Below are 57671 nucleotides of genomic sequence, written 5' to 3'. Positions count from 1 at the left end.
TCAATTTTTGCATATACAACGAATACGTCAGCGAATGCAGAGTTTGTAATCCATTGTTTTTCACCGTTTAATACATAATGTGTACCTTCTGCATTTAAACGTGCAGTTGTTTTTGCGCCTAATGCATCAGATCCTGAACCTGGCTCTGTTAATGCGTATGCAGCTAATTTTTCACCAGTTGCAAGTAATGGTAAATATTTTTTCTTTTGCTCTTCGTTACCGAATAATACGATTGGTAAAGAGCCGATACCTACGTGAGCACCGTGAGTAATTGCAAAGCCACCAGCGCGAGAGAACTTCTCTGCGATTAACGCTGAGCTTACTTTATCAAGACCAATTCCGCCGTACTCTTCTGGTACGTCAGCGCCTAATAAACCAAGTTCTCCAGCTTCTTTTAAAAGACGAACTGAGCGATCAAACTCATGTTGCTCTAAATATTCAAGCTCTGGAAGAACTTCATTTACGATAAAGTCCTCTGTCGTTTTTGCAATCATTTTATGCTCAGATGAAAAATCTTCTGGCGTAAACACTTGATCAATCGTAATCTCATCTACTAAAAAGCTACCGCCTTTAACCGCATTTCCTACTGTTTTTTCCATGAAAATTTCCTCCTTCATATTTTCATGAGCCGCTTCTCTCTTTTTGAAAGAAGCTAGCTCTCCCTTTTGTTTTTATAAACCTTTGTTGCTTCCATTTTTTTATAATCCAGTTCCAGCGGCTAAAACAGTCGGTCGTTTCACCCCTTCCTGTGAGGCAAAAAGCGCCTCTACGTCAGGGCTTCCAACGCCCTCCTGTTCTGAGCAAGCCACTTTCACTTTTTTTATTAGTCCAGTTCCAGCGGCTAGAATGTTCGGTGCCTTCGCTTCTTCCTGCGAGGCAAAGAGCGCCTCTACGTCTGAAGCTCCATCCCCCTCACATTCTGAACAAGCCGATTCTACTTTTTTTATAATCCAGTTCCGGTGGCTAGAACAGTCGGTCGTTTCACCCCTTCCTGTGAGGCAAAAAGCGCCTCTTCGTCAAGGCTTCCAACGCCCTCCTGTTCTGAGCAAGCCACCTGCACTTTTTTTATAGTAATTCAAATACTCCCGCTGCTCCCATTCCGCCGCCGATACACATTGTTACGATACCGAATTGTTCGTTGCGGCGTTTCATTTCGTGAATAAGAGATAGTGTTAGTTTTGCTCCTGTACAGCCAAGTGGATGTCCAAGTGCGATTGCACCGCCGTTTACGTTTACTTTTTCTTCATCTAAACCAAGTTCACGAATAACTTGGATCGATTGAGAAGCGAATGCTTCATTTAGTTCGAATAAGCCAATATCAGATAGCTCTAAGCCAGCTAGTTTTAACGCTTTTGGAATTGCAGCAATTGGGCCAATTCCCATTACTTCTGGTGGTACGCCAGCTACTGCAAATGAACGGAATTTCGCAAGTGGTTTCATGCCATCGCTCACTGCTTTTTCACGATCCATTAATAGTACAGATGCTGCACCGTCACTCATTTGTGAAGAGTTACCAGCTGTTACAGAACCGCGAACGTTAAATGCTGGACGTAATTTACCTAAAATGTCTAGCGTCGTTTCTGCTCTTACACCTTCGTCTTGTGCGAAAATGATTGTTTCTTCTTGCAGTTTGTTATTTGATCCAACAGTACGTAACGTTACATCTACAGATACTGTTTCATCAGCAAAGTTCCCTGCAGCTAATGCTTTCGCAGCACGTTGATGACTTCTTACTGCAAATGCATCTTGCTCTTCACGAGAAATTCCATATTTCACAGCAACTTGCTCCGCTGTATGTCCCATACCCATATAATATTCTGGAGCCGCTTCTACAAGGCGACTATTCGGACGAACGACGTGTCCCATCATCGGAACTAAACTCATTGATTCCGCTCCGCCTGATAATACCGCTTCCGAGTGACCAAGCATAATGCGCTCTGCTCCGTAAGCGATACTTTGTAAACCTGAAGAACAGTAACGGTTAATTGTAATAGCTGGAACATCGTAAGAAAGTCCTGCTAATCCGCCGATATTACGAGCCATATTTAAACCTTGCTCTGCTTCTGGCATCGCACAACCGAAAATTAAATCATCGATTGGTCCTTCATAATTCGCACGCTTTAACGTTTCCTTTACTACTAACGCCCCTAGATCGTCAGGACGAACTGTTTTTAATGAACCCCTCTTTGCTTTTCCAATTGGTGTTCTTGCTCCCGCAACAATGACAGCTTCTCTCATGAACGATATCTCCCCTCGTTATTAGTTACGTAATGGCTTTCCTTTTACAAGCATGTGCTGCATTCTTGCTTGTGATTTCATCTCACTTACTAAGCTAATAAATGCTTCACGTTCTACATCTAATAAATATTGCTCATCAACTTCTGTTCCGTACGGCACTTTTCCGCCCGCAATGACATATGCAAGTTTCTTAGCAATGTGAAGATCGTACTCTGAAATGTAACCAGATAAATGCATTGCTTCAGCACCAAGTGCAAGAGTTGCATATCCTGTTTCCCCAACAACTGGTATCTTTTTACGGATCGGCGCTTTATAACCAGCTTCATATAAAGCAAGTGCTTTCTGTTTCGCATCGTATAGTAAGTGATCACCATTCACACTAATACCATCTTTATCACCTAAGAAGTTATGAGAAACTGCTTCTTGTCCTGAAGTTGAAACTTTCGCCATTGCGACTGTTTCGAACACTTTATTTGCAACTTTTTGCAGATCAAACTCTACACCGTTTGCCATTTTGTTTAAGTGTTTAATGTATAGCTCTTTATTACCGCCTCCGCCAGGGATTAAGCCAACACCAACTTCTACTAAGCCCATATACGTTTCACTAGAAGCTTGAATGCTCGCTGCTGGTAAGCAAACTTCTGTACCTCCGCCAAGCGTCATACCGTATGGTGCTGCTACAACTGGCTTAGAAGAGTACTTAATTTTCGTCATTGCATCTTGGAAGTTTTTCACAACCCACTCAATTTCAAAGTAGTTGTCGTCTTGTGCTTCCATTAAGATCATTGCTAGGTTCGCACCAACGCAGAAGTTCTTCGATTGGTTACCGATAACAAGACCTTTATAATTCTTTTCTACTTCATCAACAGCGTAGTTAATCATTTGCGTAATATCCATACCAATTGCATTGCTCTTCGAATGGAACTCTAAGCAAAGGATGCCGTCGCCTAAATCAATTAAGCTCGCTCCGCTATTTTTCTTTAATACACCATTTTTCGCTTTTAATTGCTTAAGAGAAATTGCTTTTTTATTACGCTCGATTAGCTTATATTCGCCATTATCGTAATAGTAGCTATCGCCGTTATCATGTTTATAGAAAGTAGTGAAACCTTTCTCTAACATTTCTTTCACCCAAGTAGGAACAACTACGCCGTTTTCTTCCATCTTTTGAACAGATTTTTCAACGCCGATTGCATCCCACACTTCAAACGGTCCTTGCTCCCAGCCGAAGCCCCACTTCATCGCTTGGTCAATTGCAACGATATCGTCAGCAATTTCTTTATGAAGTTTTGCAGAGTATAAAAGAGTTGGTGTAATGATGTTCCATAATAACTCTCCTGCGCGGTCTTTTGCGTATACAAGCGCTTTCAATTTATTCGCTAATCCTTTTTCTTGTTTACTTAACTCTACGGATGCAGCTTTTAATTTTTTACGCGCTTCATATTCCATCGTTTCAGGATTTAATTCTAAAATTTCTTTTCCTTGTTTTAAGAAGAAGCCTTGACCTGTTTTGCTTCCAAGCCATTTTTTATCAAGCATGTCATGCATGAAAGCTGGTACTTTAAATACATCACGCTCTTCTTCTTGCACATTTTCATATACGTTATTTGCAACGTGTACGAATGTATCTAAACCGACAACATCTAATGTGCGGAACGTTGCGCTCTTCGGACGACCAATAAGTGGGCCTGTTACAGAATCAACTTCCCCAATGCTATAGCCGCGTTTTACCATCTCTTGAAGAGTAACAAGTAAACCGTACGTACCGATGCGGTTTCCAATAAAGTTTGGTGTGTCTTTTGCGATAACAACGCCTTTTCCAAGAACGTCTTCGCCAAATAGTTTCATGAAGCTTAATACTTGTGGATCTGTTTCTTTCGTCGGTATTACCTCTAGAAGTTTTAAATATCGTGGTGGGTTAAAAAAGTGTGTGCCTAAGAAGTGTTTCTGGAAGTCGTCTGAACGACCTTCTGCCATTTTTTCAACTGAAATGCCTGACGTATTCGAGCTTACAATTGAGCCCGGTTTACGAACAGCGTCTACTTTTTCAAATAATTTCTTTTTAATATCTAAGTTTTCAACTACTACTTCAATAATCCAATCTACATCAGCTAGACGCTCAAGATCATCTTCTAAGTTACCTGCTTCAATCAGTGCTAGATTTCCTTTCACTGTCAGAGGAGCTGGTTTTTGCTTTAATAGTTTTTGCACAGCCGTATTACTAAAACGATTTCTCACACTTTTATGTTCTAATGTAAGTCCCTTCGCTTCTTCTTCTTTCGTAAGCGCAGGTGGTACAATATCAAGCAATAATGTCGGAATACCAATATTAGCTAAGTGTGCCGCAATTCCCGAACCCATTACGCCTGAACCTAGAACAGCAGCCTTTTTAATTTGGAACATCCAATTCTCCCCCTATTCTTGAATGAATGCTCATTCAATTTTTCGACATAAGTCGCAATCAATGAGTGAGCCTCTACTAATAAATATATGATACTGTTTAAATTTTCGCAATATATTTATTGATAAAATTTTCTGAAATAAATATTTTTCTTTCATTTGGCCATGCTATATATGTATTTTCTTCACTAAAATACACTTTCCCTTTTTATAATCTGACGAAACTGGAGGAATATATATGGCAAAACTTAAGAAGAACCCTTCAAAGGCTGGAATTAGTGCAGCTAGTGTAACTGGAAACGCAGGTCCGCATAACCACGGCGTGGAAAAAGGACGTCAAGGTAATAACCAACAATATAAAAAGCATAATATGGGCGAAAAATAACGCTATATTTTTGGGCAGAGAACGTGGCATAATGATTAATGGCTGCTTTTTCTGCCCAATTTATTTGTAACAAATGAGGGAATTATAATGAAACGAACAATAGTTATGCTTGTAATGATTGCTACACTATTTACAGGGATGATTTTCTTCTCTTATGCACAAAGGCAACAATCTGTAAGAGCTGATCAACCTAATATTACTGGGCAATACGGAGTTACAATCGATGCAAACACAGGTGAAATTTTGTATGGGAAACGTGAAGACGAACGCTCTTATCCGGCTAGTATAGCCAAAATGATGACAAGCCTTCTTTTACTAGAGAATGTAAAAGAAGATGAAGAAATTACAGTTACAGAAAACGCAATTAAAACAGAAAGTCAAAGCAAGAAAATTAAACTTCGTGCTGGAGAAAAATTAAAGCGTGATGAGGCATTAAAACTTATGCTTATCATTAGTGCAGATCCAATAGCTGAATCAATTGCAGAACATATTGCAGGATCAAAAAATGAATTTGTGAAAATGATGAATGCTAGAGCGAAGGAACTTGGTACAAAGCATGCGACTTTCAAAAACGCAAGTGGTGCTGATGCAATTGGGAATAAAGTATCACCATATGACATTGCTATTATTACGAAAGAAGCATTAAAGTATCCAGTTGTTTTAGAATATATGAATTCAACGCGTACAACTCTACATACTTCAGAACGCTCTCCAAACATCGCAAACTACGGACGAGAAGAACTATATGACGATCCATATGCGATTGGAAGTAAAAGCGGTCTATCAGCACTTGGCAAATATACAGTCGTAACAGTGGATGAAAAAGACGGTAAACGTGTCATTAATGTTGTATTATCTTCTACCCGCAAGCAACTGTATCCTGATACGAAGAAAATGGCACATTATGCATTTCAGCAATTAAAATAACCAAGGAGTATTTTCTCCTTGGTTATTTTTTAACCATACCTTTTAATACGAACGCAACGTTTGCTGGACGCTCTGCTAGACGACGCATGAAATATCCATACCAGTCGTTTCCATAAGGTACGTAAACACGCATTTTGTAGCCTTCTTTTACTAGCTCAAGTTGACGCTCATTACGAATACCATATAACATTTGGAATTCAAATTGATCCCTTGGAATGTTGTGTTCTTCAGCAAGTTTTTTTGTATATTCAATAATCGCTTCGTCATGTGAAGCAATTGCAGTATAATTTCCATTTAATAAGTGCATTTTAATAATTTTTTTATAATTGTCATCTACATCTTTCTTGTCTGGGAATGCCACTTCTTCAGGTTCTTTATAAGCACCTTTTACAAGACGTAAATTAGGATTATAAGCATTTAAATCTTCAATATCTTTTTCTGTACGATATAGGTAAGCTTGAATAACAGTACCAATATTATCGTATTCAGATTTTAATTGTTTAAAGATATCAATTGTTTTACCACAGCGTGTATAGTCTTCCATATCAATGGTAACGAACACACCATTTTCTTTCGCCGCTTCTAAAATACGGCGCATATTGTTCATTACGATTTCATCAGAGATATCTAATCCCATAGAAGTCATCTTTAAAGAAAGCTGCGAATCAAGACCTTCTCTTCCAATTGCACGGATCGCTTCAATCGATTGGTTAGCCATTTCATTTGCTTCCGCTTCATTATCAACGAATTCCCCTAAATAATCGATTGTTACACAAAGTCCTTGCTTGTTCAATTGTTTAATAGCTGCTGTCGCTAATTCAATTGTCTCCCCTGCGACAAAGCGACCTGCACCAAAGCGTAAACCGTACTTTTTAGCCAGTTTTGTTAGCGCTTTATTTTTTGACAAGAAAAGAAACGAATTTCGCATTAATTGTTCCATGTAATTCACCCCTATGACTGTAATTTATCTGTTTTTTACCCCTCTTCAAAATTATATCATTGTTTAAAATTATTGGATACAAATAATTATTTAGATAATTTATAAAATACTATAAAAACATTTAAAACCCTATATTTTCGCTTATAAATATAACTGAAATATTTTTCGACATTTAGAAAAATGGAGTTTAATAGGCATAAAATAGGCATGTCGAAAATATTCGACATGCCTATAAAACCCTTTATATTCCATGTAAATTATATAAGGATATTAATACAGAAAACTTACGATTATATTTCCCTCAAGTTTTTTTATTGCTCATTTCGCTTCTCTTCATTCAGCCTTTTAATATCTGTAATTAACTGCACCATCTCTTCTTTCGCATCGGGATACGTCTCATTCCAATGCTTCACTAAAGCTGGCATCGTCTTCGCTATGTAAGAATAAAGTGCCCACTTCTGTACCTGTTCTTTTCTCTCTTCATTGCTCTCTCCAAGTAACAGTTCCGTGTATTTCTCTAACAACCCGTCAAATTGTTCGTTAAACTTTTCACTCATCTTATTTACCTCCTATATGAAAAAAGCAGCGAAAATCGCTGCTTTTCTTTATAATTTTGATCGAACAGAGTTTAATTTTTTCTCCATTGTGCTTACTTTATCACGACGATCATCAATACGAATTGTTGTTGCAACACGCTGTGCACCTTTCGTATATGGAACTTCATGCATTTGTTGAATTACTTCTAGAATGACAGGAAGATCTCCTTCAATAATTGTATTCATCGGTGTTAATTGATACTTCACGCGATCCGCATTTTTCTCTAGCACCTTTTGTACTTCTGCTACATATTCACTAACACTTGGATTACCTGTTCCTACTGGAATAATCGATACATCAACAATTGCCATAGTAGTCTTCCTCCTATAATCGTTTCTTATATATCCATTGTCTATTTTACCGAAATCCTCATCATTTTACTAATATGTTACTCTTCCACTTTAAACTGCTCGACTAATCTTTCTAAATCTCTCATATGTTCTGTCAAACTTTCCATCGTGTGAGCTACCTTTTCTAAATGATTCACCTGTGATTCCGTTGCAGCATGTACCTCTTCAGAAACAGCTGCACTTTCTTGACTCGTACCAGCAATTGTATGCATTACCGCTGTAATTTCCCCTTGCTCGTAACCTATGTTATGTACCTCTTCTACAATTTTTTCAACTGAAGTACTAATCGTATTTACGACTGACATAATTGTGCGGAACTCCATTTCCGCCTCTGTCGTCACTTTATTTTGCACATCTGCAATGTCTTTCAATTTACTTACAACTTCTACAACCCTTTTTACTTCTAATTGTACATCACCAATCATCGTTGTGATTTCTCCGGTTGCCTCTTTTGATTGTTCCGCTAATTTCCGAACCTCTTCAGCAACAACCGCAAATCCCTTACCTTGCTCACCTGCACGGGCAGCTTCAATCGATGCATTTAAAGCAAGTAAATTTGTTTGATCCGAAATGCCTTTTATAAGCTCAACAACATTTTGAATCGATCCAACTCTTTGTTCTAACTTATCCGATGCTTCTTCTGTATGAACAACAATCGACGATGATTGTCCCCTCGTACGGATTAAATTCCTCATTGTATTTAATCCTTGCTTAGATGCCTCTTCCGCTTTGCCAGCCACTCCTTTTATTTCACCAACGGAACTATTCATTTGTTCCACTGACTCCGCCATATTCTCGAGCTGAGCTGAAACTTCATCCACACTATTCGCAAGAGTAGAAGCTCCTCCACTCACATCATCCATTGCTCCTGAAACTTCTCTACTAGCCGCTACTGTTTCATTCGTTAAATAGTGTAAACTATTCGTTGATTGTTGCACCGTTGATACGCTGTTTTTAATTTTACTTACCATTTCATTCATTTGTTCAACCATATCATTAAAGTGCTTAGTCAACTCTCCAACTTCATCTTTACTTGTCACTTTCATTCGCAGCGTTAAATCGCCTTCTGCTACTTTTTGCACGTGATTCTTTAATAGTTGCAGTGGTCTTGCTAATCTTCTTGAGAACAAGTAGGAAGCTACGATTCCAACTAATAAACTAATACATGCCATTATAATAACTGTATTTCTCGTACTATTTAATAGCCCATCGATCGTTTCTTTCGGATAAAAGATTCCTATCGTCCATTTCATCGTGTCAAATGATTGACTATAAACAACTACATCTTCACCTTTTATTGTAGTGACCGCATATTTTGTTCCCTCTTTATTTAAGCTCTTTATAAGTGGCTCTTTAGAAACATCTTTCCCTATCTTTTCTGGATAAACAAGAGCCATATTTTTATCATTTATAATAAACATTTCTCCGTCATTATTGTATTGAATATTGTGAAGCAACTTCTGAATCGTACCAAGCGATACATCCATCGCAACAACGCCTAATACAGACCCATCTTGAGCTGTAATTGCTTTAGAAACACCTACACTTAACTTTCCTGTTGCAATTTCATAAGAAGGTTGTCCCCAATGGACCTTTTTTACATCAGCCTCTGAATCTTTATACCATGGTCTTGTCGTTGGATCATATCCTTCTGGCACTTGCCCACCTTCAGCAAGATTGGCACTTAATGTTTTTTTATCTTTCGTACCAATATATAAATCTAAAATACCAGGATGATTCTTTTTATACTCCGCAAACTCTTTCGTTAAAAACGCTTCCTCTTCTGGAGTAACCCCACCTTGAAGTATATTACGAATCATCTCACTGTTCGCGTAATACCCCATATCTTCATCCGTTCTTTGAACAAATGTCGTAAGTTGCTCTGTTACAAGATCCATCGCATTTTGAGAATACTCGTCTAAGGAACGCACTTCCTTTTCTTTCTGTAATTGATACACAGCTGTACCCAATATTACGAACATCATAGAAATAAGAACTGAAAACACTACCGCAATTTTTAAACGTAAACTTCTTAACATCTTCCCCCCAGCATCCCCTTCGCATTAAATTAAAATCTTATTAATCATTATATTAAGTATAATAGATAAAATTAAAAAATTGAAATTAATTCTCACCTTAATACAATTAGAAAACGGACTACCACTTGTGCAAAAACAAATAGTTCATTATCCTTAAAATATAATCTCATTCGTTCGGAGGGAACTATGTTACAAAAATTCGGTTTCTCACAATATGAAAGCCAAGCTTATGAAGTTGTCGTATCAAGCAATGAACCATTAGATGCTACAACGATTGTGAAGCATTCAGGTGTTCCAAAAGCAAAAATATATGAAGTGCTAGCACGCCTAATCGATAAAGGAATGGTAATGGATTCTGTTTCAGAAAAGAAAAAACTGTATACAGCATTACCACTAAAGCTAGCAATTGAAAAATTAACGACAGAATTCCAATCAAATATTAAAGAACTGGAAACAAATATATCAAAAAAATCATTTACAGATGACCGTGTGTGGAGCTTAAAAATGCAATCTTCTATTCGAGTTCAAAGTAAGGAACTCATTGAAAGTGCAAAAGAATCAATCCGTATTTCAGCTTGGAATGATACTCTTTTAGAATATCTTCCTTTACTAGAACAAAAAGCAAAACAAGGTGTTCAAATTGAATCCCTTATTGTTGGAGAAGTAGAAACAGACTTAGAAAACATGCATTTTCTAATCCCAGCTGAAGAACCTAATGCATTAGAGCGCTATTTGCTACTCATCGTTGACGATCGTGAAATTTTATTTGCTGGCGTAGAACAAGATTCATGGCAAGCGATGAAAACAATGTCACAACCTTTCGTGAAGTTCTTTACAGAATTTTTCTATCACGACGTTGCACTTGCAAAGATTACCCAGAAACACCATGACCTCTTTATGGAAGATGAGGAAATTAAGAGTTTGTTAATGAAATTAAGATACTAATTAAATAATAAAAAGGAGTCTAGTTTTTCACTTAGACTCCTTTTCGTTTTGTTCCTTTATCTCCATCAACAGCTCAATGATTTTCTCATTTTGCTCTACCTGTTTCTCTGAATTTTTATAGATGAAACGAACCCATCTAAGTGCAAGAATAATAAGAAACAAGGGGAGCATTGAAATTAGAAGACCAATAATTGAAAAATTCGTATACATATCCATCACCTCGCTATATACAACGTTCTCCATACATCTACTAAAACCTGCAATTTTTTACAAAAAAAAGAACCTATCAAACGATAGATTCTTCTTTTGCAAACTGAGTAGAACGTCCTCTTGTAATCGAGAAAATCGCACAAAGCAGAGCTAATATAATAAAGCCACCGCCTACCCAAGCGTTATATATAACAGATGATTTTTCAATAACAACTCCGCCTACTGTTGAACCGAGCGCAATCCCTAAGTGAAGGGCAGAGTTATTTAAACTTTGCTGAATACCAGCTGATTCTGGTGCAATTTCAATTAAATAGTTTTGTTGCGCTGGTGAAATCGCCCAGCTCAGCATACTCCAAAGTCCCATCATAATGATGAAGAGCGGGAATGAGAATGTCATTAATGGCAGTATGAAGATTGCACACGCAAATACGATAATGATAGAAATAATACTTTTCTTCGATCCCCATTTATCAGCAAGCCAGCCACCGAATCCGCCACCAATTACTGCTGCGATTCCGAAAATAAAGTAAAACACACTAATCCAGTTTGCTTCAACATGCATGACATCTTTTAAAAACGGTGTTAAATATGCATACAATGTTAAATGCCCTGTTAAAAACAAAAATGATGTTAACTGTGCACTTACAATTTTTTTATCTTTTAAAGTAGCAAGTTGTTCTTTTATTGATAATACCGATGTCGGTGGTACTTTCGTTAAGAATAATGAAATACAAGCAATTGCCATAACTGTTAATACCGAAATTAATACAAATGGTGCACGCCATCCGTATGCATTTCCGAGTACAAGACCAAGCGGTACTCCAAGTACGAGTGATCCACTAATTCCCATAAAAATGATTCCAATTGCACGCGCACGAAAATGTGGTTCTACTACACTAGAAGCAAGTGTTACCGATAGTGCAATAATTAATGAACCACTGGCCGCACAAATAACCCTTGAGAACATCAGCATTCCGTAATACACACTAAATGCCGAAATAATATTTCCGATTAAGAAAATCGATAATGCTCCAACATACAATGTTTTTCTTTCAAACTTCCCTGTCAAAGCTAATAAAACTGGACCTGACAAAGCAAATACTACCGAAAATATTGTTATAAGCTGACCAGCTGCACTAATAGATACTCCTAAATCATTGGCAACTAAATCGAGCGTTCCTCCTATAATTAGCTCAACCGTTCCGACTACAAAAGCCGCGATAGCTAAAATATAAACACGAAAATTCAAGTCTTTCCCCACGCTTTCTATTTTGGTTACTACGACTATAGTAACCAAAATAGAAAATGGACGCAAGTACAATTTTTTTACAGTAAAAAAGGTAGGCGTATAATACGCCTACCTTTTCATCATTCTGTTTCTTTCTTCTTATTCAAGTACCAATACACCGGAAGTCCCGTAAATACAATTCCAATCGATAAGAAACAACTTACTGGATCGTTAATAATCGCACTACCAATTACAAAGAACGAACCTAAAATCGCTACGATTGGTACGATTGGGAATAACGGCACACTATATGCACGCTCTTTATTCTTATTACGTTTTCTTAAAATGAAGACACCAATAAACGTCATTACATAGAAAATATAAATAATGAATACGGAAATCTCAGATAGCTTATTCGGATCACTAATAATCATTAAAATAATTCCTAAAATGATTTCAACAGTAATCGCATTTGCTGGTGTTTTAAATCTCGGACTTTCCTTTGCAATAAACTTAGAAAATGGAAGTTGTCCACGCTCTGCCATAGACATTGGAATACGTGGGAATGTTAAAATCTTTCCATTTAAACAACCGAAAATAGAAACGATAATACCGATACTAATAATTTTTCCGCCATATTCTCCAAGTAACATGCCCGCAGCTGTCGCTGTTGCATTTTCTCCAAGGTCTACAATTTTCGCTGCTGGTAATACATTTAATAATGCCAAGTTAATTAATACGTAAGCAGCCGTTACGATTAAAATCCCTACTGTCATTGCTTTCGGTAATAACTTTGTTGGATTCTTCATTTCTCCACCAATCGAAGCAAGTAAAATCCAGCCGTCATAAGCAAATAACGTTGCTAAAATTGCCATACCGATACTTTGATTTTCCGATATCGGCACAACTACGTTAAAAATATCGCTATTCCCTTTCCAGAAACCTAGCACAACAATTAACACAATCGGAATCATCTTCCCAATTGTCGTGATTGTTTGAACGATACCTCCGTATTTTGTTCCCATACTATTTACAACGCCAAGGAACACAACCGTTCCAATTGCGATTGGTAAATTCCACACTTTATCTAAATAGAAAAAATTAATCATTAAAGAACTAAAGTATAAACCTAATGTTCCGATAATAGCAGGTCCATAAACAATTGTTTGCATCCAACCTGATAAATATCCCCAAAAACTTCCGTAAATCTCCTCTAAATACGTATACAACCCACCATTTTTCGGGATTTGCGCTCCAATTTCAGCAACTGTTAAACCACTTGCTAGCGTCAACAGACCACCAATTACCCAAGCAAGAATGGCCATATTAGAACTCCCCGAGTAATCTAATACGCTCCCTGGTTTCATAAACACACCAGATCCAATAATCGTTCCTACTACGATAGAAAGTGCTACTGTTAAACCAATTTTGTTCTTCTCATCATGATGCATGCTGCGTATCCTCCTTCCAATCCTAGTGTGATGCAAAAATGAAATAAAAAAACACTCCTCCCTAAAAAAGGGACGAGTGTTGTATTCGTGGTTCCACCCTTGTTTCAATTCGTAAAGTAACACACTTCACCAATTTCTCAAGTCTAAATAACGGTTTTTGCCGGCAAGCAATTACTAGATGCTCGTTCACTGCTGCAGTTCAGAGGTGGTAATCCATTTTTCCGTATTAGGAAGCTCACAGCCAAAGACTTCCCTCTCTGAGAATCGTAAAAAATTGATCGTGTCCTCATCATCACTTCTTGATGTCGAATTTTGTAGTTATTGTTCATTATATTGAATTGTTAGAAAAAATCAATATATTTTTTATATAACATAGGAAATATTTATCTTCTTATATTATAACAGAAGCTGTAATATTTCTCTAATTCCCTAAAATTGGTATAATTTATATAGGAGGTGCATCAATAATGATTGCTGTTTTTTGTATCATCGCTACATTTCTTTCTGTTCTATTCGCCATCATGCATCGGCACAAATATCCTGGTTATAGCATTTTAGCGGTAGCTATTATACCAGCTGTTTCCTTCTATGTATTAGGTAAATATCAATATACAGAAGTATTTATCGGTTTTGCAATCTTCTACTGCGTCTTTGGATACATACTAACAATGAAAAAAATTTTATTAAATCATTAAAAGGGACCGATTTCTGCTGACAGAAATCGGTCCTCGCACGTGCCTTCCGGTTGCCCCACGAAAGATACATAAATCAATTATTTATCTTCTTTTTTCATAAAAAACTTGTGATGCGGAAGATCCACATTTAATTCCTCTAATTGTTTCTTTTCATTGTCTAAAATCGCTTTTGCTTTTGTTTTTGTTGCCTCATCTAATCCTGCAAAGATGTCTTCATGCTTCTCTTTCTCTGGAAGTTTCACACCTAATTTTGTTAATTCTTCTTTTGCTTGCTCATGCGTTAATTTTCCAGATTTCTTTTGCTCTAAAATTGACTTTGCTTTTGCTTTTGCCTGTTCATCTAAGTTAGCAAACATGTCTCCATGTTTACCTTTCTCCGGCATTTTCACGCCTAGCTTTGTTAATTCCTCTTTTGCTTGCTCATGCGTTAATTTTCCAGATTTCTTTTGCTCTAAAATCGACTTCGCTTTCTCTTTCGCCTGCTCATCTAAGTTAGCAAACATGTCTCCACGCTTACCTTTCTCCGGCATTTTTACGCCTAGCTTTGTCAATTCCTCTTTTGCTTGTTCACGTGTTAATTTTCCAGATTTCTCTTGCTCTAAAATGGATTTCGCTGTTTCTTTTGTTTGTTCATCTAATCCCGCAAACATTTCTTTACGTTTTTCTTTTTCTGGAAGCTTTACACCTAGTTCCTGTAACTGTTTCTTTGTATCGTCCATAATCGTTTTTACTTTTTGTTTTGTAGCGTCATCTAAATCTTTTTTCGCTGTTTTTGTCGCTTGCTCAGCTGTTGGAGTATTTGTTGCCGCGAATACCGGAACACCGACTCCTCCAATGATTCCGAATGATAAAGCACCTGCAATCGCTAAATAACCAACTGTTTTCTTCTTCATAGGAAATTTCCTCCTTCATATTTCTAAAGCATGTACACTTTCGTATACAACGCCAATAGTAATATTGGTTTCTTAAAATTTCCTTAACGATTCAAATAAAAAACACCGCTCGTAATGAGCGGTGTTTCTCTATGCTTTTTGTAATTGTAACTCTTCACGTTCCATTATTTTTCTTAATACAATTGTTTGTGTCATTGTAAATAAGTTACCTGTTATCCAGTACAACACAAGTCCTGATGGCGCCGCAAACCCCATAAATAGAATCATTGCTGGCATCATAATTTGCTGCATCTTTAGCATCTGTACTTGTTCTCCAGGTGTAATATTCGATTGGAAAACTTTCATCTGAATAAATGTCGTTAACGCTGCAATAATCGGTAATATATGATATGGATCTGCATGTCCTAGGTTCACCCATAAAAACGAAGATGTGCGAATCTCTTCCGTTCTGCTAATCGCATAATACAAAGCAGAGAAAATCGGCATTTGTATAAAAATTGGCCAGCAACCAGCAAGTGGATTCCAACCGCCTGATTTCATTAGTTCTGACATTTCTTTTTGATACTGCTTTTGTTTTTCAAGGTCTTTGCTTACATCACCGTATTTTTTCTTTAGCTTCTGCAATTCAGGTTGCATTTTCTTCATTTTCGCTTGGCTGCGATATTGCGAAATAGCTAATGGAATCATGGCTGAACGAATAACGAGCGTCATAATAATGATAGCAACCCCGAAGCTAGCTCCCGGTATATGATGAGCAACAAATTGAATCATATACGAGATTGGATATACAAAATAATGGTTCCATATTCCCGTACTATGTGAATCAATTGTGCCTGCATTACTGCAGCCAGATAAAACAAAAACAAGTACTACTGATAAACTAATGAGCGCAGCTCGGTATGATTTTAACATGTTCATTCCTCCAATGTTTCGTAATTATTTAGCGAAACATTGGTGTATACGGACCAACCTCATCATTCTCTTCACTTGATTCTTGTCTGCGTACGGAACGAATCATTCCATATTTATAAAAAATTGAAAATAGCGGTACATTTCCCGCACTATCTTCACATGTATCAACTAACGCAAAAGCTCTTTGTCTACCGCTTGATGCTTGTTGACGCACAAAGCGAGAAACATTAGCAAGGAAGAAAACTTCTAATAAACAAAGTGCTGTCGTTACAAACGATATATATAGAATTGCATCCTGCAATAAAAATTCCATCGCTTCACATCCTTAATAAGGTCATTTTAGCACATCGGGCAAATATTCTCTATTTCCTTTTATTTTCAAAAAAAGTATTTTGCATATTTTCTCAAGAAAACAATAATTAAGAAACGTTGTATTCGCTTTCTTTAGCATATTCACACACATCAATGAATAGGCTTGATTTATTAGAAATTTATAAAATTTTTGCATTATAATAAAACTATTGCCAGTTTTTGAAAAAACCTTTATTCTCTTCTTGTAATCAAAAATGAATATGGAGATGAAACATACTATGGGTCAACTAGGAGACGCCGATTACGTTCCCGACACCGCCTTTTTATCCTTCCCAGCAGCTAAAACATTTCACTTAGAATTTATGATACAGTTGGTTGTTATTTTTATAGCTTCTATTTTGTATGCAATTTCTATGAATATGTTTTTTATCCCGCATAATATGATTAGCGGTGGATTCGCTGGTGTAGGGATGATTATCGGTTATTTAATGCACTACAATATCGGTGCACTTATCTTTTTACTAAACATTCCTCTTCTTATTTTAAGTCACTTTTACTTAGGCAAGAAGACAACCTTTTTAACAGCGTACTTTGTAGCTGTTTCATCGTTAGCGATGAACATTATCCCGGTACACCAAGTTTCAGACGATATTTTACTTTCTTCTGTATTCGGTGGTGTTATCTGCGGAGCAGCTTCAGGAATTATATTCCGATTTGCTTCTTCAACAGGTGGTTTTGATGTTGTTGGATTGATTGTAGCGAAATATCGAGATGTTTCAATTGGAGCAATCATATTTGTATTCAACTTAATCTTACTTGTAGCAGCAGGTTTTATTTTCGGATGGGATATTACACTTTATACGTTAATTAGTCGATTTGTAGTCAGCAAAGTTATCGACGCTGTGCATACGAAACATATTAAATTAACGATAATGACTATTACAGAAAAAGGCGAGGAAATAAAAAGCGCACTACTACATCACGGCATACGCGGGGTGACAATGGTAGACGCTGTCGGCGGCTATACAAACCATAAGAAAAAAATGATTTACACTGTCGTGACTCGCTATGAGTTAGGCGAAATGAAACGTATTATCCGTCAAGTGGATAACAAAGCATTTATGAACATTACTGAAACAGTTGAAATTGTCGGCCGTTTCAAACGCATATAAAACAGGTTAATAAATTAAAGGGCATAACATATTAGTCATATATGTTATGCCCTTTGTTATTCAACTAACGTACCTTTTAGCATAATAAAATCACTAAGTTTATTACTACAAATCGGAGGATAGCATTCCATATACAATACTATCTGTCCATTCATCTTTATTCCAAAAATCTTGTATGAAATGGGCTTCCTTTCTCATGCCTATTCGTTCACACAATTTTTGTGAAGCTGTATTACGTGCATCAAGATTAGCCTGTATACGATGTACATTACATTCATTAAATAATTTCAATACCAAACTACTTACTGCTTCTGTTGCCAAACCTCTCCCAGCTACTTCATTTGAAAAACTATAACCAATCTCAACAGTGTCTTTCATATTTGTGTACCATACTGATAAATCACCAACTACTTTAGTTTTGTATATAACTGCCAAACTTAATATTGTTTCTTTAGTAAGTACATTATTTGCTAGCTTCTTATTAAATCTTTTCTGCATGTCTTCATGAGTCCACTTATTATGTAATAGGAACTTACATGTATCATCACTATTATAAATAGCAAATACTTCCTGTAAATCAGTACTCTTAAAAGGTCTAATTATTAATCTTTCTGTTGTGAACTCCAAGTTAGCTCTCCTCCCTTACATTCATGCTATAAAACATTTTTTATAGTATTTAAGCCTCATTCTTAGATCTCACCTTGATTACATATTTCATCATAATAAATTAAAATCCTTCTTTCACTAAACTGCACCGTTAATGGTATTTCCTTACGCTTTTTATTTTTTACACTTATTACAAAATCAGATAATTCTATCATTATGTCCCTAAATGTGTTATAATGAAAGCAGACTCACAAAAAAGAGTATATAGACTTGGAAGTTTCTCTTATTTTACAAGCAAAAAGAAACGAGCAGTCGGGTATATTTCAGACACCATACACGTAACGGTTTAAACAACCGATCATCTTAGTTACTCTTCAATGATCTTTTTATAAAAAGATACGTACAATTAAAACTCACTTCAATATACTATACCTACCTTTTTGACTTCCAAATCATCTTATTACATAGGGAGATGAACATATGAATCAATATATACGATATACAATAGCTGTCCTGTTTGCTATTATCGGCGGAACAATCTGCTTCTGGACAAACACTCAGCTTGGAGAGAATATCATCTTTAATGGAATCGAAACACTTGTAAGCGCTTCAATTTTAGGCGGATACATTTACTTCCTCTTCAATCCAGAAGAAAATGCTCAAAAAACAATGTTATTAACAATGATCGGAATCGTTGGTGGATGTATTTCCTACTCAATGACAAACTATACATTACCACTTCAATTAAGCTCAGCTTTCTTCCACGGTCTATGGACTTGGTTCATTGCATTCTGCCTAGCAGACGTATTCAACCTATTACAAGACACTGAAGAAGATAGCGGTCGCCAAATTGAAAGTAACTCGTAAGCTGGAAGATACTCTTCCAGCTTTTTATATTGTTTTGCATATCCCCGCATCACGATAAAAAGAAGTTATCCTCACGGCAACTTCTTTTCCACATACCCCACTTCGTATTCACTAAAATATATCAACGATTTTTCAAATATATCGATCATTTCTCCACTTATATCAGCGATTTTTTCATTATATCGACGGTTCAACACAAGATATCGATTTAACGACATCTTTCGACACTCGAAACGCACAACATACCCTATCCCCCAAGCAACTTACTGCCGAACTCTACGATTAAAAAGATAATTAATAAGATCGCGAGTATCTTTAATGCTACATATGCCACTTTAAAAACAACATAAATGAGCAAGACTATCAAAATAATTGATAAAATTTCCATATTTACTTCCTCCAAGCTTTGCTCTTCTTATCTCATTTTACTCGCCCCGGACTATTTATGGAACGGCATAAGGCGACATAGAAAAAAGAGGATACCTCACCCATCGTAAGATACCCTCACCTTCAACTGCTCAAACCATTCTCTTTCTAATTGTAAATATCCCATCTCACTCTTCTCGGCGCTCTTTAATTCTTTATCAGCTTTCTTCATATAAGTATGGGAAGCTTCTAGATCATTCTCTAAATATTTGATAATTCCTTGTGTACGATAATATCCGTTTAAGTCCATTTTTGTAATAGCCTTTGCATGTTCCTTTGCTTCTTGCAAAGAAAGACTATCCATCTCATAAAGGGCTTTATATAAAAGATACCAACTATGAAAATTACTAACGAAAAACTTATTTTCTTTCGTTACAGGTAATTGAACAATTCGTTCTATATACGGTATCGCTCTTTTCATTCCCTCTTGATCTGCACGAGCAAGGAAGACAAGCATAAGTCTACTCATTATCTCTCTTATCCCTTTATTCTCTTTTATTTTCTCCTCACTCAATTCTACTAATCTTTCATCCCAATCTTTCGGTCTTTTATAACTAAATAACTCACTCGATATTTGAATCTCATATAAATGATTTCTAGCTCTTTCATCATCTTTAATTAAAATAAGAAATTGCATCCCATCACTCATAAGCGTTCCTTTTATCGGCACAATTGTAACCGCAAAGATTGCAAAATGGAAAAAGGAAAAATATAAAAGATATTGATAATAACTCACCATGTATATGTAACCGGAAGTAATACCAAACAGTAAACTCGTAATCGGTCCACCTAAAGTGAGCCATGCCCACTTTTTCGAAAGATTCGGTGTCTCTATAGAAGGTGGTACTAGTGTTGCAACGCCTCCAAAGTAAGCCCATAATTTATTTTCTCGAATGCGTAATTTTCCCTTTTCTTTTTGAATAGTAATGGGTCCTACTGTCATAAATTTAAATGTTAAACCACCTATTACACCAAATACTACATGTCCTAGCTCATGAATGGCTAACACTAATAAAAAAATTCCAACTATTGCCCATAGGTTCAAAATTACTTCTAATTTCCCAGTTCGGATTACTCCGTATAAAATGGACAAAATTAGCGCCACTGTCATTGAGCCAGCTGGCCTTCTTAAAATATCCACCTTTTTCTCCCCTTAATAAATCATTTTCCTCTGCATTTCGTACATGAACTTCCCAAGATGCAATATCCAAATAAATGAGATTAAGCCAATTAATACAAAATCGATATTACTAGCAGCTGTATATATAACGGCAGCCCACCATACATATGCCAATATTGTATTCGTAAATTCATATGCTTTATATCCAGCCTCATGCACAATGTGCTTTAATCCTTCATCTGCGTTTTTCGTCCACATTTTCATAGATTCCATATACGTTACACCTTGTTCAGGATATAGCTTATTATAACGATTTTTTGTTATGAGTCCGATAATTACTACTGTAGTTAAACAAGCAATAGAAGCTACTAAATTCCACACCGCAAATGAAACATTTGTATCCTGCAACAGTGCACGTCTACATGTAATAACCGCATATACAAACCATGCCTGCGTAACTATATCACCTACACGTAAATATATACTTATAATGCCTAATTTTCTGCCTTGTACGCTCTCTTCTTCATCGCGTGCCTCTGCTAACATACGTGTATTCTTCCAAGTATAGTACATCATTAAAATTCCAAAAATAGTACATATACCTATAAATGTATTGGATGATAATTTTCTCGGTTCATCCGAGAGTAAATTTAAAGCTATATAAGACGTTAAAAATCCTCCTATCATACTTAATGCTATTTTCCCCACAGAATCAAATTGTTTTTTTCGCTTACTCTTCATCGTCCTCTTCCCCCTCTACTAACGTAAATATTTCCTCCACCGGTACATTGAAAATTTGTGCAATTTTTAACGACAATACGATAGATGGTGCATAATCCCCACGCTCAATTAAACTAATCGTTTGCCGTGATGATCCAATCGCTTTCCCTAAATCCCCTTGTGATAAACGATGCTTTGCTCGCAATTCCCTCACTCGATTTTGAAGCTTCATGTCTTCCCTCTTTTTCATTTATTTAATTAAAATTGTAAATAATATCCTTATATTTGTCAATTATAATTGTCATTACGACTATAATAATTGACAAGATACTTATTTCTTATCTTGTATCAAATTCCTATAAAGAATGTAAAATGTGCATTAAACATAGTCTTAAAAATAAAATAAAAAAGGCAGTGCTTTTGCACTGCCTTCCTAAATTCTGACATAGAATGGATTTCATATTAACTTGCGTTTTGTAGTAATACTCGTTTTAACTGCTTACGGAAACGAATACCTAACGTAACCGCTACAATCACAATAACTCCAAAAATAATTTTACCGATATGACCTTCTAGCACTCCAAAGATATCATGTAAGTTTCCACCTAACCAGTAACCACCGATTAAGAAGAATGATACCCAAAATAGAGCGCCTGAATAAATTGTAATGGCAAAACGACGGAATGGTAAATTAATAATTCCTGCAAAGTATCCTGTGAAATGACGTACACCAGGAATAAAGAAACCAATAAAAATTAGGAAGTACCCATACTTATCAAACCACATTCTCGTTAAGTCAATTTTTCTTTGTGTTAAAAATACGTATTTCCCATACTTTTGAATGAAAGGCATACCTAATTTATTTCCTAAAAAGTATTGAATCGTCATTCCTACACTTGTCCCAATAAAGGATAGAATAATTAAAATCGGTAAACTTAAATCACCCTTATGTGCTAAAAATCCCGCATATGCTAATGTTGGCTCTCCCGGAAACGGAAGTGCAATATATTCTAACAGCAAGCCGACAAGTACAACATAATACCCGTATTGCTGAAATAATTCATGAATCCATTCCATGTCATCTCTCCTTTCAATCCCGTACAACTTCTTACTATTATTGTATAAAAAAATTGTCGAAATAACTATCACAATAGCTTACATTTTTATTACATTTTTGTAAGGGTCACACTAATGATTTTCGTTCTTTATTAAATAGTAAAAATTATTTTCCAAGTCGAAATAGCGAAAAGACGCATTAATAACATGCAGATTTCATCCATTTTTTAGCACTAAAAAAGCTCTCTTATTTTGTTCTCAATAAAAAACCATCACAAACTCATGCTAACTTCATATTAGCTTCATATACGTATTGTAAGATTATATCGGAATTTGTTGAAAAATTTAACCAATATATGACTAAGCATTAATTTGAATAAATATAAGTCGTTTTTCGAAATTGAAAAAAGGGTGAATACGAAATGGAAGCATATAAAATGCACGATTTTATTAATACAAATGTTGAATCTCATCAAAATGAAACCGTTTTTAATTTACAAATATGTGAAACAAGTGAATTTGACGTAAGTTTAACAAAATCTACAACACTATCTTTTATCGTTTCAAAAAAGAATATTAAAATTGTCACGAAAAAATGGATTAATTCAAATCAAGAAAGCATGATTGGCAAAAGCTACATCATTCCAACAAAAGCTTTTCACTATTTCTTACCAATCATTTCTGAAAATGAAGATGAGCTAAATATTCAAGTTCAAAGTTTTGGCCTACGTGGTGAGCTTTTATTAAATGAAAGATTACTTATTGATAACAACAAACACAACAGCAAAATCACTACATTCTTTGAAACATTAGATGAAAATGTAAATAAAGCATTACGAGGATTACAACTTCATTGTATGTAAGACTATTACGATAGTAAAAGGAGAATAACAATGAAAAAATTATTATTAAGCGCACTATTATCATTAGGATTTTTAACTCTTCCATTCGCTAGTGCAGAGGCAGCTACAACGAAAGATCAATTAATCGTAGACACTCAGTTAAATAAAATGGATTATTATCAGGATGGAAAATTTATAAAAAGTTTTACTGTCGCTACTGGAAAAGCTGCAACACCTACACCTAAAGGCACTTTTCAAATCGTAAATAAAATTAAAAACCGCCCTTATTATACAGGCAAAATTAAAGGCGGCGATCCACGTAATCCACTTGGTGACCGTTGGCTCGGATTAAATATGGCAGGAACTTACGGAACAACTTATGCGATTCACGGAACTAACAATAATCAAGCAATCGGCAAATGGACAACACTTGGTTGTATTCGTATGTATAACAATGATATACACTGGTTATTTGAGCGCGTTCAGCAGCAAGCTACTGTCACTGTAAAATAGCCTAAAAACAAGATTTATGTGTAGCCAAGAATTTTATGTCTTGGCTTATTTTATTTATTCATTTACAGTAGCAAAACAACTGTATTTACATATATAATAGGAATAGATTTGATTAGCTAATATCTAAACATTGATAAACGTAGATATTAAAATTATACAGTTATAATATTTTATAAATTTTATAATACATACTATAATAGAACTACTGTAATTCTGAATTATTCAGTAACACTAAACTATTCCCCTTGCTACCTTCATGATTATTTTATAGCGGGGGCTTATTATATGTATAAACAATCTGAGTCACTCGAAAAATGATGAATTCGAATATTGCAGTAAAAAGCGTTATTTAGGAGGTGTTACTATGACGCATATACTGGTGATTGAAGACAACCCAGATATACAAGAACTGATTCGTGAATTTCTAATGGCACAAAACTTTACCGTTGATGTAGTTGGTGCCGGAACAGAAGGTATTCTTCTTTTCCAAAAAAATTCATACGATCTTGTCCTCCTCGATGTAATGTTACCAGATATAGATGGCTATAGTATTTGTAAAATTATGCGAGGACAATCTGATGTACCAATCATTATGTTAACAGGCTTACATAATGAAGAAAGTGAAATTAAAGGATTTGAGTTAGGTATTGATGACTATATTACGAAACCGTTCCATTACACTGTATTTATTAAGCGTGTAGAGGCTGTATTAAGAAGAGCAGCAACGAAGGAAGCAGAAGCTGCAACTATACTACAATTCCATGAATTGATGTTAAACTCTACAGCATATGCAGCTTATGTTCATGGTAATCAAATTGAATTGACAACAAAAGAATTTGAAATTATTTATACTTTACTGCAAAATCGAGGAAAAGTATTATCAAGAAGTGATTTGTTGAATAAGGTATGGGGCTATGAACATTATGGTGATGTAAGAGTTATAGATACACATATTAAAAACTTAAGAAAAAAATTAGGAATTCCTTATATTAAAACGGTGAAAGGCATTGGCTACAAAATCGAATCGTAGCAAAGACAACATCACCAAAAATATTTTCATCAAAACCTTATTATTTTGTATTCTTTTATCACTTTGTCTTTATCAAATTATTTACTTTCTAGCTTCAAACTACGATAAAGAACGTTTTGCGAAAGAAAATGGAACGCCGACTACAGAACAGGCCGATTCAGATAAGCAAAACGACGGAAGTAAAACGAAGCAAAATAAAGCTGTGTCAAAGGGGAGTATTTCTAATTTCCAATCTTCTATTATAGATTATAAATCTCTTTCTACAGCTATCAATCACCTTTTGCAGCCTAGCCAAACTGCAAAGGCAAAAGAACATACACAAAATCTTTCGGGGAAAAATAGCACTTCTAATCCGCCTACAGAAGCAGAAAAGAAAGCCGCTAATAATGATGCCTTACATACACAAAATGCAGCAAGTAAAACAAATGATACAAATGATAATCCAAAGTTAGCAGATGCGTTGCAGCAATTAGCTCCACATATTGGCGCGACAATGCTTGCATTATCACTACTCGGATCATTAATTTATACAAAACTAATTGCCAAACCTTTTCAATATATGAGTGATGCTTTAAAAGATATTATGAATCTTGATTTCTCCGATAAAAAGCTACTTAACAAAAATGCAGATCAAACAGATTTTAATTTGCAAGTAGCTGCTTCACAAGTACCAAATATTGTGAAGAATTTACATGCAAGCAATCAAGATTTAAGAAACGAGCTCAAGAAGGAACAACAATTAGAACAATCTCGTAAAGAATTTATGTCTATGGTGTCCCATGAATTAAAAACACCAATCGCAGCCGTCATGGGACAACTAGATGGCATGATTCACGGAATTGGAGCTTATAAAGATAGAGATAAGTATTTGAAACGTTCCTACGAGATGATGCAAGACATTAACATATTAACGGAAAAAATGTCGGAATTATCCAAAATACAAAACCCTCAATTTAAACCGAATTTAGAAGTCATTTCTTTATCTAATATTATTGAGGATGTTATGAAGAAGGTAGATTACTTTGTATCTGTAAAACAATTAAATGTACAATCTAATATTAAACACGACGTACAAATTTTAGCTGATCCTAAATTTATTCAAACTGCTATTTTTAACATTATTTCAAATGCAATTCATTATACAATTGACCATCAACACGTATATATAAAGCTTTATGAAAAACCAAATGGTTACGCATTAGAAGTATTAAATACAGGTTCACAAATTGATGAAGATAAACTTGCTCATTTATTTGAGCCTTTCTATCGCGCAAATCCTGATAAACACGGGTTAGTACAAGGTAGTGGTCTTGGATTATATATCGTGAAACAAATATTAGATAAACATCAGTTTCCTTACGGGATACAAAACACAGCTCAAGGTGTAAAATGCTCCATTGTATTCCCAAAAGCAATGTAACATTTACTATAATTACATATCCCAAACTCATACTTCATGTGTGAGTGGCGGAATTTTGTAGAGTGTCTTACTCTGTTTCGTTCGCCCGTTATCCTTATTTGGATAGCGGGCGTTTTTTATTACTTAAAAGGAGGATTTTTTTATGGAAAAGTTTAAATATTCATTGCTCGTTTTATTCGGTGCTTGCAGCTACGGCATACTTTCAACTATTTTCAAACTCGGATTCATAAATGGATTTTCAGCACATCAACTACTAGGGGGACAATATGTCTTCGGATGGATTGGACTATTTCTACTCGTTCTTTTCTTTTCACGTCATAAAGTAACAAAAAAACAATTTTTTTCATTACTAACCGTCGGAACAACAATGAGTATGACTGGGATTTTTTATGCTATTTCTGTAGAAGAACTACCCGCATCTATCGCTGTCGTCCTACTCTTTCAGTTCACTTGGATTGGTGTCATTATCGAAGCCATTGCAAATCGAACATTTCCAAGTCGCGATAAGATCATATCTATCCTTATTTTATTTGCTGGTACATTGTTTGCAGGTGGTGTATTTGAAGGCCTCGGACAAAGTTTTTCTACGAAAGGGATTATCTTTGGGCTATTAGCTGCTGTCTCTTTTTCATTCTATGTTTTTGCAAGCGGACGCGTCGCTACAGATGTTCCGCCTTATACAAAAAGCTTTCTTATGACAACAAGTGCTACTCTTATCGTATGCCTATTCTTTCCGCCAACCTTTTTAACAGACGGTGCTTTGCAAGCCGGTCTATGGAAATATGCTTTCTTCCTCGGATTATTCGGCGTTGTTGTACCTGTCATTTGTTTTTCAATCGGTGTACCAAAGGTTGGAACAGGGCTTAGTACGATATTAGGTGCAGCTGAATTACCAACTGCTATTATCGCTTCTATTACACTTGTACATGAAGTCGTAACGTTCATGCAGTGGATTGGTATTATTTTTATATTGGTTGGGATTTTCACTCCTCAGCTGCTTACGGCTAGGAAAGAAAGGAAACACAATCGCGTGCATAGCGCTTGAAAAAATACAGAATTTATATAAAAGATATAACTGCAATTAAAATAAGTAAATTTATCTGGAGGTATAAATGACTATTTTAAGCATCATATTTTTTGCTATTATGTGTATCTTCTTCCTAATAAGATATATGAAAGAAAAGAAATCTTACGATTTACTTCTCGTTCCCGTTTGTATATATGCAGGAGCAGTGAAAACTCCTTTCGTAGAGTACTTAAACTTTAATACTACATTTAAAATAACGTATGATATTGCAGCTATTATTCTTGTAATCCTTGCTGTACTTTTCTTTTTGAAAGATAAGAAAGAGAACCATACTGCATAACAAAAGACCTTTCATTTACTTGAAAGGTCTTTTTCTCTATCTCATTTTACCGCTCCATACAGCTTCTCTATCTCATGCTCAATTTGTTTTACATCGATTCGCTCAAATAATGGCTGTACGCTATCAATTCTACTTGGCAACGTATTTTGCGGTTCCCAATTTCGTTTCACAATCGACAATGTGCTTCTAACTCTTTCACTTGAAAATGGTAAAAATGGCTCAAGGAGATGGGCAAAATTAGCGATAAGATACACACAGTTATAAATCGTTTCTTCACATGAAACTGGATCATCTTCTCTTTGTTTCCAAGGCTGCTTTTCATCAAAATATTTATTTGCAAAACGTACTGTATCAAATACTGTCTCTAACGCCACCTTAAATTTAGTTTGCTCAATCGCCTCTCCTACACGCTTATATAATCCTTCTACTTTATCTTTCAGCTCTACTTCAATACTTCCTTTCGGCACGATACCACCATAATATTTTTCAATAAACTTTAATGTCCGGTTCACAAAGTTCCCGTATGCACCTAATAATTCACTATTATGACTGTAAATAAATTCCCGCCATGAAAAATCAGTATCGCGATTTTCTGGTGCGTTGACGGTTAAAAAGTAACGAATAGAATCTGGATCATAGCGTTCTAATATGTCAGGCACCCATACTGCCCAGTTTTTACTTGTAGATAATTTTCTTTTTTCAACTGTTAAATATTCATTCGAAACGATATGACGCGGGATTGCTTCCTCCCCTATTCCAAGTAATACCGCTGGCCAAATGACGGAATGAAACGGAATATTATCCTTTCCGTGCACATAATATGTTTTCGCTTCGCTAGCCCAAAACTCTTGATCATCTTTCCCTGTTTCTTCAACCCAATGTTTACTCGCTGAATAATAGCCTGTCACTGCTTCAATCCATACGTAAATTTTCTTATCTTCATACCCTTCTACTGGAATTGGTACCCCAATTGGTAAATCTCTTGATACTGCCCTATCTTGTAACCCTTCTTTTACATATCTTTCTGTTAATTGAATTGCATTATCACGCCATGTTCCTTTTTCTTTTGCGATTTCTACAACTTTTTTAATTTTCTGCTGAAATGTATGCAACGCAAAATAGAAATGCTCTGTTTCCTCTACAGATGGCGTACTACCACATAATTTACATTTCTTTTCTAACAAATCGAGAGGATCTAAAATAGCAGAACAAGCATCGCATTGATCTCCTCTTGCTGCTTCATGGCAATGTGGACATATTCCTTCTACATAACGATCCGGTAAAAACTGCGTACACGTTTCACAATACGCTTGTTCCACTGTTTTTTTATAAATATGTCCTTCTTCTAATAAACGTAAAAAAACATTTTGAACCGTTTCATGATGGTGCTCACTATCTGTACGTGTATAGCAATCATAAGTAAAACCAAGGCTACGAAAACATCGCTGGAACTCTTCATGATACTTATCAGCAATTTCTTTCGCTGTCACACCTTCTTGTTTTGCTCTAATTGCAATCGGTGTTCCATTACAATCACTCCCTGAAACATACAGCACATTCTCACCTTTTGCCCTGTAATAACGCGCTAAAATATCTCCAGGTAACAAACTCGCAATATGGCCAAGGTGTAACGAACCATTTGCATACGGCCAAGCGCCTCCAATAAAAATACTCATCTTACATTCCTCCTTTTAAATATAAAAAGCCCCGCCCTTATCTTAAAAAAGATAAGGGCGGGGCTGTATAAACAGTCGCGGTACCACCTTATTTCGCCAATTACTCACATAATTAGCCTTAACAAGTACGGAGCTATATGCTCTTATACTGTGGTTTTGATAACGAGTACCAACTCTCGTCGCCACCTACTATTATCATTTGATAAGTTCAGGACGAAGCTCAAAGACCATTGTTCAAATGAATATTCTTGCTTCTTCTCAGCTACCGAAGCTCTCTGGAAAGAATGTGTTCATCCTACTTTTCCTTTTCAACGCTTTTACGTATAAAAAGTATTGTACGACTTAATAACAGAAAAATCAAACTTTTATTCAGAAAGAAAAGGAAATCCCATCCCTCTGCCGAATAACTATACGTTCACAAAAGGAGTGATAACATTGAACCAAAAACAACTAAGCACTATAAATGAAAAAAGCTGGAATACAGCTGCTTATGAAGCTTGGACGAATCACCACGGGGCACCAGCTGATTATGCGAAAAAAATCATGAAAGATCCCACGCGCGAAGTAGCACATTATTTACCTTACATACAATCTCCAAAAGGAAAATGTATTATTAATTTACTCGGCTCAAAAGGAAATAAAGCTGTCGCACTCGCTCTTTTAGGAGCTGACGTAACAGTTGTTGATATTTCAGCAAGTAATGCAAAATATGCAAATGAACTTGCGGAAGCCGCAGGCGTCTCTATTCATTACATCGTTTCTGATGTACTAGATGTAAATCTCTCCAAATCATTTGATATCGTATTACTGGAACTTGGTGTACTTCATTACTTTCTAGATTTAAAGCCACTTTTTATAACAATCTCTCAACTACTAAAGCCCGGTGGAATACTTATCCTTCGCGATTACCATCCAATATACACAAAGCTATTAGGAGTAGACCATCCATCATTTCGAGCAAGTGGAAATTATTTCGATGAAGAATTAATTGAAGATGATGTTGCTTATAGCATCCTTCTTACAGAAGCACAGAAAGAATCGCTACCTAAAACAACCATCCGTCGCTGGACGTTAGGAGAAATTATTACAACACTCGCGGAAGAACATTTTAAAATTGAAAAACTAGTTGAAGAACACGGACCTCATCAAAGATGGCTCTTCCCTTCTACTGCACCGGAAGGAATCGAAGAACGTATCCCTGGTCTATATACAATAATTACGACAGCATGCAAAAAAGGATCCCTTCACGGATAGGATCCTTTTTGCATGCTCACGCATATAAGTTGAGGTTGGAGATTACCATAATTCTGTAGAATAGGACACAAGATATTTCAACATTTCGTCTCTGACTTACGTCGTCAAAAAGGGGTATGACCAACATAACGAAGAGTAATGTTTTAGTTGATACTGATAATCGTTATCAACTAATTAGAAGTATACATGATGTCATTTCAAATTTCAATAGCATTTCTAATATTTATTTATGAATTTTATGATATGCAAATGTATACATTTTAAGAACTTTTTCTAATACCAATCTGACTCCTTCCATTATCTGCTATAATTTTTATTGAACAGATTAATAACTTCATAATAATGTTTTTATTAATTTCGTTTTAAATATCCATAAATCATAATAAACAGTTTAAATGAGGGTAGGGGTAACGATGAAATATGTTAGTATTCGAAAAAAACTACTGTTCACACTCTTAAGCATTTCTTCTTTATTTAGCATTGCTCTTATAGTTATTCTTTCATTCGCCATGAATCAAGCAAGTGAAATCGAAACGTTAAAAAATGATGTATCAAAAAGAGCGACGATTTTAAAAGAACGTGGCGATTGGTTCCAAGCACAAGTTGCTGGTTTACAAGAATATTTACTATCACATGATCAAAAAGGATTAGATAAGTTCAACCGAGAAGGGAAAAAATTAGCTGATACTAGAGAGAAAGTAACAAGTGACAAGAAGCTCCCAGAAGGAATGAAAGAAGCTATTTTAATGGGGGGAAAATGGCGTAGCGTCATAGATAATGAGGTACTACCTCTTGCTCGTGAAGGAAAATGGGACGAAGCATCCAAAATTGCTTTAGCACAAACAGATTATGTAAATGATCTTTTAGATCGTTTTAATAAATATACAAATGAAGAGAATGAGAAACGTGACGCATTAATTGCTGACGTCGAGTCTTCTTCATCACTTATTCAATATATTATTTTCTTCTCACTCATTACATGTACATTAACGTCTATTTTATTAGCATGGTGGTTCTCTGGTAAACTCGTTAAACCAATTCGACAAATTGATGAGAAGTTAAAAGAATTAGCTTCTCAAGATGGAGATTTAACGGCTAGATTACACGTAACAAGTAAAGATGAAATAGGTGACATTGCAAATTCCTTTAATCAAATGCTCACTAACTTACAGCATATAATAAAACAAGTTCAACAAACATCAACAAGTGTAAAAGAAGCTTCCGAAAATGTATTTATCGAAACGACTGCTTCTATGGAAAATACCGCAAGGACCCAAGAAACTATGAATGCTCTTGAACACAATATTCGTTCACAAGTTTCTAGCATTGAAGAAAGTTCAACTGCAATGGATGACATGGCAACAAGTGTTCAGCGTATCGCTGAGTCCGCCTCTTCTGTTACTAGTTTAGCTGTCACAACTTCAGAAAAAGCAGATGATGGGAATAAAGTCATTGAGAAATCTATTACACAAATGCACACAATTAACGAAGCTGTTAACGCTACATCACAAGTAGTTGAGCGACTCATTACACATACAAATCATATCGATACTGCACTTCAATCTATTTCGAATATCGCCGAGCAAACAAATTTACTCGCTTTAAATGCTTCTATTGAAGCAGCTCGTGCTGGTGAACATGGAAAAGGATTCGCTGTTGTTGCTGATGAAGTTCGAAAACTTGCTGAACAATCTCAACTAGCCGCAACTGACATTAACCATTTACTGCATCAAATTCAAGCCGATACTAAAATAGCAAATGACATGATGACACAAGGTCAAGCAGAAGCTTCTGAAGGAATTACTGTTATTCGTACTGCCGGATCTTCATTCTCAGAAATTGTTAACCACATTAACAAAGTCTCTACGCAAATGCAAGAAATGTCTGCAACTGCTGAAGAGATGGCTGCAAGCTCTGAAGAAATGAACGCAGCTTTAAATAATATCGCCTCTATTTCAAATGAAGTTGCTGCAGAAACATCACAAACAGCACATTCAGCTGGTGATCAAGTAAACAAAATGAGTATCGTGGCTAACAAATCATCTGAAATGAAAACAATCGTACAAGAACTTGAAGTTCTCGTCTCTCATTTCAAAACAAACGCTTAAAGTGAAAATGACACGAGCTCAAAGGTATAGGAAAGAAAGTTTTACAGGTTCTCCTTTTTCACTTTAAAATATCTCTTTCTATCTCTCATTCCGTCTGCTATAATTCCTAAAGGAAATAAGAAAGCTTTATTCCAACTGGAGTAAAGCTTTCTTTCAATTTTTTACATTTATTAATTCTAATACTAAGATTTCACAAAGGAGGCTTTTAATTATATGAATTTTGTAAGTATCAGAAAAAAACTTATCTTCATGATGGGAACGATTTGCGCTTTATTTGGCATCGCCTTAGCTTTTATTTTATTTTTTGCTATTGACCAATCTCGTAAAGCTGAAACATTACAAAAAGAAATTTCTCCACTGGCAACAGAATTGAAAGAACGTGGAGACGCTTATCAAGTACAGCTATCTGCTTTAAGAGGTTATTTACTACAACATGATCAAGTCGAATTAGACAAGTTTAATGAGATGAGTAAACGTCTTGAGGATTCAAAAGATAAACTTCTTTCTAATCCAAATCTTTCTTCATCCGTAAAAAGTACAATGGAATTAGGGTCTACTTGGAGAAAGTTCGTTGAAGAAAAAGTATTCACTCTTGCAAAAGAACAAAAATGGGAAGAAGCTTTACAAGTAGCTTCTTCAGAAAACGGAACGGTCTATAAAGTAATTGGTGACTTCACAAATTACAGTAATGAACAAGCTAAATTACGTGAACAATCTATTGAACAAATTGATCAATCTTCACTAGGAATTGAATATGCAGTCTTTCTATCACTTGTTATTTGTATTGTCGTTGCAATTATTCTTGCATGGTGGTTCTCTGGTAAACTTGTGAAACCAATTCAACAAATTGATACAAAACTAAAAGAATTAGCCTCTGAAGAAGGTGACTTAACGGCACGTCTACAAGTAAATAGCAACGATGAAATAGGTGCTATCGCAACATCATTTAATAAAATGTTAGAAAACCTACAACATATCATTAATCGTGTTCAAAAAACATCAGTGGAAGTACAAACCGCTTCTGAAAATATGCTGGAAAAAACGAATACATCACGTGAGGCGACATTAAGAGTCCAAAGCTCGATGTCCAACTTAAATGCAAGTATTCAATCACAAACTTCTAGTATGGAAGAAAGTTCAACTGCAATGGACGATATGGCAGTAAGTGTTCAGCGTATCGCTGAATCTGCTTCATCTGTAGCGGAACTTGCTGTTGCCACATCTGAACATGCTAGCGATGGAAGTACCGTTATCCAAAAATCTGTTTCACAAATGACAACAATACACGAAGCTGTAAATGCTACGTCAGAAGTGGTTGAACGTCTAATCACTCATACGAAATATATTGATACTGCTGTACAATCTATTTCTAATATTGCTGAGCAAACAAACTTACTTGCTTTAAATGCTTCTATTGAGGCAGCTCGTGCTGGCGAGCACGGAAAAGGATTTGCTGTCGTAGCTGACGAAGTTCGAAAACTTGCTGAACAATCTAAAACAGCTGCAACAGACATTAATCAATTACTACATCAAATTCAAAATGATACAGAAACTGCTAGCTCTATGATGTCTCAAGGCCGTTCTGAAGCATTTGAAGGTATCAATGTTATTCGTGAAGCTGGTACTTCTTTCACAACAATTGTGGAACAAGTAAATAAAGTATCTACTCAAATGCAAGATATATCAGCAACTGCTGAAGAAATGGCTGCAAGTGCTGAAGAAATGAATGCTTCACTTAATAACATCGCTTCTATCTCTACTGAAGTATCCAGCGAAACTGCCGCAACGGCGCAATCTGCTGAACAGAAAGTTATTGTTATGAATGAAATGACAGTAACTGCTAGAAAAATGAAACAAACAGTTGAAGAGTTAGATCAACTCGTATCTCATTTTAAAACAGAATAGATGTTCAAAAATATCCCTTCTTTGAAAGAGGGATATTTTTTTGAGCTCATTTCCTGCACATTATGCTCATTTCCGTTATAATGAGAATCGATATCATTAAAGTGTAGGAGGGGCTGCTTATGTCACAAGAAGCATTTGAAAATAAATTACTTGCCAATTTAGAAGCTGTTATTGACCCTGAACTAGGTGTTGATATCGTTAATCTTGGATTAGTGTATGACGTTACAGCAGATGAAAATAATAATGCTGTCATTACGATGACTATGACTTCTATCGGTTGTCCAATGGCTGGGCAAATCGTATCAGACGTTAAAAAAGTATTATCAACAAACGTACCTGAAGTTAATGAAATAGAAGTAAATGTCGTTTGGAATCCACCGTGGTCGAAAGAACGTATGTCACGTATGGCGAAAATCGCATTAGGTATTCGCGACTAAATAAAGTGGAAATTTCATCATTTGCGGATAGCGGGATAAAGAAAAGACCTGACTAGGATGTCAGGTCTTTTCTCTTATTATTTTACACCTACTGCATCATAAGCTTTCGTTACAGCTTGTACAGCTTTAGAGTTTTTACCGTATAAATCTTCAGCTGACTGAAGTGCCGCTTGACGCATCATTTTGAAGTCAGAGTTTGCAGTTAAATATTTCGTAAGCGCACGGTAGTAAATTTTTTCTGTCGCTTCACGGCCCACTCCAGTTACTTTCACGCCGTAATGATCTCCGCCTTCAGAAACTAAATAAGCAGCTTTATTATTAATACTACTGTTAATATGAACGCCGCCATTATCAGCTGTTCCAGTATAACGTTTACTATAGTGATCTGGGTAACCTTCACTTGGTTTTAATGGGTTTGGAATAGACGCTGGATCTTTTAATGAACGAAGCGCATCACCAGGTTTATCAGGTGTATAAATATCAGCACCTAAATCCCAGCTCTTCTTCTCAACCATAACACCCATAATATCAGATAACGATTCATTTAACGCCCCTGACTCATTTTTGTAAACAAGGTTTGCTGTATGTTCAGTTACAGCATGCGTTAATTCGTGACCGATAACATCAAGTCCAGCAGATAATGGAATGAATGTTTTTCCATCGCCATCACCGTACATCATTTGCACACCATTCCAAGCTGCGTTATTCCAAGCTGTACCTACGTGAACAGTTGAAATAAGCTTCGCACCTTTATCATCGAAAGAGTCACGATTAAATGTCTTTTTGTAGTAATCATATACTTTTCCTGCATTTACATGCGCATCAACTGCAGCTTTATCTTCGAAGAACTTAGATTTACTTTCAACTTCTTCTCCTGTATATCCAAGCCATTGTGAGAATAAATTAAACCAGTTCTCGTCCATATTTTCTGCATCAAATGTATGAACACCTTGTCCTCGTTTACCATCAAACAAGTTGAATTGTCCTGTTTTCGTATCTTGAGCAATTTCAAATGATTGTCTAGCACCTAATACTCCGTAACCAAATCCAGTAATGTTATCTACAGCGTTATATTTCTCAATAACATTTCCATTCGTTGCATCAACAAAATAATGCCAATATCCTGGAGCTGGTTTTGAAATCGATGCCTTAACTAAGTATGCAAGGTAGTAATTACCGTCCTTTTCATATACAAATAAATCTTTTTTCACACCGTCATAACTCTTTACTTTACCAATTTCTTTCTCAATATCTGCCTTTGCAATCGTTTCTGCTTGTTCCGCAGTAATGCTTGCAGCTGCAGGAATATTTTTATCATCTAAATTCGGAATAACTTGTCCGAAGAATGCTTTTACATTATTCTCTTTATCAAGTGTAACAGTTTGATCAGAACCGTACACAGGAATGTTATTATGTTTTTCAACTAGCTTCACATGTGTCGTATCAGATTCAGCGTCTTTTTCTTCCCCAACGATATTAAAATGCTTTTCAATATTTCCTGCTAATTTAAACATATCTTTCTTACTCTCTAAGTATTGAAAGACTGTCTCTTTTTTATCTAGTCCTTCCGGTGCTTTCCATTCTTCACCTATGTATGCAGGTGTTTTAAATTCTTGATGATATTGAATTTTTTGTTCTTCCGCTTTCGTTGTCGTTGCCCCAAACGCTCCAAATCCCCCTGCGATAACAGTTAACGCTAATGCTGATGAAATGACTTGCTTTTTCACTATAACATTCCCCATTCCCATAAAGATTTTTGACACTTTTATACAATTCTTATTTTCCCAGCCGATACCTCTACCAAAATTTTGAGAAACATTTTTCAGACAATTCCAATCAAAAAAAGAGGACATCTATCAGATGTCCTCTTTTCTATAAACCTTTTATTGTTTTTTCAATTCAATTGCTAAATAATGAGATTGCTCTTTTGCTTCAATATGAATATCTTCTTCTACCGCTTCTGCTGCATCACGCATAACAAGATTTTCACCATTGATTACACTGCTTCCTTCAATTTGTACAAGGTACAATTGACGGCCTTCTTTCACTGGAAAATGAATTTCTTTTCCAGCCTCTAATGATAAGGAATATAAATTCGCATCTTGGTGAATTTGAATTGGTGCATTTCCTTCTACTGAAGATACCATATGGAACCATTCATTTTCACGCTTGCTCCAATCAAATTTAAACTCACCATAGTTTGGTTTATGATCTGCACGGTCTGGTAAAATCCAAATTTGTAATAAACGCAGCGTTTTATCGCCTAAATTATGCTCGCTATGAAATACACCCGTGCCAGCACTCATATATTGAACATGTCCACGCTCAATCGTTCCACGATTTCCCATGCTGTCTTCATGTGTTAAAGCACCATCTACAACGTAAGAAATAATCTCCATATCACGATGTGGATGCATATCAAAACCAGTTTGCGCCGCTACTAGATCATCATTAATAACACGTAACGCTCCGAAGTTCATGTTATTTGGATTATAGTAATTGGCAAAAGAAAAATGAAAATGTGTATTTAACCAACCATGATTTGCTCTGCCCATATTTTTATGATCAACTTTTCTAAACATATCCTTCACCTCATACTATCTCGAATTCGAGATTTATTTCAAAATTTTTTCTTACTGTAACTTTTTTAGTAGTGTTAATAATTGCTTTTGTTCCTCTATATTTAAATTATGAAACTTCTCTGCTTGGAACGTTTCTTGAGGTGGGACGATTTCCTCATATAAAGCTCTTCCCTTTTCTGTTAAAGAAATATATTTCGTAGTACCCTCTTGTTCACGCAAAATCCACTCAAGCTGCTCCATTTTATTTAAAAGCTGCGTTACATTTCCTTTCGTAACAAATAGCTTATTTCCAAGTTCTTGCTGCGTTAAACGATTATGTCCTCCCACTTGAGCTAACACATCAAACTGGGCGGCAGATACATTCCATCTTTTCAAATGCTGGTTCGTCTCACGAATACTCTTATTATAAAAGCGTGACAAACGAAACCATAATAGTAGCCCTAGTCTATCTTCTGTTTTCATTTCATCACCTCGCTCGTTTCATATCATTAGTTTAGAACTAAACTTAATAAAAGTCAAATACTTATTTTTAATAGGTAAAAAGGAAGCACAGCGCTATTTCTCCACTATGCTTTACATTAACTTTCTACTCTTATATTCATCCAATTTCCTCTCCGCGAACTTCCTCGCATCTTTTTCAATCCATCGCTCTTCGTACCGTTCACTTTCCACATACAATATATCTCTCTTATGCTGCATCGCATGGCGAAATTCATGCAGTAGCGTTTTGAGAACTTGCTCATACTCTTCCCACATACAAACGAAAATTAATTGCTTTTCTTTATGATAAAAACCACCTACTGGGAATAGGAACTCTTCTTCCTCTTCCCCTAATGATAGAAGTACATCATTTGCATCACACGTATCACAAAAAATAACGGGTGTTTTACATACTTCAATAAGAGAACACAAATCCTCTCTCAGCTTTTTGACATCCCAAGGAAGCTCCGAATCCAACACATACCAATTCTCTACCTGTTGATATACATTTTGAAACTGGAGTTCCATTTCTCTTTATTCCCCTTTCCAAGCACCCTTTTTCTATATGTATGCCACAATATAGTAAATATTAAACGTATTCTTTCATCCTTCAAAAAATGCCAATAAAAAAGGAATCTACGTCGACATAGATTCCTTTTCTGTAATCACTTTTTTTTCATCATTTTTTTTAATACAAAATAACCAATTGCACTAACAATAGCAACAAGTGCAAAGTATTTCACATATGGCCCCGCAACTTTATTAATACTTTCCCACTCTGTTCCTAATTTAAAACCTAAATATACAAACACAATTGACCACGGAATAACAGCTAATGTAGTTAGCGTAATAAACTTAGCATGTGACATTTTCGCAATACCCGCTGGTATCGAAATAGCATGACGCACAACCGGAATAAAACGTGCGGTAAAGATAACGCCAGTTCCATAACGATTAAACCAATCTTCAGCATAATCAATATGTTTCTTCTGAATTAAAATATATTTTCCATATCGCTCAAGAACAGGTCTTCCTCCATATCGACCAATCCAATAAATGAATAGTTATGCAATTACACCACCAATTGTACCGAACGCGACAGCGCCCCAAAATGTAATGCTTCCTGTTGATACTAAATAGCCTGCATAAGACAATACGATTTCACTTGGAATAACCTCTAGCATTAATCCAAGCATAATTCCCCAATAACCAAGTCCTTCTAAAAAAACTAAAACCGAATGAATCAACTCTCCTAACATCATGTACCTCTCTTTACTGTTTTCATCACCAAAATAAAAGTACAAGCAGGAAATATCTTGTACTTTTATTTTTTTAATTTAGTTAGTCTTCGTATCCCACTTAAAGATTTTATTTAAGAATTTATATACATTCTTCGACTCCTTTGTCAGAAGTGGGCCTAAAATGGATAGTATAAGCACGTATAGTGCTGAAAATGGTTTCAATACTGACATTAAACCACCGGCGATACCGATATTAGCCATAATGATGGAGAACTCTCCTCTTGAAACGATGGTTAATCCTATATTTGTTGATGCTTTATGAGATAATCCTGCTTGTCTTCCTGCAATCATTCCTGCTACAAAGTTTCCGATTATTGTAAGAAGGACAGCACCTAACGTTAACCATATCGCTCCGCCTAATGAGAACGGATCAATACTTAACCCGAAGCTGAAGAAGAAAATAGCTCCGAAAAAGTCTCTAAATGGAACAACAAGATGTTCAATTCGGTCACTATGCTCTGTCTCAGAGAAAACTAATCCTAGAAGAAGTGCTCCAATTGCTTCTGCAACGTGAATTGTTTCTGAAAAACCAGCAATGAAGAATAAAGAAGCAAATACTACAATAATAAAGATTTCATCTGAGCTAATATTGAGCAATTTATTTAATAACGGCGTAGCCTTTCTAGCTACTATAAAGAATAGAAGCATATATCCTAAAGCAATTCCAATTGAAGTAAGGGCACCTAAGAAGGAAGCGTGATCCCCAAGTACTAAACCAGAAACAACTGATAAATATACAGCAAGGAATATATCTTCAAACATAATAATTCCTAAAATTAATTCGGTTTCATTATTACCAGTTCTTCTTAAGTCCACTAACACTTTAGCAACGATAGCGCTAGAAGAAATCGTAATAATACCCGCAATAATTAAGATTTCTAATAATGGGAATCCCATTATAAATCCGTATAACAAACCAAGTGAAAAGTTAATTAAAATATAAATCGTTCCGCCAATCGCAATAGAGCGTCCAGATTTAATTAGTTTTTTCATTGAAAATTCTAATCCTAGATAGAATAGAAGGAATAGAACCCCAATCCGTCCAAGGAAAGAAATTACACTTGCACTTTCAATAAATTTGAGATCGATAACACCTATTGTCGGTGCATGCGGTCCTACTAACATTCCAAGAACGATTAGAAAAGGAATTACTGAGAATTTAAATTTTCCAGCAATTACTGCTGCAATTGCCACTAAAACTAAAGCTGTACCAACTTCAAAAATTAACGTATCCATCTAATCAGTCCCCCCTATTTGAAAGTAATTCATTAATGATTTTTTTAATTTCTTCTCTCTCACCTGAAACTACAAGCATATCTCCTTCTTCAATTACTGTTTCTGGTCCTGGATTAAATAGCTTCTTCATGTTCTTCTTCATAACCGCGATTATTGTTACGCTATATGTTTTTCTTATTTCAAGATCGCCAATTGTTTTTCCGATTGCTGGAGCTGTATTCTCCACCTTGAACCACTCAATCGCTAAACCTTCAAAAACCATCTCAACATTTTCTAACGCCCTAGGCTTATATACCATTCCACCTAATATTGCAGCGATTTGTCTTGCCTCTGAGTCACGTAGTGAAATACTTGAGATGCTTTCTTCATGGTCTGAATCAAAATGATACATTTCTCTACGACCATCATCATGAATGACAATTACCATCTTTTCATTACCTTTCGTAACGATTTGAAACTTATAACCAATACCCGGAAGTTCACTTTCTCTAATATTCATTTTTAGCTCCTCCATAACTTGTTTATTTTAATTTTCTGTTTTTCTGTCTTTTATTCATCCAATCAACTTTAGAAATTCTAACCACTCAGGATATTTGTGATTTGGAAATCTTTTATTGTAATAATAAGTGGACCCTAAAAAGATACTTAAAGATGTAATGATAAAAAATATATTACTTCTCATTTTCAAACTCTGAAGGCTTACTTTCCATAAAGAATCTTCTTTCAAATTATCCCCACCTTCTCGCTTTAAATTTAGTTTTTTAAAATGTAAATAATTCTAAAAATATTACGATGTAACATAATCATAACATAAAAAAGTTTTAAGTAACATAATTTTTTAGAAAAATTGATTCTCGTATATTTTTTGCATATAATTTTCTTATTACGAAAAAAAGGAAGTGTATTATATGGTTGATATCTTTAGCAGATTCCTTGAGGTAACGAATAATATTTTATGGTCATATATTCTTATTGCAATGCTAATCGGCTTCGGTCTTTACTTCTCTTTTAAATTAAAATTTGTCCAAATTACTCATTTCAGTGAGATGGTCAGCTTAATTAGTAAAGGGTTTAATCGAAAAGAAAAAAAGAAAGATAGCATCTCACCATTCCAAGCATTTTGCTTAAGTGCAGCAGCACGTATCGGTATCGGAAACTTAGCTGGTGTAGCATTAGCAATTTCAATGGGTGGACCTGGCGCAATATTTTGGATGTGGTTTATCGCAATTATCGGAGCAGCTACTAGTTTTGTAGAATGTACACTTGCGCAAATTTATAAAGTAAAAGATGGCAGTAGGTTCCGTGGTGGACCAGCATATTACATGGAAAAAGGGTTAAACAAACGCTGGATGGGCGTCTGGTTTTCACTTCTTATTACAGTTGCGTATGGATTAATTTTCAATTCAGTGCAAGCAAATACAGTAACAATAGCGTTTGAAAATGCTTTTGGACTAGAGCGAACAATCGTAGGAGCTCTATTAGCCTTATTAGTTGCAGTTATTATTTTTGGTGGCATTAAGAGCATTTCACGTATTACAGAAATGATTGTTCCGCCAATGGCAATCGTTTATATCGGCGTGGCTATTTTTGTCGTTATTAACAACTTCAGTATGTTACCAAGCATTTTCATGGAAATCTTTAACGGTGCATTCGGTTTAGACCAAGCCATCGCTGGTGGTATTGGAGCAGCAATCAAGTTCGGAATTCAGCGCGGTTTATTCGCTACAGAAGCAGGAATGGGTAGTTCTCCTAATGCAGCCGCAACATCTGATGTATCTCACCCTGTAAAACAAGGGCTTGTTCAAGCGTTAGGCGTTTTCGTAGATACATTCTTAGTATGTACATCAACAGCATTTATCGTATTATGTTCTGGACTTTACAAAGGATCAAATTTAGAAGGTATCGAATTAACACAAAACGCATTAAGTTCACAAATTGGACCGTGGGCAAGCACTTTCTTAGCGATTATTATTTTCCTATTCGCTTTCAGTTCACTTCTAGGAAACTACTATTATGGTGAAACAAATATCGCATTCATTAAAGAAAGTAAAACATGGTTAATGATTTATCGTGTTGCAGTTGTCGGAATGGTATTCTTCGGATCAATCGCTGCTCTTAAAACAGTTTGGAGTTTAGCTGATTTATTCATGGGACTAATGGTATTCACAAACTTAATTGCCATCTCATTCCTTAGCAAATTTGCTTACGCTGCATTAGTAGACTATTTGAAGCAAAAGAAACAAGGAAAAGATCCTGTCTTCGTTGCAAACTCTATCCCTGGCTTAAAGAATACAGAGTGTTGGGATGGGCAAGATGTAGAAGAAAAACAAAAGGCTGTTTAACAAACAAAGGCCCTATTACTTCACCGTAATAGGGCCTTTTATTTACAACAGTTCATAATTTGTTCAAATTAATTCCAGCAAAAGGGTTGATTTATACAGATTACTAGATTATAATAATTATAAATTAGTAATTGATATCACATAACAACTCAAAAGGAGATTGAACATAATGAACAAACAAGTAATCGAAGTATTAAACAAACAAGTAGCAGACTGGAGCGTTTTATTCACAAAACTTCACAACTTCCATTGGTACGTAAAAGGACCTCAATTCTTCACATTACACGAGAAATTCGAAGAACTTTACACAGAATCAGCTACTCACATCGATGAAATTGCAGAACGTATTTTAGCAATTGGCGGCAAACCAGTAGCAACAATGAAAGAATACTTAGAACTATCTTCTATTCAAGAAGCAGCATACGGAGAAACTGCAGAAGGGATGGTCGAAGCAATCATGAAAGACTACGAAATGATGCTAGTCGAACTGAAAAAAGGCATGGAAATCGCTCAAGACTCTGACGATGAAATGACATCTGACCTACTACTAGGCATCTACACAGAACTAGAAAAACACGCTTGGATGCTACGTGCGTTCTTGAATCAATAATAATTAAAAGCGGAAGCGGCTCGTTCAGAGTCGCTTTTTTCTATAGATTGATCGCGCATGCTGGTACATGAAATTTATATCAGCGATTTTTCCAATATATCGGCGATTCCCCCCAACATATCAGCGATTTTCCAATTATATCGGCGATTCCCTCCAATATATCAGCGATTTTTCAATTATATCGACTTATCGACAAATCACGACAATATTAACACACCCCTCTCCCCTACTTTTATCAATATATTACAATCTCATCTATGTTAAAATATAGGAAACACCCTTTAGCTTTTCCAAATTCATCATTTACTACTTAAATGACGGGAGTGGTTCAGTTGAAAGACTACTTAATTAGAGCATTTTTTGCGTTAATAACAGTTGGGATTCTCTTACTTATAGCTAATATTTTCAATATACGTGTCGAGGTTAAGGACTATGCTTTCCTCGTTGTCGTAGCAATTGGTGGCGGCTGGGGTGGCTGGTACCTGTATAAAAAACAAAGCAATCAAAATAATAAAGGCATTCCAAAGTAATACGGAATGCCTCTTTTTATTGCCTTCTGTAATAAATAATGAAATTCAGACCACTAATACAACCAATCGCAATAAACATACAAAACGATTGTGGATCTCCACCTAGATTATACTCATCAACGATGAATCCGGACATAAACAACGTTATCGCGGAAACACCGATACACAATACCGAGATAAACCAAAGCGAAAATTCATTAATCAACTCTTTCTTCTGTCTCAAAACAATTAGCATAACAAGAATAGACGCTGCTAAAATACTTTTAAAAACCGGTCTTAAATACACAAACTCCTCCATCTCTTTCTCCTTTTCCAAAAACATTACATCTAAACATTAACATATTTAACCAAATTAAAAACACATGCCGTCTTAAATTAAAACGACATGTGTTTCCGTATTTGCTATGATAGTTGCTTCCACTTCGTTCCCAAAACAGGACGCTCATAATTTTGGATTGCATGAATTAGTTTATCTGCTGTCTCTGCTGAAACGATCAATTCTTTATTTGATGGATTCATAAATCCTTCTTCTGCTGCACGTTCAACCATTTGCAAAATTGGTCCATAAAAACCTTTTATGTTTAATAAACCAACCGGCTTATTATGTATACCAATTTGTGACCAACATACAACTTCAAATAGTTCTTCAAACGTTCCGTATCCGCCTGGAAGCGCAATAAAAGCATCTGCAAGCTCTGCCATTTTAGCTTTACGTTCGTGCATCGTCTCTACTTCAATTAATTCTGTTAATCCTGTATGCACAATTTCTCCTCGGAATAGACCGCGCGGCATAACACCTGTTACACGTCCACCTAAACGAAGAACTTCGTTTGCTACTTCTCCCATTAATCCGACACATGAACCACCGTATACGAGCTCATAGTCGTTCTCAACAAACATTTTACCTAACTGAATTGCCTGCTCTTTAAATTCTGGTCTCTCCCCTAAATTAGAACCTGCAAACACACAAATCTTTCTCATCCCTACACCCCGAAACTATATATTGTTATGATACAATGAACATTGTACAACATATTGAGGAGATGAGGAAGAAATGGATATCGTTGCATTTCAAAGATGGGTTGAGGAATTTTACGAAAAACGAAGCTGGTCACAGTATAATGCCTTTATTCGCTTAAATTTCTTAACCGAGGAAGTTGGGGAAGTTTCACGAGTCGTTCGTGCTATTGAAATTGGCCGCGATCGCCCTGATGAAGATGCGAAAACAGAAGAAGAGCTAAAACAAGAACTAAAAGAAGAACTTGGCGATGTACTATCTAACCTTATTATTCTTTCGCAAAAATATGATTTAGACTTACAAGACATTATGGATGCACACGTCACAAAGCTTTCGAAAAGGTTCGAAGTATCTAAATGAGAATATTATCAATTATGGTATAATATTCTTGTCACAATACTAAGGGGGATTTTATGTTATCAAAAAAATTGCACGACGCATTAAATGAACAAATGAACTTTGAATTTTACTCTGCCCATGCTTATATGGCAATGGCTGCTTACTGTACAGCTGAGAGCTATGATGGATTCGCTAACTTTTTCCTTGTACAAGCTGAAGAAGAACGTTTCCATGCAATGAAGCTTTACAACTATATTAATGACCGCGGAGAGCGCGCTATTATTACTGGATTTGATAACCCGAATAACGAATACGAATCTGTATTAAACGCTTTTGAAGTCGCACTTGAGCACGAGCGTGAAGTAACGAAACGTATTTACAACTTATCTGATATCGCTTGGGACGAGCGTGAACATGCAACAATTACATTCTTAAAATGGTTCGTTGACGAACAAGTTGAAGAAGAAGCTTCATTCGATAACATCATTCAAAAATTAAAACGTATTACAAGCGATTCAAACGCACTGTTTATGCTAGATTCTGAATTAGAGAAACGTACATTTACGCCTCCAGCTGAATAATATTTCAATCACCTTAATACATGTATTAAGGTGATTTTTTTGTTTGCTCTCTATCTTAAAATCACCTTAAATTTCCTCATATTTGACATAGTGCCAGCTATAAAATGGTATTATTTTCAATATAAAAACGAATATACGAGGAGAGGAAAAATGAATCAACGTGTAGAAGCTGTTGATGCAATTCGTGGTTTCGCTTTGTTTGGCATTTTACTAGTCAATATGACATTAATTCAATTCGGGTTCTTCACCAGTGAAAAACCAACTTATCTATTCGGCGATCTTGATAAAGGCGCTAATTGGTTTATTCAATTCTTCGGCACACATAACTTTATATCCCTATTTTCTTTTCTATTTGGGCTTAGCATTATTTTGTTACAAAAAAGTATTATCGCAAAAGGAAAAAAATTCTTCCCCACATACATAAGACGTATTATCATTCTTTTACTACTAGGCTACATTCACGGCACTTTTGTTTGGGAGGGCGATATTTTATTTGCATACGGAATAATCGGGATTTTCTTAATGATGTTCATCAATCGAAAACCGAAAACTTTGCTCATTTGGGCGATTATTCTACTCGCACTTATTACACTTATGTCTTATCAAACTGATCCATCTACAAATACAGATGATTTTGCACCTTATACTGAAAAAGAACATAAAGTCCATCAAACTGGAAGCTATATGGATCACGTCAACTTTAGATTGACTGAAAATCCTTTTGATTACATGGGAATTAACGGTGCATTCGGATTATTTTTCATATCAGTTTTCGCAATAATTTTTATGTCTCCACTGTTCCTACTCGGAATGTATGTAGGGAAAAAAGGCTGGCTATTTGAGGTCAGTAAACATATACCTGCTGTCAAAAAAATATGGTTTGCCACCGGTCTCTTCTCTTTTACAATTAAAATCTTAGCTATGTTCGTAAAGCACCCGCTTTTAATTATGCTACAAGATGGCCTTACACCAGTAACTATGACCTTCTTTTACGGAAGCACAATCATTTTATTATTCCATTACAAAAAAGCAACCCGTCTACTAACATACATGGCGAACATGGGGAAAATGTCCGTTAGTAATTACTTAGCGCAATCTATTATCGCAACAACCATTTTTTACGCATATGGATTTGGCTTATACGGGAAAATTGGCTATTTCTTTGGTATTCTTTTAACCATCGGAATTTATACGATTCAATTATTCGTTAGCACCTATTGGCTCCAAAAATACCGAATGGGGCCAGTGGAATATGCGTGGAGACTAGGAACTTATTTAGAGAAACCACGTTTTAAAAGAGACTTGGATAAAGCAAGTTAAACAAAAAAGCAATGAGCCTACGCTCATTGCTTTTCTTAATTTATTAAAGCATAACCCCAACGATAATCGCTGATAATATACTTACTAACGTTGCACCGTATACAAGTTTTAAACCGAATGATGATACAACGTTTGCTTGTTTGCCATCGATACTCTTCGTTGCACCTGCGATAATTCCGATAGATGAGAAGTTCGCAAATGATACAAGGAAGATAGATAAAATACCTACTGTACGAGCTGATAAATCACCAGCTACTTTACCAAGGTCAAGCATTGCAACGAATTCGTTCGTTACTAATTTTGTTGCCATAATTTGTCCTGCTTGTAGCATCTCTGATGTTGGAATACCCATTACGAATGCTAATGGTGAGAAGATATATCCTAAAATGCTTTGGAACGTGATTCCGAAAATTGAATCGAATACACCGTTAATTGCTGTAATTAATGCTACGAAACCGATTAACATCGCCGCTACTGTTACAGCGATTGAGAAACCAAGCATAATATATTCGCCTAACATTTCAAAGAATGTTTGTTTCTTGTCTTCTTGTAATTCTAAAATATCGTCTTCTTCTTTTACTTCATATGGATTAATGATATGAACGATAATGAATCCACTGAATAAGTTTAATACTAGTGCTGTTACTACATATTTTGGATCAATCATTTTCATATAAGAACCGACGATTGACATCGATACTGTAGACATTGAAGATGCACAAAGTGTGTATAAACGATTTTTCGGTAATTTGCTTAGTTGATCTTTTACTGTAATGAATACTTCCCCTTGACCAACGATTGCAGCTGCTACCGCATTATATGATTCTAGTTTTCCTAAACCGTTAACTTTACTTAATAGGAAACCGACTGCACGAATGATAATCGGTAAAACTTTAATATGTTGCAGAATCCCGATTAATACTGCTAAGAAAATAATCGGTAATAATACTGTTAAGAAGAATGGTGCTTGTCCATCGTTTGCTAGACCACCAAATACGAAATTAACCCCAGCTTCCGCAAATTTTAAAATAGCGCCAAATCCATCTGCGATTCCTTTTACTAATACGAATCCGACCTTTGTATTTAGTAAGAAATACGCAAGTACCAATTGAATGACAAGCATAAGTGCAATTGGTTTATATTTAATTTTCTTACGATCTGAACTGATAAGGAAACCTAGTACAAACACTACAAGTAAACCGACTAGAAACATTACGAACTTCATATGTGAATCCTCCACTTCTCCCACGAGTTATTGGTCGTATAACGTATAACGAATGACGTCTGACCATTGTTGTTAAAAAAATTTAAAACCCCTAAAACTATTCAACTGTCATCTAAAATCAGTAAGCGTTTACATAAATTGCAATTTATAAAAGGTAGCTTCTTCTCTCCTACCATAATTGAAAGTCTGAAATTGATACCACCTACAAATCAAATTGTAAGCGTTATCTAGACGAAATGCAATATAAATTTTAAAAGATTTTTATATGTTAATATATTCCTAATTAATTGGTTTTTTCATGCAAATTTACCATAAAAATAGCCCTAGCTATGAGCTAGGACCATCTTTTTTTATAACATAACACCAACGATAATCGCTGATAGAATACTTACTAATGTCGCACCGTACACAAGGCGTAGACCAAATGATGATACAACATTTGATTGATTTTCATCGATACCTTTCGTTGCACCTGCGATAATTCCGATAGATGAGAAGTTCGCAAATGATACAAGGAATACAGAAAGGATACCAACTGTACGAGCCGATAAATCACCAGCTACTTTTCCAAGATCAAGCATCGCAACAAACTCGTTTGATACTAATTTTGTTGCCATAATTTGTCCCGCTGTTACCATCTCAGCTTGCGGGATACCCATTACGAATGCTAATGGTGAGAAAATATATCCTAAAATAGCTTGGAATGTAATACCGAACATTGAATCAAACAAGCTATTAATTGCTGTAATTAATGCTACGAAACCAAGTAACATAGCTGCTACTGTAATCGCAATCGTGAAACCAAGCATAATGTACTCGCTTAGCATTTCAAAGAATGATTGTTTTTTCTTATTTTCTAATTTCAGTGTATCTTCTTCTTCTGTAATATCGTACGGGTTAATAATATGAATGATAATGAAACCACTAAATAAATTTAATACAAGTGCTGTTACTACATATTTCGGTTCGATCATTTTCATATAAGAACCAACGATTGACATCGACACTGTCGACATAGAAGATGCACATAATGTATATAAACGATGTTTTGGGATTTTACTTAATTGATCTTTTACTGTAATAAATACTTCTGCTTGTCCAACAATGGCAGCTGCTACTGCATTATATGATTCTAGTTTTCCTAGACCATTTACTTTACTTAACAACGTACCAATAGCACGAATAAATATCGGTAAAATTTTAAAGTGTTGCAGAATTCCGATTAAAACCGCAAAGAATACGATTGGTAATAGCGCTGTTAAGAAGAATGAAACCTCTCCTTTATTAACAAGACCACCAAATACGAAAACGATTCCAGCTTCCGCATATCCAAGAAGTGCGCCAAATCCATCTGAAATTCCTTTTACTAAAATATAACCAACTTGCGTATTTAATAAGAAATAAGATAATGCTAGCTGAATAATAAGCATAATTGCGATTGGTTTATACTTAATCTTCTTTCGATCGGCACTTATAAGAAAACCGAGTACAAATACAACGAGTAATCCTACAAGGAACATAACAAACTTCATTAATAAAATCCTCCATTTAACTCTTCATTAACGTTGAACGTCTGACCATTCAAAACAAGAAATAATCCGAACTTTCCATTTCTCCTCCGTAACCTTCGATTGGATAGGAAATGTCATAAAAACTCTTGTTTCAAAGGCATTTTCCATTCTAACATAAATCACAACTCATATCCGCACTTTTCTTTAAAAAATTACATTTAATTATGAAATGCTCATAAATGTTCGTCTTTTACCATCTATAAACAGCTGGATAAAACAAAAAATGAGCATCAAGTTTCACTTGATGCTCACCTCATTATACTGCTTTTTCTTTATCAGCTACTGCTGACTTATCCCAGCACTCTGTATTTTTCAAACCTGGAATAGAATCCACATAGAATACCGGATCTTTCCCTTGTTTCTTTTGCTTTACGTAATCTGATAATGCCGCAAAAGCATACTTAGAGAGGAATACAATCGCCACTAAGTTAATAACAGCCATAATACCCATGAATAAATCTGCTACATCCCAAACGATTTGAATTGTCGCTACAGATCCTAACATAACCATACCAAGTACAGCAATGCGGTACGCTGTTAATAGCACTTTACTTCCATTTAAGAATTCAATATTTGTTTCACCATAGTAGTAGTTACCTACTAATGAACTGAATGCAAACAAGAAGATTGCAACTGCTACAAATATAGAAGCCCATGGACCGATATGTTGACTTAACGCCTGCTGCGTTAATTGAATTCCATTTAAATCAGCTGCATTATGCACATCTGATAAAAGAATAATAAATGCTGTACAACTACAAATTAATAATGTATCTGTAAATACCCCTAAAGTTTGAATAAAACCTTGTTTAACTGGATGCGTTACGTTTGCAGTCGCTGCTGCGTTCGGCGCACTACCCATACCTGCTTCATTTGAGAATAACCCACGTTTTACTCCTAATAAAATCGCAGCTCCTAATCCTCCGCCTACTACTTCTTTAATTCCGAAAGCATGTAAGAAAATTTCTTTAAATACATATGGAATTGACGTAATGTTTGTTACGACAACGAATAATGCCACTGCTACATAAATAATTGCCATTACTGGAACAATCATTTCAACCGCGCGAGCAATTCGTTTTACTCCGCCGAAAATGATAACGGCAAGTAAACCAGCCATAACAAGACCTACTAATCTACTATCTGTTTTGAATGCCCCATCAAAAGCTGCCGCTACAGTATTAGACTGTACAGCATTAAAAATCAATCCGAAACTTACTGTTATTAGAACAGAGAACACAACACCTAACCAGCGTTTATTTAAACCCTTTTCCATATAATACGCTGGGCCCCCACGGAATGCATTCCCATCTTTCACTTTATAAATTTGCGCTAATGTGCTCTCTACAAATGCAGAAGCACCCCCAATTACCGCGATTAACCACATCCAAAATACTGCTCCTGGACCACCCGCTGAGATTGCGATAGCTACACCAGCTAAGTTACCAGTACCTACACGAGAAGCTGTACTCATACAAAATGCTTGGAATGATGATACGCCACTCTTCTCTTTTTGCGCTTTTCTCGTTTTCGAGCTTGCTCCATCCCCAAGTAATCGAATCATTTCACCGAAGTAACGAACTTGGACAAATTTCACACGAAATGAAAAATAGAGCCCTAACCCAATTAACATCGCAATAATGACATATGACCAAAGGATATTATTTACATCCCCAATTACCCTAGCTAAAAAATCCATATTTGCATTGCCCCCTCTTCCTAACAATAAGAAAATTATATTCTAAAAACTTTTAGTAATCAAGAACTTTATGTTAGGTTTTATGACATGAATACGTTAACTATCTTAACATACGTGTTTTTTTCATAAAAATATAGCTATTACATGCATTTATCCAATACTCAATCTCTTATCCTCTTCGACCAGCCATACTTTTAAAACAGTACGTTCCCCACAAATAACGAGAGGAACAAACAAAAAAGTTATATTAATAATTACCCCTCACCCTTTTCATCATTTACTACAACAAAAAAGGCGAGCATCAAATTTACCTCGATGCTCGCCTTTTCAATTACACTGCTTTTTCTTTATCTGTTACCACTGGCTTATCCCAGCACTCTGTATTCGTTAAACCAGGAATAGAATCTGCACTGAAGACTGGATCTTTCCCTTGTTTCTTTTGCCTTACATAGTCTGTTAATGCCGCGTACGCAAATCGGCCAAGAAGTGTAATCGCAATTAAGTTCGTTATTACCATTAGACCCATAAATAAGTCTGCCATATTCCATACAACTTGAAGCGTCGCAACAGAACCGAATAATACCATTCCAACTACCGCAACACGGTAAATTGTTAACCACGTTTTACTTTGCTTAATAAATTCAATATTTGTTTCACCATAGTAGTAGTTTCCTAGAAGTGAACTGAAAGCGAATAAGAAAATAATAATCGCTAAGAAACTGCTCGCCCATGGGCCAATTTGTGAGCTTAATGCATTTTGTGTTAATTCAATACCTTCTAAGTTCGTTGCTTTATATGCACCAGAACATAGTACGATAAATGCTGTTGATGTACATACTAAGAATGTATCTACTAAAACGCCGATTGTTTGAATAAAACCTTGTTTGGCTGGATGCGTTACATCAGCTGTTGCTGCCGCGTTCGGCGCACTACCCATACCTGCTTCGTTCGCAAATAACCCGCGCTGAATACCATATTTCATCGCAGCACCGATACCACCGCCTACAGCTGAATCTAAACCGAATGCACCTTTAAAGATTTCTGTAAACACATCTGGTAGTAAATAGAAGTTTTTAATAACAACGAAAATCGCTACTGCAATATAAAGAATTGCCATTGGCGGAACAATCATTTCCGACATACGCGCAATACTTTTTACACCACCAAAAATAATAACCGCAACTAATACTGCTAATACAATCCCAACAACGTAACGCTCAATACCAAATGCATTTTTAAACGCTAATGTAACTGTATTTGCTTGTACTGAGTTGAAAATTAAACCGTAACTAATTGTAATCAGAATAGAGAACCAAATCCCCATCCAACGTTTATTTAAACCTTTTTCCATATAATAAGCAGGACCACCACGGAATCCACTGCCATCTTTTATTTTATAAATTTGTGCAAGCGTACTTTCGACGAAACTTGAAGAAGCCCCGATAATCGCAATAACCCACATCCAAAATACTGCTCCAGGTCCTCCCATAGAAATAGCTAACGCTACACCAGCTAAGTTACCTATACCAATACGAGCTGCAGAACTCATACAAAATGCTTGGAAAGAAGATACACTGCCTTTTTTACGCGTCTTTCCAGTTAACCCATCACTCATTAAACGAATCATTTCCCCTAAATGAGTAATTTGTACGAATTTCAATTTAATAGAAAAATAAAGACCTAAACCAATTAACATTGCAATAAGAATATATGACCAAAGAATTGTATTCGTTGACGAAACGAATTGTTCCAAAATATTCATACAATTAACCCCTCCTTTTCTCCATAAAACGAATTATATTTAAAAAACATTCAAAAATCAACATTTTTCGACAATTTGCAATTTCCAAATATTAGCCAGGTTCACAGTAACAATATCTTTATGACTGACTACCCTCCCTCTAACTGTGCATACTAAAACAAAAAATAAATCTACAAACTACCCCATTGACAAAAGCGTCTACCTGTAACTATAATGATTACATCAAGTTGTAACAAACCTTATTACAACGCATTCATTTACTTTCAGATATACACTTTAACAAAACACTTTGGAGGGATTTATTATGAAAATCGGAATCATCGGAGCAAATGGTAAAGCAGGAAGTCGTATTTTAAAAGAAGCATTAGATCGCGGACATGAAGTAACTGCAATCGTAAGAAACGCTGCAAAAATTAAGGAAGACAATGTAAAGGTTTTAGAGAAAGATGTATTCTCTCTTACATCTAACGACTTGCAAGCATTCGATGTAGTTGTAAATGCATTCGGTGCTCCAGCAGGACAAGAACACCTTCACGTAGATGCAGGAAACGTACTAATTGAAGCGATGAAAGGTGCACCTAACACAAAATTACTTGTAGTTGGTGGCGCTGGAAGCTTATTTGTAGACGAAGAGAAAACAACACGTGTATTTGAGACACCAGGTTTCCCGAAAGAATATCTTGCAACAGCTCAAAACCAAGGTAAAAACTTAGAAATCTTACAACAAACAAATGACATCACTTGGACATTCATCAGCCCTTCTGCACTATTCGCATTAGGAAAACGTACTGGTTCTTATAAAGCTGGTAAAGACAACCTTCTTGTTAACGCAAAAGGTGATAGCTACGTAAGTTACGAAGACTTCGCAGTTGCAGCACTTGATGAAATTGAAAACCCAAAACATGTAAACGAACGCTTCACAGTAGTTTCTGAAGCTGAATAATAAAAAAAGCTCGTAAAACATAATGTTTTACGAGCTTTTTCTTATTATTGCACTTGCTCTAAACCATTTGGAGTAATCTTAAAGGAAATTTCTTTAAACTTTTTCTTATCTCCTTTTCCAACTAACTCACTATTTTTATACCAATTCAAACGATCTGACTCGGCATGATACACTTTCAATACGTCACCATACTCGAACGCCATACCATTTACTTGTTCTGCAAAATTCTGCGAAGTTTCTTGTCCTTCTGCGGTTACATGCTTTTTCTCAGTTCCATTTTGATCATAAATCGTAAGGCCTATATACTGTTCATTTACAAAGCGATAATGAATCTCATCATTTGTAAATGTTGCATGTAATTTCTTTTCAGCGTGGTTTAACGTAATAATTGAACGTGTAACATCGGACACACCTTGATAGACTAGACTATCCCCATATGTCACTTCTACAGGAACTTCCGTCACTTTCTTATTTCCAAAACGATCTTTCGTTTCTACTTTCACTGTTTGCTGACCAATTTTTGTCATATCTATTTTCCCTACAAAATCTACTACTTCTCCACCCTGTACTTCAACAAAGTTCTTCACGTCTAGCGTTTCGCTATTTGTTCCGATTACTACTTGCTGCGGATTTGCTTTTACTGTTTGCTCACCGTCTAATCTTTCAAATCCATTTTCAGTTATTTTGAAGACTAATTCCTTTATCTCTTTACTTTTTCCTTCGCCCACATATACATCTTTTTGATACCAATGTAAACGAGAAGATTCCGCATGATATACTTTCACTACATCTCCATACTCAAATGCAATTCCATTTACTTCCTTAGCAAATTCTTGCGTATTCTCTAAACCTTTTACTGCTATATTTTTCTTCACTCTTCCTTCTTTATCGTACAATGTGAATTCAAAATACTTTTCATCTTTAAAGTAATCATGAATTAGGTTCTTTGTATCTGTCGCACTCAGTTTTTTCGTATCATGATGCAAAGTTACAATTGATTTTAAGTCACCATCTCTATAACTTAGCCCATATACAAGTAGGCTATCTCCATATGTTACTGTTAGAGGAACTTCTGTCACTTTCTTATTTCCAAATCGATCTTTCGTTTCTACTTTTACTTTTTGTTCTCCGATTTTTGATGTATTTGGTTTTTCTGCAAAACCAACCACTTCTCCATTTTTTACTTGTACAAATTCTTTCGGATCTAGTTTGTCTACATCCATTCCGACTACTACTTTTTGCGGTTTCGCCGTCACTTCTTGTAAACTATCTTTTAATTCGAACCCTTGCTCAGTGATTTGGAATAATTTCTCTTTTTTATTTTTAGCCTTCCCTTGATCTACAAGTGTATTATTTTGGTACCACTTCAGACGATCCGGTTCTGCATGGAATACTTTTACTACATCACCATATTCAAAATCCAATTCATTTAGTTCCATCGCAAATCTTTTTCCCGTTTCTTGTCCTTCTGCAGATACACGTTTCTTTTCAATCCCATTTCGGTCATATAGCGTTAAGCCCATATATTCTTCTTTTTCAAAACGGTAATGTATTTCATTATTAGTAAAGTTTACATTTAATTTCTTCTTATTGTGGTGAAGTGTCACTGTCGACATTACATCATCTGAAAGTCCTTGAAAAACTATACTGTCATCATAAAATCCGTTAACTTGGACAGGAATTGAATTTTTATTTCCTTTCTCATCCCCAATTTCTACTAACACTTCCTGTTTACCATTCTCTAGTTTAGGCCATACAATCTTTCCTGTTACTTTTACATTCTCACCTAAATTTCGAACAAGTTTACTTGCTTCATTCTCGTCAGAATCTGTACCAACTAAAAGATTTTGTACTTCATTAGCAGGTTCACCATATGGAACCTTATACGGTTCAACTTGCTTCTCACGAATATCATTACTATCTGTAGCTTTCCAGATTTCCTTTTCTAATTTAGGTAACTTTGATTTTTCTATTTTCTCTCTAATATCATCATTTGGTGTTAATCCCCATTCCTCAAAGAAAGGAATTAAATTTTGCCCTGCCACTTGCGATGTCATATAAATAAATAGCTGCTTTTTCTCTTCATCAGAATGAGGCATTTCACTCTGAGGTAACAAACGATAAACTTGATGTAACCTAGGATAAAAATGTTCTCCATACACTACATTTAATTGCCAAAACATTGTAAGAGGATTAATGTCATCAATGAATCTTTCTGCTTTAGGCTTCTCTAAATACTCAAATGAGTTTTTATAGTGCTCATCCATTTCTAATTGATTCCCTAACGCCTTTTGAACAGCTAATGAGTAAATATTTACTGTTACTTCCCTTACTTTAGACCACTTCCACGGTTCTTGCTGATGTAAATGACCAACTTCATGCCACGGTCCCCATCCATCCTTCTCAAGTACCTCTATATCTAAAACTCTATTCATTGCAGTTGGAATATATCCTGTATGATAATGTTTTGCAAACATAAAGTCCCCTTTAGCAGGCTTCCGTTTTTCAACAAACTGAACATAATGAGTTGGAGATTTTGCAACCCCAACACTGTCCTCAGATAATCCTGCCACTGCGTTTTCTAAACGGATAATCTTATCATGCAATTTCATTAAATCTGTTGGATCCGTATTCTTCATATATTTCTGCACAGAATCGTAAGTAGTAGTAATTAAGCTTCTCTCACCTTTTAATTCAACTGCATAAGGATCCTTATATTTTTTTAACATTTCATCCCAATCTTTTTTTGTATGCTTACCTAAAATAAATAAAGGAAAGTGACTACCACCATTTGTAACGGAAGCTGTTACTTCTCCTTCGTTATTCATATTATAAAAATATAAAATACCGCCTCTTGAAGATGAAATAACATTTTTCCCTGGTTTTAAATCAAACTCCTCTGGGTCCTTTTCATCATAAGATCTCGTTCCAATAAAAGCTTGGATAGACTGCGTTCCTTTTATGTCAATTGTAATCTCTTCATTTGGCTCTGCATAAATTCCAGTCGGTTCATTAGCGGAAAGTTTCCAAGTAACTCTTAAACGATTATTTTCTTCTTCTACGCTACCTTTCCCCGGCAACTGAAATACTC

General features: G+C 35.6%; 57 protein-coding genes, 2 pseudogenes and 2 other annotated features (2 of these 61 running past the window's edge). Of the genes and pseudogenes, 23 read left to right on the top strand and 36 right to left on the bottom strand.

The genetic code is table 11. From position 1 onward, the window contains the following. The 3 genes from HMPREF1014_RS23040 to HMPREF1014_RS23025 form a co-directional block, all read right to left on the bottom strand. Positions 1-599, bottom strand: partial view of an acyl-CoA dehydrogenase FadE gene (locus tag HMPREF1014_RS23040; RefSeq protein WP_000416291.1) — the beginning only. It extends 1186 nt beyond the left edge of the window; the window shows 599 of its 1785 coding nt (coding positions 1-599); the start codon lies at positions 597-599; the stop codon falls past the left edge of the window. 466 nt (positions 600-1065) lie between these two features. Further along, positions 1066-2238 (bottom strand): acetyl-CoA C-acetyltransferase, encoded by a 1173-nt coding sequence (locus HMPREF1014_RS23030; protein ID WP_001206342.1) that lies wholly within the window; start codon positions 2236-2238, stop codon positions 1066-1068. 21 nt (positions 2239-2259) lie between these two features. Further along, positions 2260-4641 (bottom strand): 3-hydroxyacyl-CoA dehydrogenase/enoyl-CoA hydratase family protein, encoded by a 2382-nt coding sequence (locus HMPREF1014_RS23025; protein WP_000486375.1) that lies wholly within the window; start codon positions 4639-4641, stop codon positions 2260-2262. A gap of 235 nt (positions 4642-4876) precedes the next feature. On the opposite strand from HMPREF1014_RS23025, the gene HMPREF1014_RS23020 reads away from it, so the two are divergent. Continuing rightward, on the top strand, positions 4877-5023 hold the full coding sequence (locus HMPREF1014_RS23020; RefSeq protein ID WP_001096344.1) for a YuzL family protein: 147 nt from the start codon (positions 4877-4879) through the stop codon (positions 5021-5023). Positions 5024-5110: 87 nt separating this feature from the next. Next, positions 5111-5950, top strand: coding sequence for a D-alanyl-D-alanine carboxypeptidase family protein (locus tag HMPREF1014_RS23015; RefSeq protein WP_000831493.1), 840 nt, complete (start codon positions 5111-5113; stop codon positions 5948-5950). 22 nt (positions 5951-5972) lie between these two features. Here HMPREF1014_RS23015 and HMPREF1014_RS23010 read toward each other — a convergent pair whose 3' ends face one another. The 5 genes and pseudogenes from HMPREF1014_RS23010 to HMPREF1014_RS32645 all read right to left on the bottom strand — a co-directional run. Beyond that, a complete protein-coding gene (locus HMPREF1014_RS23010; RefSeq protein ID WP_000436772.1) occupies positions 5973-6890 on the bottom strand; it encodes a proline dehydrogenase family protein in 918 nt (305 codons plus the stop codon). A 311-nt stretch (positions 6891-7201) separates the two neighbouring features. Further along, the gene (locus tag HMPREF1014_RS23005) at positions 7202-7447 is read right to left on the bottom strand and encodes a YusU family protein (protein ID WP_001290594.1); all 246 of its coding nucleotides are present in this window, start codon (positions 7445-7447) and stop codon (positions 7202-7204) included. A 48-nt stretch (positions 7448-7495) separates the two neighbouring features. Then, the gene (locus HMPREF1014_RS23000) at positions 7496-7798 is read right to left on the bottom strand and encodes an MTH1187 family thiamine-binding protein (RefSeq protein WP_001018860.1); all 303 of its coding nucleotides are present in this window, start codon (positions 7796-7798) and stop codon (positions 7496-7498) included. Positions 7799-7875: 77 nt separating this feature from the next. Then, the gene (locus HMPREF1014_RS32650; RefSeq protein ID WP_414633026.1) at positions 7876-8700 is read right to left on the bottom strand and encodes a methyl-accepting chemotaxis protein; all 825 of its coding nucleotides are present in this window, start codon (positions 8698-8700) and stop codon (positions 7876-7878) included. A 123-nt stretch (positions 8701-8823) separates the two neighbouring features. Beyond that, positions 8824-9735: pseudogene (locus tag HMPREF1014_RS32645) on the bottom strand (cache domain-containing protein); the annotation flags it as partial. Positions 9736-10062: 327 nt separating this feature from the next. On the opposite strand from HMPREF1014_RS32645, the gene HMPREF1014_RS22990 reads away from it, so the two are divergent. Next, a complete protein-coding gene (locus HMPREF1014_RS22990) occupies positions 10063-10821 on the top strand; it encodes a TrmB family transcriptional regulator (RefSeq protein ID WP_000939478.1) in 759 nt (252 codons plus the stop codon). Positions 10822-10848: 27 nt separating this feature from the next. Here HMPREF1014_RS22990 and HMPREF1014_RS22985 read toward each other — a convergent pair whose 3' ends face one another. The 3 genes from HMPREF1014_RS22985 to HMPREF1014_RS22975 form a co-directional block, all read right to left on the bottom strand. After that, positions 10849-11031, bottom strand: a complete 183-nt coding sequence (locus HMPREF1014_RS22985; protein WP_000288473.1) for a hypothetical protein — start codon at positions 11029-11031, stop codon at positions 10849-10851. Between the two features lie 76 nt (positions 11032-11107). Further along, positions 11108-12292, bottom strand: coding sequence for an MFS transporter (locus HMPREF1014_RS22980; protein ID WP_157466032.1), 1185 nt, complete (start codon positions 12290-12292; stop codon positions 11108-11110). A gap of 107 nt (positions 12293-12399) precedes the next feature. Then, the gene (locus tag HMPREF1014_RS22975; protein WP_000546311.1) at positions 12400-13710 is read right to left on the bottom strand and encodes an APC family permease; all 1311 of its coding nucleotides are present in this window, start codon (positions 13708-13710) and stop codon (positions 12400-12402) included. 65 nt (positions 13711-13775) lie between these two features. Then, positions 13776-14012: a binding site (T-box leader), on the bottom strand. Between the two features lie 165 nt (positions 14013-14177). On the opposite strand from HMPREF1014_RS22975, the gene HMPREF1014_RS22970 reads away from it, so the two are divergent. After that, the gene (locus HMPREF1014_RS22970; RefSeq protein WP_000562238.1) at positions 14178-14405 is read left to right on the top strand and encodes a hypothetical protein; all 228 of its coding nucleotides are present in this window, start codon (positions 14178-14180) and stop codon (positions 14403-14405) included. 77 nt (positions 14406-14482) lie between these two features. Here HMPREF1014_RS22970 and HMPREF1014_RS22965 read toward each other — a convergent pair whose 3' ends face one another. The 3 genes from HMPREF1014_RS22965 to HMPREF1014_RS22955 form a co-directional block, all read right to left on the bottom strand. Beyond that, positions 14483-15298, bottom strand: coding sequence for a hypothetical protein (locus HMPREF1014_RS22965; RefSeq protein ID WP_000730885.1), 816 nt, complete (start codon positions 15296-15298; stop codon positions 14483-14485). Between the two features lie 129 nt (positions 15299-15427). After that, a complete protein-coding gene (locus HMPREF1014_RS22960; RefSeq protein ID WP_000920518.1) occupies positions 15428-16210 on the bottom strand; it encodes a membrane protein insertase YidC in 783 nt (260 codons plus the stop codon). Positions 16211-16238: 28 nt separating this feature from the next. Beyond that, the gene (locus tag HMPREF1014_RS22955; RefSeq protein WP_000394930.1) at positions 16239-16523 is read right to left on the bottom strand and encodes a hypothetical protein; all 285 of its coding nucleotides are present in this window, start codon (positions 16521-16523) and stop codon (positions 16239-16241) included. Positions 16524-16800: 277 nt separating this feature from the next. Here HMPREF1014_RS22955 and HMPREF1014_RS22950 point away from each other — a divergent pair, with 277 nt between their 5' ends. Continuing rightward, positions 16801-17694: a YitT family protein gene (locus HMPREF1014_RS22950; RefSeq protein ID WP_000530044.1), complete on the top strand. Its 894-nt coding sequence runs from the start codon at positions 16801-16803 to the stop codon at positions 17692-17694. A 105-nt stretch (positions 17695-17799) separates the two neighbouring features. Here HMPREF1014_RS22950 and HMPREF1014_RS22945 read toward each other — a convergent pair whose 3' ends face one another. Continuing rightward, entirely contained in the window at positions 17800-18321 is a 522-nt protein-coding gene (locus HMPREF1014_RS22945; protein WP_000397316.1) for a GNAT family N-acetyltransferase, read from the bottom strand. A gap of 459 nt (positions 18322-18780) precedes the next feature. On the opposite strand from HMPREF1014_RS22945, the gene HMPREF1014_RS22940 reads away from it, so the two are divergent. After that, positions 18781-19167, top strand: a complete 387-nt coding sequence (locus HMPREF1014_RS22940) for a DUF3938 domain-containing protein (protein WP_001077776.1) — start codon at positions 18781-18783, stop codon at positions 19165-19167. A gap of 71 nt (positions 19168-19238) precedes the next feature. Here the strand turns inward: HMPREF1014_RS22940 and HMPREF1014_RS31920 are convergent, their stop codons facing one another. The 6 genes from HMPREF1014_RS31920 to HMPREF1014_RS22910 form a co-directional block, all read right to left on the bottom strand. Further along, positions 19239-19385: a hypothetical protein gene (locus HMPREF1014_RS31920; protein ID WP_000056204.1), complete on the bottom strand. Its 147-nt coding sequence runs from the start codon at positions 19383-19385 to the stop codon at positions 19239-19241. A 29-nt stretch (positions 19386-19414) separates the two neighbouring features. Further along, the gene (locus HMPREF1014_RS22930; protein WP_000404758.1) at positions 19415-19555 is read right to left on the bottom strand and encodes a DUF3985 family protein; all 141 of its coding nucleotides are present in this window, start codon (positions 19553-19555) and stop codon (positions 19415-19417) included. A 96-nt stretch (positions 19556-19651) separates the two neighbouring features. Continuing rightward, positions 19652-20704 carry a site-2 protease family protein gene (locus tag HMPREF1014_RS22925; protein WP_002097959.1) on the bottom strand — a complete coding sequence of 351 codons (1053 nt, stop codon included), beginning with the start codon at positions 20702-20704 and terminating at the stop codon, positions 19652-19654. 42 nt (positions 20705-20746) lie between these two features. Further along, positions 20747-21454: a DUF3169 family protein gene (locus HMPREF1014_RS22920; RefSeq protein ID WP_000837712.1), complete on the bottom strand. Its 708-nt coding sequence runs from the start codon at positions 21452-21454 to the stop codon at positions 20747-20749. Continuing rightward, positions 21444-21665: a helix-turn-helix transcriptional regulator gene (locus HMPREF1014_RS22915; protein WP_000776168.1), complete on the bottom strand. Its 222-nt coding sequence runs from the start codon at positions 21663-21665 to the stop codon at positions 21444-21446. The genes HMPREF1014_RS22920 and HMPREF1014_RS22915 overlap by 11 nt, the downstream gene beginning before the upstream one ends. Positions 21666-21895: 230 nt before the next feature. After that, positions 21896-22510 (bottom strand): DedA family protein, encoded by a 615-nt coding sequence (locus HMPREF1014_RS22910; protein WP_000454754.1) that lies wholly within the window; start codon positions 22508-22510, stop codon positions 21896-21898. Positions 22511-22911: 401 nt separating this feature from the next. Here HMPREF1014_RS22910 and HMPREF1014_RS22905 point away from each other — a divergent pair, with 401 nt between their 5' ends. The 6 genes from HMPREF1014_RS22905 (at position 22912) to HMPREF1014_RS22880 (ending at position 27661) form a co-directional block, all read left to right on the top strand. Continuing rightward, positions 22912-23352, top strand: a complete 441-nt coding sequence (locus HMPREF1014_RS22905) for a DUF3978 family protein (RefSeq protein WP_000388768.1) — start codon at positions 22912-22914, stop codon at positions 23350-23352. 30 nt (positions 23353-23382) lie between these two features. Continuing rightward, positions 23383-23844: a L,D-transpeptidase gene (locus HMPREF1014_RS22900; RefSeq protein WP_000735058.1), complete on the top strand. Its 462-nt coding sequence runs from the start codon at positions 23383-23385 to the stop codon at positions 23842-23844. Between the two features lie 364 nt (positions 23845-24208). Continuing rightward, positions 24209-24874, top strand: a complete 666-nt coding sequence (locus HMPREF1014_RS22895) for a response regulator transcription factor (RefSeq protein WP_000148833.1) — start codon at positions 24209-24211, stop codon at positions 24872-24874. Further along, positions 24852-26294 (top strand): sensor histidine kinase, encoded by a 1443-nt coding sequence (locus tag HMPREF1014_RS22890; protein WP_000201959.1) that lies wholly within the window; start codon positions 24852-24854, stop codon positions 26292-26294. The genes HMPREF1014_RS22895 and HMPREF1014_RS22890 overlap by 23 nt, the downstream gene beginning before the upstream one ends. A 142-nt stretch (positions 26295-26436) precedes the next feature. Then, entirely contained in the window at positions 26437-27339 is a 903-nt protein-coding gene (locus HMPREF1014_RS22885) for an EamA family transporter (RefSeq protein WP_000410486.1), read from the top strand. 67 nt (positions 27340-27406) lie between these two features. Then, positions 27407-27661, top strand: coding sequence for a hypothetical protein (locus tag HMPREF1014_RS22880; RefSeq protein WP_000154125.1), 255 nt, complete (start codon positions 27407-27409; stop codon positions 27659-27661). A 41-nt stretch (positions 27662-27702) separates the two neighbouring features. On the opposite strand, the gene metG is transcribed toward HMPREF1014_RS22880, so the two are convergent. After that, positions 27703-29337 (bottom strand): methionine--tRNA ligase, encoded by a 1635-nt coding sequence (metG, locus tag HMPREF1014_RS22875; protein WP_000021557.1) that lies wholly within the window; start codon positions 29335-29337, stop codon positions 27703-27705. 50 nt (positions 29338-29387) lie between these two features. Further along, positions 29388-29658, bottom strand: a binding site (T-box leader). A gap of 114 nt (positions 29659-29772) precedes the next feature. Here metG and HMPREF1014_RS22870 point away from each other — a divergent pair. From HMPREF1014_RS22870 to HMPREF1014_RS22855, 4 genes are all read left to right on the top strand, one after another. Then, positions 29773-30591, top strand: a complete 819-nt coding sequence (locus HMPREF1014_RS22870) for a class I SAM-dependent methyltransferase (protein WP_001072240.1) — start codon at positions 29773-29775, stop codon at positions 30589-30591. Between the two features lie 413 nt (positions 30592-31004). Next, positions 31005-32699: a methyl-accepting chemotaxis protein gene (locus HMPREF1014_RS22865; RefSeq protein WP_000878438.1), complete on the top strand. Its 1695-nt coding sequence runs from the start codon at positions 31005-31007 to the stop codon at positions 32697-32699. A gap of 213 nt (positions 32700-32912) precedes the next feature. Next, the gene (locus HMPREF1014_RS22860; protein ID WP_001012188.1) at positions 32913-34604 is read left to right on the top strand and encodes a methyl-accepting chemotaxis protein; all 1692 of its coding nucleotides are present in this window, start codon (positions 32913-32915) and stop codon (positions 34602-34604) included. Between the two features lie 119 nt (positions 34605-34723). After that, complete coding sequence (locus tag HMPREF1014_RS22855; RefSeq protein WP_000076422.1) at positions 34724-35041, top strand: metal-sulfur cluster assembly factor; 318 nt, start codon at positions 34724-34726, stop codon at positions 35039-35041. A gap of 77 nt (positions 35042-35118) precedes the next feature. On the opposite strand, the gene HMPREF1014_RS22850 is transcribed toward HMPREF1014_RS22855, so the two are convergent. From HMPREF1014_RS22850 to HMPREF1014_RS22820, 7 genes and pseudogenes are all read right to left on the bottom strand, one after another. Further along, complete coding sequence (locus HMPREF1014_RS22850) at positions 35119-36768, bottom strand: M4 family metallopeptidase (RefSeq protein ID WP_043308787.1); 1650 nt, start codon at positions 36766-36768, stop codon at positions 35119-35121. 156 nt (positions 36769-36924) lie between these two features. Next, entirely contained in the window at positions 36925-37623 is a 699-nt protein-coding gene (locus tag HMPREF1014_RS22845; protein ID WP_000488931.1) for a pirin family protein, read from the bottom strand. 51 nt (positions 37624-37674) lie between these two features. Continuing rightward, positions 37675-38085, bottom strand: a complete 411-nt coding sequence (locus HMPREF1014_RS22840; protein WP_000845487.1) for a MarR family winged helix-turn-helix transcriptional regulator — start codon at positions 38083-38085, stop codon at positions 37675-37677. A 111-nt stretch (positions 38086-38196) separates the two neighbouring features. Continuing rightward, on the bottom strand, positions 38197-38631 hold the full coding sequence (locus HMPREF1014_RS22835; protein ID WP_000422796.1) for a DUF3920 family protein: 435 nt from the start codon (positions 38629-38631) through the stop codon (positions 38197-38199). Between the two features lie 137 nt (positions 38632-38768). Then, a pseudogene (gene uptA, locus HMPREF1014_RS22830) lies at positions 38769-39362 on the bottom strand (undecaprenyl phosphate transporter UptA). Between the two features lie 78 nt (positions 39363-39440). Further along, a complete protein-coding gene (locus HMPREF1014_RS22825) occupies positions 39441-40640 on the bottom strand; it encodes a cation:proton antiporter (protein WP_000380223.1) in 1200 nt (399 codons plus the stop codon). Between the two features lie 4 nt (positions 40641-40644). Next, a complete protein-coding gene (locus HMPREF1014_RS22820; protein WP_001026075.1) occupies positions 40645-41139 on the bottom strand; it encodes a cation:proton antiporter regulatory subunit in 495 nt (164 codons plus the stop codon). Positions 41140-41548: 409 nt separating this feature from the next. On the opposite strand from HMPREF1014_RS22820, the gene HMPREF1014_RS22810 reads away from it, so the two are divergent. From HMPREF1014_RS22810 to HMPREF1014_RS22800, 3 genes are all read left to right on the top strand, one after another. Next, positions 41549-42982 carry an alanine/glycine:cation symporter family protein gene (locus HMPREF1014_RS22810; RefSeq protein WP_000227591.1) on the top strand — a complete coding sequence of 478 codons (1434 nt, stop codon included), beginning with the start codon at positions 41549-41551 and terminating at the stop codon, positions 42980-42982. A gap of 169 nt (positions 42983-43151) precedes the next feature. Beyond that, the gene (locus tag HMPREF1014_RS22805) at positions 43152-43592 is read left to right on the top strand and encodes a Dps family protein (RefSeq protein ID WP_001041895.1); all 441 of its coding nucleotides are present in this window, start codon (positions 43152-43154) and stop codon (positions 43590-43592) included. A 332-nt stretch (positions 43593-43924) separates the two neighbouring features. Then, entirely contained in the window at positions 43925-44122 is a 198-nt protein-coding gene (locus HMPREF1014_RS22800; protein ID WP_000656313.1) for a hypothetical protein, read from the top strand. Positions 44123-44138: 16 nt separating this feature from the next. On the opposite strand, the gene HMPREF1014_RS22795 is transcribed toward HMPREF1014_RS22800, so the two are convergent. Together HMPREF1014_RS22795 and HMPREF1014_RS22790 are read right to left on the bottom strand one after the other, a co-directional pair. Then, positions 44139-44420: a hypothetical protein gene (locus tag HMPREF1014_RS22795; protein WP_000390910.1), complete on the bottom strand. Its 282-nt coding sequence runs from the start codon at positions 44418-44420 to the stop codon at positions 44139-44141. Positions 44421-44524: 104 nt separating this feature from the next. Further along, the gene (locus tag HMPREF1014_RS22790) at positions 44525-45103 is read right to left on the bottom strand and encodes an LOG family protein (RefSeq protein ID WP_001225751.1); all 579 of its coding nucleotides are present in this window, start codon (positions 45101-45103) and stop codon (positions 44525-44527) included. Positions 45104-45176: 73 nt separating this feature from the next. On the opposite strand from HMPREF1014_RS22790, the gene HMPREF1014_RS22785 reads away from it, so the two are divergent. The 3 genes from HMPREF1014_RS22785 (at position 45177) to HMPREF1014_RS22775 (ending at position 47380) form a co-directional block, all read left to right on the top strand. After that, a complete protein-coding gene (locus HMPREF1014_RS22785) occupies positions 45177-45500 on the top strand; it encodes a MazG nucleotide pyrophosphohydrolase domain-containing protein (protein WP_000355749.1) in 324 nt (107 codons plus the stop codon). A 53-nt stretch (positions 45501-45553) separates the two neighbouring features. Then, positions 45554-46060 (top strand): ferritin, encoded by a 507-nt coding sequence (locus tag HMPREF1014_RS22780; protein WP_000949402.1) that lies wholly within the window; start codon positions 45554-45556, stop codon positions 46058-46060. A gap of 150 nt (positions 46061-46210) precedes the next feature. After that, positions 46211-47380, top strand: coding sequence for a DUF418 domain-containing protein (locus HMPREF1014_RS22775; RefSeq protein ID WP_001076358.1), 1170 nt, complete (start codon positions 46211-46213; stop codon positions 47378-47380). 43 nt (positions 47381-47423) lie between these two features. On the opposite strand, the gene HMPREF1014_RS22770 is transcribed toward HMPREF1014_RS22775, so the two are convergent. From HMPREF1014_RS22770 to HMPREF1014_RS22755, 4 genes are all read right to left on the bottom strand, one after another. Continuing rightward, positions 47424-48605, bottom strand: a complete 1182-nt coding sequence (locus HMPREF1014_RS22770; RefSeq protein WP_000673874.1) for a NupC/NupG family nucleoside CNT transporter — start codon at positions 48603-48605, stop codon at positions 47424-47426. Between the two features lie 350 nt (positions 48606-48955). Then, positions 48956-50137 (bottom strand): NupC/NupG family nucleoside CNT transporter, encoded by a 1182-nt coding sequence (locus HMPREF1014_RS22765; protein ID WP_000673839.1) that lies wholly within the window; start codon positions 50135-50137, stop codon positions 48956-48958. A gap of 295 nt (positions 50138-50432) precedes the next feature. Continuing rightward, entirely contained in the window at positions 50433-51875 is a 1443-nt protein-coding gene (locus HMPREF1014_RS22760; RefSeq protein ID WP_000346418.1) for an alanine/glycine:cation symporter family protein, read from the bottom strand. Between the two features lie 331 nt (positions 51876-52206). Beyond that, complete coding sequence (locus HMPREF1014_RS22755; protein ID WP_001022940.1) at positions 52207-53637, bottom strand: alanine/glycine:cation symporter family protein; 1431 nt, start codon at positions 53635-53637, stop codon at positions 52207-52209. Between the two features lie 304 nt (positions 53638-53941). Here HMPREF1014_RS22755 and HMPREF1014_RS22750 point away from each other — a divergent pair, with 304 nt between their 5' ends. Then, a complete protein-coding gene (locus tag HMPREF1014_RS22750; RefSeq protein ID WP_000689874.1) occupies positions 53942-54580 on the top strand; it encodes an NAD(P)-dependent oxidoreductase in 639 nt (212 codons plus the stop codon). A gap of 44 nt (positions 54581-54624) precedes the next feature. On the opposite strand, the gene HMPREF1014_RS22745 is transcribed toward HMPREF1014_RS22750, so the two are convergent. After that, on the bottom strand, positions 54625-57671 hold the 3' portion of the coding sequence (locus HMPREF1014_RS22745; protein ID WP_000038395.1) for a putative mucin/carbohydrate-binding domain-containing protein. It continues 160 nt past the right edge of the window; only the last 3047 of its 3207 coding nucleotides appear in the window; its start codon lies off the right edge, out of view; its stop codon occupies positions 54625-54627.

The organism is Bacillus sp. 7_6_55CFAA_CT2 (assembly GCF_000238655.1).
Taxonomy (GTDB): Bacteria; Bacillota; Bacilli; order Bacillales; family Bacillaceae_G; genus Bacillus_A; species Bacillus_A cereus.
Note: the sequence above shows the minus strand (reverse complement) of the source record. Positions and strands in the feature narration are given on the sequence as shown.

Bases quoted from the DNA above. Each gene is read 5' to 3' on its own strand.
- HMPREF1014_RS22975 (WP_000546311.1), bottom strand. From the start codon at position 13,710: ATGCATCATGATGAGAAGAACAAAATTGGTTTAACAGTAGCACTTTCT.
- HMPREF1014_RS22865 (WP_000878438.1), top strand. From the start codon at position 31,005: ATGAAATATGTTAGTATTCGAAAAAAACTACTGTTCACACTCTTAAGC.
- HMPREF1014_RS22760 (WP_000346418.1), bottom strand. From the start codon at position 51,875: ATGGATTTTTTAGCTAGGGTAATTGGGGATGTAAATAATATCCTTTGG.
- HMPREF1014_RS23005 (WP_001290594.1), bottom strand. From the start codon at position 7,447: ATGAGTGAAAAGTTTAACGAACAATTTGACGGGTTGTTAGAGAAATAC.
- HMPREF1014_RS32650 (WP_414633026.1), bottom strand. From the start codon at position 8,700: ATGGATGATGTGAGTGGAGGAGCTTCTACTCTTGCGAATAGTGTGGAT.
- HMPREF1014_RS22965 (WP_000730885.1), bottom strand. From the start codon at position 15,298: ATGAAGAAGAAAACAGTTGGTTATTTAGCGATTGCAGGTGCTTTATCA.
- HMPREF1014_RS22925 (WP_002097959.1), bottom strand. From the start codon at position 20,704: ATGACAGTGGCGCTAATTTTGTCCATTTTATACGGAGTAATCCGAACT.
- HMPREF1014_RS23015 (WP_000831493.1), top strand. From the start codon at position 5,111: ATGAAACGAACAATAGTTATGCTTGTAATGATTGCTACACTATTTACA.
- HMPREF1014_RS22880 (WP_000154125.1), top strand. From the start codon at position 27,407: ATGACTATTTTAAGCATCATATTTTTTGCTATTATGTGTATCTTCTTC.
- HMPREF1014_RS22960 (WP_000920518.1), bottom strand. From the start codon at position 16,210: ATGTTAAAATCATACCGAGCTGCGCTCATTAGTTTATCAGTAGTACTT.
- HMPREF1014_RS22780 (WP_000949402.1), top strand. From the start codon at position 45,554: ATGTTATCAAAAAAATTGCACGACGCATTAAATGAACAAATGAACTTT.
- HMPREF1014_RS23030 (WP_001206342.1), bottom strand. From the start codon at position 2,238: ATGAGAGAAGCTGTCATTGTTGCGGGAGCAAGAACACCAATTGGAAAA.
- HMPREF1014_RS22885 (WP_000410486.1), top strand. From the start codon at position 26,437: ATGGAAAAGTTTAAATATTCATTGCTCGTTTTATTCGGTGCTTGCAGC.
- HMPREF1014_RS22920 (WP_000837712.1), bottom strand. From the start codon at position 21,454: ATGAAGAGTAAGCGAAAAAAACAATTTGATTCTGTGGGGAAAATAGCA.
- HMPREF1014_RS23020 (WP_001096344.1), top strand. From the start codon at position 4,877: ATGGCAAAACTTAAGAAGAACCCTTCAAAGGCTGGAATTAGTGCAGCT.
- HMPREF1014_RS22770 (WP_000673874.1), bottom strand. From the start codon at position 48,605: ATGAAGTTCGTAATGTTTCTAGTCGGTTTACTTGTAGTGTTTGTACTA.
- HMPREF1014_RS22805 (WP_001041895.1), top strand. From the start codon at position 43,152: ATGAACAAACAAGTAATCGAAGTATTAAACAAACAAGTAGCAGACTGG.
- HMPREF1014_RS23000 (WP_001018860.1), bottom strand. From the start codon at position 7,798: ATGGCAATTGTTGATGTATCGATTATTCCAGTAGGAACAGGTAATCCA.
- HMPREF1014_RS23010 (WP_000436772.1), bottom strand. From the start codon at position 6,890: ATGGAACAATTAATGCGAAATTCGTTTCTTTTCTTGTCAAAAAATAAA.
- HMPREF1014_RS22810 (WP_000227591.1), top strand. From the start codon at position 41,549: ATGGTTGATATCTTTAGCAGATTCCTTGAGGTAACGAATAATATTTTA.
- HMPREF1014_RS22900 (WP_000735058.1), top strand. From the start codon at position 23,383: ATGAAAAAATTATTATTAAGCGCACTATTATCATTAGGATTTTTAACT.
- HMPREF1014_RS22785 (WP_000355749.1), top strand. From the start codon at position 45,177: ATGGATATCGTTGCATTTCAAAGATGGGTTGAGGAATTTTACGAAAAA.
- HMPREF1014_RS22930 (WP_000404758.1), bottom strand. From the start codon at position 19,555: ATGGAAATTTTATCAATTATTTTGATAGTCTTGCTCATTTATGTTGTT.
- HMPREF1014_RS22915 (WP_000776168.1), bottom strand. From the start codon at position 21,665: ATGAAGCTTCAAAATCGAGTGAGGGAATTGCGAGCAAAGCATCGTTTA.
- HMPREF1014_RS22940 (WP_001077776.1), top strand. From the start codon at position 18,781: ATGAATCAATATATACGATATACAATAGCTGTCCTGTTTGCTATTATC.
- HMPREF1014_RS22985 (WP_000288473.1), bottom strand. From the start codon at position 11,031: ATGTATACGAATTTTTCAATTATTGGTCTTCTAATTTCAATGCTCCCC.
- HMPREF1014_RS22750 (WP_000689874.1), top strand. From the start codon at position 53,942: ATGAAAATCGGAATCATCGGAGCAAATGGTAAAGCAGGAAGTCGTATT.
- HMPREF1014_RS22855 (WP_000076422.1), top strand. From the start codon at position 34,724: ATGTCACAAGAAGCATTTGAAAATAAATTACTTGCCAATTTAGAAGCT.
- HMPREF1014_RS22755 (WP_001022940.1), bottom strand. From the start codon at position 53,637: ATGAATATTTTGGAACAATTCGTTTCGTCAACGAATACAATTCTTTGG.
- HMPREF1014_RS22895 (WP_000148833.1), top strand. From the start codon at position 24,209: ATGACGCATATACTGGTGATTGAAGACAACCCAGATATACAAGAACTG.
- HMPREF1014_RS22775 (WP_001076358.1), top strand. From the start codon at position 46,211: ATGAATCAACGTGTAGAAGCTGTTGATGCAATTCGTGGTTTCGCTTTG.
- HMPREF1014_RS22790 (WP_001225751.1), bottom strand. From the start codon at position 45,103: ATGAGAAAGATTTGTGTGTTTGCAGGTTCTAATTTAGGGGAGAGACCA.
- HMPREF1014_RS22990 (WP_000939478.1), top strand. From the start codon at position 10,063: ATGTTACAAAAATTCGGTTTCTCACAATATGAAAGCCAAGCTTATGAA.
- HMPREF1014_RS22795 (WP_000390910.1), bottom strand. From the start codon at position 44,420: ATGGAGGAGTTTGTGTATTTAAGACCGGTTTTTAAAAGTATTTTAGCA.
- HMPREF1014_RS31920 (WP_000056204.1), bottom strand. From the start codon at position 19,385: ATGTCGTTAAATCGATATCTTGTGTTGAACCGTCGATATAATGAAAAA.
- HMPREF1014_RS22910 (WP_000454754.1), bottom strand. From the start codon at position 22,510: ATGGAATGGATTCATGAATTATTTCAGCAATACGGGTATTATGTTGTA.
- HMPREF1014_RS22860 (WP_001012188.1), top strand. From the start codon at position 32,913: ATGAATTTTGTAAGTATCAGAAAAAAACTTATCTTCATGATGGGAACG.
- HMPREF1014_RS22970 (WP_000562238.1), top strand. From the start codon at position 14,178: ATGATTGCTGTTTTTTGTATCATCGCTACATTTCTTTCTGTTCTATTC.
- HMPREF1014_RS22845 (WP_000488931.1), bottom strand. From the start codon at position 37,623: ATGTTTAGAAAAGTTGATCATAAAAATATGGGCAGAGCAAATCATGGT.
- HMPREF1014_RS22820 (WP_001026075.1), bottom strand. From the start codon at position 41,139: ATGAATATTAGAGAAAGTGAACTTCCGGGTATTGGTTATAAGTTTCAA.
- HMPREF1014_RS22950 (WP_000530044.1), top strand. From the start codon at position 16,801: ATGGGTCAACTAGGAGACGCCGATTACGTTCCCGACACCGCCTTTTTA.
- HMPREF1014_RS22905 (WP_000388768.1), top strand. From the start codon at position 22,912: ATGGAAGCATATAAAATGCACGATTTTATTAATACAAATGTTGAATCT.
- HMPREF1014_RS22835 (WP_000422796.1), bottom strand. From the start codon at position 38,631: ATGGAACTCCAGTTTCAAAATGTATATCAACAGGTAGAGAATTGGTAT.
- metG (WP_000021557.1), bottom strand. From the start codon at position 29,337: ATGAGTATTTTTATTGGAGGCGCTTGGCCGTATGCAAATGGTTCGTTA.
- HMPREF1014_RS22825 (WP_000380223.1), bottom strand. From the start codon at position 40,640: ATGGATACGTTAATTTTTGAAGTTGGTACAGCTTTAGTTTTAGTGGCA.
- HMPREF1014_RS23025 (WP_000486375.1), bottom strand. From the start codon at position 4,641: ATGTTCCAAATTAAAAAGGCTGCTGTTCTAGGTTCAGGCGTAATGGGT.
- HMPREF1014_RS22840 (WP_000845487.1), bottom strand. From the start codon at position 38,085: ATGAAAACAGAAGATAGACTAGGGCTACTATTATGGTTTCGTTTGTCA.
- HMPREF1014_RS22955 (WP_000394930.1), bottom strand. From the start codon at position 16,523: ATGGAATTTTTATTGCAGGATGCAATTCTATATATATCGTTTGTAACG.
- HMPREF1014_RS22765 (WP_000673839.1), bottom strand. From the start codon at position 50,137: ATGAAGTTTGTTATGTTCCTTGTAGGATTACTCGTTGTATTTGTACTC.